Here is a 57,671-nt window from a genome sequence, read left to right on the forward strand (position 1 = left end):
GTAAAAGGGTGGTCATGCTGGTGGCACCATACTTTACGAGCTGGCGCTGAGAAGGCAGCGAACAAACAGCCAATGCCTGATCCCTCATGCAATGCCCCTCTTCCAACAGGAGTAAACGGTCGAGAGCGACGTTGTCCTGTGTAATAGGCGAAGCGAGAACCGTTTGATCATTAGTTGAGGTCGCAATCAGGAAGCGGTCATCGAACAGCTTTCTTTGGGCAAGCCGCTCATCATCAATGGGAAGGGCAGCGACAATTGCATCGATTTCACCCGCGTGCAGTTCATCAAGAAGTTTCGCGGTTACGCTTTCTCGCAATTGGAGGCGGAATGACGGATGCCGTTCGCGCAAAAGAGGGATGAGAACCGGGACCAAATACGGAGCAACAGTCGGAATGATGCCCAGCCGCAGCCGTGTTTGTAACAATCCCCGGCTTTGCGCGGCTATTTCCTCAAGTGTGTGGAGTTCGCGCAAGATGGTCTGGATACCCGGATAAAGCTGCTTGCCGAGCTCCGTCATGATCACCTGTCGCTGCGAGCGCTCGAAAAGGGGCGCGCCTGCAAGAGCTTCCATTTCCGCGATCTGGGCCGAAAGGGCCGGCTGGGACACGTGTGCCAGTTGCGCGGCTTTGCGGAAATGCAGCGTGGCGGCAAGCGCTTCGAAATAGCGCATTTGACGTACTGTAAACATGATAAGAAAAACTTATCGAAAATAATCGGAAAAGCAATTGGAGATTATGATTGGAATAGGTCTAATCTGAGCCAGTTACCTAGCCACGGCGCGACACGGACGAACTGTGTCGTGCTTATAGCAAGGCTAGTTGTATTCCAATATTGGCTTTTCAGGAGGGAATTCCCATGACAGATCGCCCAATTATGACGACGAGTGCAGGCGCTCCGATACCGGACAACCAGAATTCCCTGAGCGCAGGTGAGCGCGGCCCGCTTTTAATGCAGGACTATCAGCTCATTGAAAAACTAAGCCATCAAAACCGCGAACGTATCCCGGAACGTGCCGTTCATGCCAAGGGCTGGGGCGCTTATGGTACGCTGACCATCACCGGCGATATTTCGAAATACACCAAGGCCAAGGCACTGCAGCCGGGTGCCCAGACGCCGATGCTGGCGCGTTTTTCGACCGTTGCCGGCGAGCAGGGTGCTGCTGATGCCGAGCGCGACGTGCGCGGCTTTGCTCTCAAGTTCTATACGGAGGAAGGTAACTGGGATCTGGTCGGCAACAACACCCCTGTGTTCTTTGTACGCGACCCGGTCAAGTTCCCGGATTTCATCCACACCCAGAAGCGTCATCCCAAGACGAACCTGCGTTCGGCGACCGCTATGTGGGACTTCTGGTCGCTTTCGCCCGAAAGCCTGCATCAGGTGACGATCCTAATGTCCGATCGCGGCTTGCCAACCGATGTGCGTCATATCAACGGTTATGGTTCTCACACCTATTCGTTCTGGAACGATGCCGGTGAACGCTATTGGGTCAAGTTCCATTTCAAGACCATGCAGGGCCACAAGCACTGGACCAATGCTGAAGCCGAAGGTGTGATTGGTCGCACGCGAGAATCCACGCAGGAAGACTTGTTCACTTCCATCGATAAGGGCAATTTCCCGAAGTGGAAGGTTCAGGTGCAGATCATGCCGGAACTCGACGCCGACAAGACACCGTACAATCCGTTTGATCTTACCAAAGTCTGGCCGCATGCGGACTATCCGCCGATCGATATCGGTATCATGGAGCTGAACCGTAATCCGGAAAACTACTTCACCGAGATTGAAAATGCGGCTTTCTCACCGTCGAACATCGTGCCGGGTATCAGCTATTCACCCGACAAGATGTTGCAGGCGCGTATTTTCTCCTATGCGGATGCGCATCGTCATCGCCTTGGCACGCATTACGAAAGCATTCCGGTCAATCAGCCGAAGTGCCCGGTTCATCACTATCACCGTGATGGTCAGATGAATGTCTATGGCGGTATCAAGACCGGCAATCCGGACGCCTATTACGAGCCGAATTCGTTTAACGGCCCGGTCGAACAGCCGTCGGCCAAGGAGCCGCCGTTGCGCATTTCCGGCGATGCCGCCCGTTATGACCATCGTGTGGGAAATGACGATTACTCGCAGCCGCGGGCCTTGTTCAATCTGTTCGATGACGGACAGAAACAGCGTCTGTTCTCCAATATTGCGGCGGCAATGGGTGGAGTTCCGGGCTTCATCGTTGAGCGCCAGCTCGGCCACTTCAAGCTGATCCATCCCGACTATGAGGCTGGTGTGCGCAAAGCCTTGAAGGATGCACATGGTTATGAAGCCAACACGATTGCTACAAGTGAAGAGGCAACGGCAGCCGAATAAACCGTGTTTATAAGACAGAAAGAAAGCCGGAGCTCGTTGCTCCGGCTTTTTTGTTTTGATTTGCCGATTGCCTTTTCCCTGCAAGGAAGGCTATGCCCGAGCAGGCATTCGAGAAGGAGACACAATGCGGCTTGGCGGACGCCTGCAGGCGGCTATCGAGGTATTGGATCAGATTGAAGCGGGTACACGCCCGGCTTCTGACGTGCTGAAGGATTGGGGCGCTTCCCATCGTTTCGCAGGTGCGGGTGACCGCGCTGTGATCGGCAACATCGTCTATGATGCGCTGCGCCGCAAGTTGTCCATCGCGTGGCGAATGGATGGCGATGATGCGCGCGCTCTGGCTTTTGGCGCACTATTGGCCGACGGCGGCATGGATATTGCGACCATCGACGCTGCTCTCGATGGAGACAAGTTTGCGCCGAAAGTGCTGGAGCAGCCGCGTCGTATTGCTTGGGAAAGCAGGGATGTCACTGAAGCGCCTGCCCATGTTCAGGCGGATGTGCCCGAATGGTGTGCATCGTCGCTTGAGGAACTTTTCGGCGCGCGCTGGGTGGATGAAGGCAGGGCGCTGGCAACGCGACCGCCAGTCGATCTTCGTGTGAACAGTTTGAAGGCGACGCCGGAAAAAACGCTCACAGCACTTGAAAAGGCTGGTGCTGCACCCGCGCCGTTCCTTGCGCAGGCGCTACGCATCCCGCCGATTGAAGCACTTGGACGCCATCCGAATGTGCAGGGCGAGCAGGCCTTTCTCGACGGCTGGTTCGAGGTCCAGGATTTGGGGTCACAGCTTGCTGCGCTCTTTGCCGGTGCCAAACCCGGCCAGCAGGTACTGGACTATTGCGCTGGAGCTGGTGGAAAGACATTGGCTTTGGCCGCTGCGATGCAGAATAGCGGTCAAATTCATGCCTATGATGCTGAACGTGCGCGGCTTTCGCCCATGCATGAGCGGCTACAGCGTGCTGGGGTGCGTAACACGCAGGTCCATGGAAATCTCGATGCACTGGACCCACTGACAGGGCAGATGGATCTCGTGCTGACCGATGCGCCTTGCACTGGTTCCGGCACATGGCGCCGCCGCCCGGATGCGAAATGGCGGTTGAACGACCAGCAGCTTGAGCGGCGCGTTCAAGACCAGAAGGAAGTGCTGGAATCTGCCAAGCATTATGTGAAGCCGGGCGGACGTCTGGCCTATATTACCTGTTCATTGTTCGCAGAAGAAAACACGAGACAGATTGCACAGTTTCTCACAGGGAATGCTGATTTTACGGAAGTTGCGCCAGAGGCTTTGTGGGATACAATTGTAGCGGACGCTGGTGATGTGAAGCCAGTATTCTCGTCGCACGGCGCGGTATTCTCGCCATTGTCCACTGGCACTGACGGGTTTTATGTGAGCCTTCTGCAGAGATCAAACTAAAGCATTTCCAGCAAAAGTGCGAAGCGGTTTTGCGTTGGATAATGCGTGATAATAGATGGAAAGAACGGGGGGACGATGTCAGCGCATCGTGTAGCAGAACCGGATTTCAAAGAGCGCGTCGAGGAAAGTTTTGGTCGGCAGGCAGCCATGAAACTGATAGGCGCTGAACTGACACGGTGTGAGCCCGGTATCGTTGAAGTTGAGATGCCGTTTCGAGAGGAGCTGACGCAACAGCATGGCATTCTCCATGCGGGCATGATTTCTGCTGCTCTTGATTCTGCTTGCGGCTATGCGGCACTGACGCTGATGCCTTCCGACGCGGCTGTACTGACCATCGAATTCAAAGTGAATCTGCTTGCTCCGGGCAAAGGGGAACGTTTCCTCTTTCGTGGCGAGGTCACCAAACCCGGACGGACGATCATGGTTAGTGATGGACAGGCATTCGCCGTAACCGACACGGAAGTGCGCCTGATCGCAACCATGACCGGAACAATGATGGTCGTGCAGGACAGAAAAGGCCTGCAGGGATGATTAAAACTGTCGCCGGAAAGCGTCTCCTCTACGTCATGGCAGTGGATGCCGAATATGGACGTCATTTGGCGAAACTCTTTACGCCGGTCATGATCGGGGTAGGGCCAGTCGAGGCGGCTGCCAATCTCGCATATGCTCTTGCAGGTCTGGCGCAGGCTGGAGAAAAGCCCGACCTCGTGGTCTCGCTTGGCTCAGCAGGCTCAGCCAGATTACCGCAAGCTGAAGTGTTTCAGGTATCTTCCGTATCCTATCGCGATATGGATGCTTCACCTCTCGGGTTTGAAAAAGGCGCAACGCCTTTTCTCGATCTTCCCAAAGTGATCGAGCTCCCGGTTTCTGTACCAGAAATCCCTGTCGCTTCGCTCTCAACAGGTGCCAATATCGTTTCCGACAAAGCCTATATGACGGTTGATGCGGATATGGTTGATATGGAAACCTATGCCTGTCTGCGCGCATGCCAGCTCGCAGGAATTCCGCTTTTTGGGCTTCGCGGTATTTCCGATGGTGCAAGCGAGTTGCAGCATGTGGGGGACTGGACACAGTATCTGCACATTATCGATGAAAAACTGGCCCATGCGGTCGAGCGATTGGAGGCTGCAATTGCGGATGGTCTCCTGCCGGCTCCTGACAATGGTATGTCAGTATAGGTCGATTTTTGGCAACGCACTTGTTGAGCACGATGCCTATAACCCATATAGGCATTGCATCTCGGTCACTTTTTAAATAGATGCTGCACATGAGCACCACGGCACATCCCGACACAATCCTAATCATCGACTTTGGCAGCCAGGTTACGCAGCTGATTGCGCGTCGCGTGCGCGAAGCCAGTGTCTATTGTGAAATCGTCCCTTTCCAGTCTGCGGAAGAGGCTTTCAAGCGGCTGAAGCCGAAAGGTGTTATCCTTTCAGGCAGCCCCCATTCGACGACTGATATTGGGTCGCCGCGAGCGCCGCAGGCCGTTTTCGAAGAAGGCATTCCGGTCCTCGGCATCTGCTATGGTGAACAGACGATGTGCGCCCAGTTGGGTGGTAAAGTCGAAAGTGGCCATGATCGCGAATTCGGTCGTGCTTTCTTGGATGTGCAGGAAGATAGCCCTCTCTTCGAAGGCATCTGGGCCAAGGGCACCCGTCATCAGGTCTGGATGAGCCATGGTGACCGTGTTACGTCGTTGCCCGATGGTTTTACCATTATAGGCACTTCGCCAAACGCACCTTTTGCGGCTATCGCTGACGAGAAGCGCAAATATTACGGCGTGCAGTTCCACCCGGAAGTCGTGCATACGCCGGACGGTGCAAAACTTCTTCAGAATTTCGTTCATCGTATCGTCGGTGTGAAGCCGGGCTGGACCATGGGCGCCTATCGCGAACAGGCAGTTGAGGCGATCCGCAAGCAGGTTGGTAGCGGCAAGGTTATCTGTGCGCTTTCCGGCGGTGTGGATTCTTCTGTTGCAGCACTCCTGGCGCATGAAGCCATCGGCGATCAGCTGACGTGTATTCTGGTTGATCACGGGCTGATGCGTAAAAACGAAGCTAACCAAGTCGTTGAAATGTTCCGCGAGCATTACAACCTGCCGCTCATTCTCGTTGATGCTGCTGATCGTTTCATCGGCGAGCTGGAAGGCGAAACCGATCCTGAAAAGAAGCGCAAGACGATTGGCCGTCTCTTCATCGAAGTGTTCGAGGAAGAAGCAAAGAAGCTCGGCGGTGCGGATTTCCTCGTGCAGGGCACGCTCTATCCGGACGTTATCGAAAGCGTTTCGTTTACCGGCGGTCCTTCTGTCACGATCAAGTCGCACCACAATGTAGGTGGTCTGCCGGAGCGCATGAAGATGCAGCTCGTCGAACCACTGCGTGAACTGTTCAAGGACGAGGTACGCTTGCTCGGCAAGGAACTCGGCCTGCCGGATAGCTTCATCGGCCGCCATCCGTTCCCGGGACCGGGTCTCGCTATCCGCTGCCCGGGCGGTATTACGCGCGAGAAACTCGAGATTCTGCGCGAAGCCGACGCGATCTATCTGGACGAAATCCGCAAGGCTGGTCTCTATGATGCCATCTGGCAGGCTTTTGCCGTTCTGTTGCCAGTCCAGACCGTCGGTGTGATGGGCGATGGTCGTACCTACGAATTCGTCTGTGCGCTGCGTGCTGTGACATCGGTGGACGGCATGACTGCTGATTTCTATCACTACGATATGAATTTCCTCGGCAATGCGGCAACTCGCATCATCAACGAGGTACGCGGCATCAATCGTGTTGTTTATGACGTGACGTCAAAGCCGCCCGGCACGATCGAGTGGGAATGATTTGGGTTCGCCTATCACACCAAATGTGATTTAAATCGCCGAAAACCCTTTGGATTTATGCCCGTCAGTTCTTGCTGGCGGGCATATCATTTTTATAGCTCAGCGTTGGCCGCTCCTGATCAGAACAACAACGACGCGATTAAAACTATGAGCGTTTCAAGTTCTGGACCGCGTAGGGATCGAGAGCAATCTTGGCGAACTGAGCGATGCTGACAGTCTGAGGCTGTGACGTGATGTTTACCAGCCAGAATTCTTGCTCCGTTGCAAAGGCCAGAACGTGGTCAGGCCGCGACGAAATAAGCTGCCGCCATTTTTTTCCTGCAAGCCGGGACAATATTTTTATCGTGGTGAAGAGTGGACGTTTCCCACCTGTGGGTGTCGGTTCGCCTTCATCTGCAGTAAGTCCGAAAGGTCCGGTGAGGGCTGAAAGCGTCAGGCTGTCAAGGCCAGCATTCAGCACAGATATGGCATATGCCATCGCGAAGCTCGCAGCGAATTTTCCATTGTGGCGAGGATCGCGATTGGCCATAGCAATGCGCTTGCCATTCGGGTTTTCCATCGTTCTGCTGCCATAAGGATTCTGGCGCATGGGGATGGTAGACGGCCCGATGCGATAGGGCTTATCGCCGTAGATCGCCCGCACCGAGCGGGTAATGAAAGGCAGAGCTTCCAGTGTTTGCATAACACTCAGGTCGTCCGCTGCATGGACAATCGGATTCGTGCAATGAGTGACGAAATCAAGATGCTCGCCCGGAACACGCTTGCGATTAAGCTCGGTGAAATAGCTCAGCATTCCGCCGCCAAGCTGCGCATTCAGGAATGCTGCTCTTGCTGCCGCATAAACATCTTCAAGCGGCGGGCAGGGCGGCCATTCGCTGCTGGGCGGTGTCGACTGCCGATCTATAGCCGGTGAAACAATGACCGCATCCGGGGTAAAGCCAGCCGCTTTCATGTCAGAAGCGATTGCTGTCGTCTCTTCGATGAGCGATTTCTCGCAAGGCAATGCAATTTCGAGCGAAACACGGCCTTTATGTCGGGCTGCAAGAGCTGCAAAGTCGGCAAAGGCTGAACCTTTGTGCCCTGCCAGTGGATCGTAATGAAATAACAAATCCTGCGGGCCAACTTCCTGCAACAGATCAATTGCGGCAAGGCTTGCTTTGGCTTCTTCCGGTGTGATGATGATGCCGATATTTGGCAATGTGCCGCTTGTGTCACCAAGCGTGATGCTCACCGGCTCTGCATACCGGGTGTTATTTGGTGTCACTGCGCGCGTGTCGGAAATGTTGAGCACGATGCGCTGATGCTGGGATTTGGTGGCTTCGATCTGGTAAGGCCATGGCAAAGCCAGCGGCCGTACATAGGTCTTGTAAGATGCGTCGGACCAGTTGCGCTGATCCTCCATCTCAAAGGTATCGCCTTCCATGCGGCATTCGACCGTAACGCCGGGCATGGCCTCATGGGTGATCGCACGCATATCCTTGAAAGGCTGCCACGGTTCGATCAGATCGGGCAGGCGGGTCTTGTTGAGTGTGCCGTCTACATGCTCGACCCTCACAGGGGAGCCTGCCACGCCGACGATTGGATGCAGGATGCAAAAGCCGCAACGGTTGGTTTCAAAGCCTGTCGCTGTATTCGCTACGGCTTCGAAAGTGAGCGTACCACCAACACTCTCTGCCTGAATGCGGACATCAATGGTGAGTTTGGTCGCATCCGGGCCTTCGCAACGTGCCTGATAGGTGACGATGAAACCGCTGTCGCTTTGCTCGACGTTCAGATCATGGATTTGCGGATTATAGGTCCCCCAGTCGCGATCCCGCACCAGATAGGAGACGGCACGCAGAACTTCGACACCGTCGTAAGTGATGGTGCGAAGATTGCCGTCGTTCAAATCCAGGCTAAGCAAGCCCGCTTTCAGATGCGTCGGCTTAGCTTCGGTTTCACGCGTTCCATAGAGCAGGAAAAAATCGACGTTGCTCATTTGAGCAACGCCGTAATGTCGACGCGGTTGCCGCTTGCGGCACTGTCATAGGCGGCTTCGACAAGCGCGAAAGTCTTGAGATTATCCGCACCCGATGTCGAGGTTTCTTCGCGAGTTTCCAGCTTGTCCACCCAATGCTGCTGAATGGCAAAAACGCTTCCCTGAATATTGTGCCATGGACGTGAGGCCCATGAGAGCAGTTTTGGCGAAACATCGGAAACCGTCGTGCTGTTCGGCGTAATCACTTCAAGGCGATAACCCTGATAAAGACGAATAGAGCCTTCGGCGCCATCAAGTTCAACGAGTGTTTCCGGGAAAGGATCGGTTGCGAGCTTGGTGGCATAGCTTACGTCGACAATGGAAGTAGCACCATTTTCATGGTCCATGAGAATGGTTGCTACATCTTCACCCTTGATTTTCGGGTTCACACGCTTGGTGCGTGCAACAAGGCTGGTCACATCGCCCAGAATGAAGCGCGCAATATCAAGCGTATGAATGCCTAAATCTTCGATGATGAAGCGTTCGCCTTCCGCAAGATAAGGCTGGCCGGAGAAAACATCAAAGCCCGAGCGGAAGGAAAAGCGTCCCCAGAAAGGCGCGCCTATGACGCCGCTATCGAGCGCTTTACGCACGGCCTGAATAGGTGTCTGCCAGCGGAAGTTTTCATGCACCATGAGCGGAATGCCTGCTTCACCGCAGATCTTCACCATGGCCTTTGCATCATCAAGCGTTTTGGCAAAGGGCTTCTGGCAGATTGCTGGCACCTTGTGGGCGGCGGCAAGCTCCACCAGAGCACGATGGCTTGAAACTGTGGTGGCGATATCGACAAAGTTGATGCCGCCATCTGCAAACAGCGCCTCAGCATCTGTGTAGCGTCGTTCGATGCCGAACTGGTCGCCGACAATCTTCAACCGCTCAGGATCGCGGTCGCAGATCGCCACAATTTTGGCACCCGAAACGTCGTTCCATGCGTGCATCTGATTGATTGCGAAGAAACCACAACCGATGAGAGCGCCATTCAAGTCTGCCATTTTTATCCTGCTTTTGCCATTTGCATGAGTGTAACGCGCTGCTGGAGGCGGCGCTGTGCCTGATCAACTACCACGGCGATGATGATGACAAGGCCCTTGATGACCATCTGCCAGAAGGACGATACGCCCATCATGACCAGACCGTCGGAGAGAATACCGATGACGAATGCACCGATGATTGTGCCGCCAATGGTGCCGCGTCCGCCTGACATTGAAGTGCCACCAAGAACGGCTGCTGCGATGGCGTTTAGCTCGAACGAGTTGCCGGTTGCCGGGTGCGACGACATCAGTTCAGACGAGATGATAAGCCCGGCAATCGCGGCACAGAAGCCCGAAAACATGTAAACGAACATCTTTACGCGGTCGACGCGGATACCCGACATGCGTGCCGCACGTTCATTGCCGCCGACTGCGAAAATCTGGCGACCAAGCGGCGTGTATCGCGCGATATAGGCTGCGGCCAATGCGACGACGATCAGAATCCAGATCGAGACCGGAAGACCGAGAATGCTGCCTGATCCGAGGAAGGCGAAGCCGGTTGTGCCCAGATCTTCGCGGCCTACAAGGTTCGGGAAGGTCTGGCCGTCCGAGGACAGAAGTGCCAGGCCACGCGCTACATAAAGCGTGCCGAGTGTCGCGATGAAGGGCGCGACATTCAGTTTGGTTATCAATAGCCCGTTTATGAAGCCGACTGCGACACCAACGGCCAATGTGATCAGCGAAATTTCGATGATGTTGAAATAGATCGTGTAGCCGATGCCAAGATCAATCCCGTAGATCAGAAGACCGCCGGCAACCATGCCGCAAAGCCCGACAATGGAGCCGACGGAAAGGTCGATGCCGCCTGTGATGATGACGAAGGTCATGCCCATTGCAAGAAATGCATTAAGCGCAACGTGCTTCGACATCAGGATCAGGTTGGCGGCTGAAAGGAAGTTTGGTGCTGCGAACGAGAAGAAGATGAACACCGCGAAAAGCGCGATGAAGGTTCTCAGTTTCATCAGCGTCAGCAGGGCCGAGCCGCTGTTAAAGGTTGAGTCAGTGGCGGCCGTCGTCGTGTTGGCTGTCATGACGCGCGTTCCCTTGTTTGTTTGTTGTGGTCGTTGTCATGTGTATGCCCGTGGCCCTTGGCCGAAGCGGCAACAATGTCGGCTTCCGTCGCTTTATCGCGGTCGAATATGGCAATCAGCTTCCCATTGCTGAGCACCGCGATGCGATCGGAGAGCGCCATGACTTCTTCCAGATCAGAGGTTGAAAAAAGAATGGATAGACCTTCGGCAGCAAGCCTGCGCATGGTGCGGAAGACATCGGCCTTCGCACCCACATCGATGCCGCGCGATGGCTCATCCATCAGAAGAACTTTCGGATTGGTCATCAGCGCCTTGCCGATGACGACCTTTTGCTGATTGCCGCCTGACATCGAAGTGACTTCGAATTCGGGGTTTGGTGCCTTGATCGAAAGGTCTTTGATCGCCTGTTGAATGGCCTGTTTTTCACGCTTTGGCGTGATGTGGAAGACGCGAGCCAGACGGTCGAGACTTGCCAGTGTCAGATTGCTGGCAATCGACAAGATCTGCACCAGACCTTCGCGCTGACGATCTTCCGGTATGAGGGCAAGGCCGCGCCGGATGCGACGGGTCGTATCGCGCTCTTTCACTTCCTCGCCATCGATATAGATATGGCCGGTGGAGTGCCCATGCTGGCCCATCACACACTCGAAAAACTCGGAACGTCCCGCGCCCATAAGGCCGTAAATGCCCAGAACTTCGCCCGCGCGCACGGTCAGGGAGACATCATCAACTGCAAGCCCGCCGGTTGCCCGGGGCAGGGTGATGTTTTCAGCACGAAACCGTTCGGCGCCAATCTTGTGGGTAACAGGCTTGGCAAAATCCTTGGCATCGGAGCCGATCATCGAACGCACGATCCATTGCGTATCGATATTTTTGATCTCTTCCTGGCCGGTGATTTTTCCGTCGCGCAGAACCGTGATGTAATCGCCAATTCGCATCAGTTCTTCGAGACGATGCGAAATATAGACGATTGCCACGCCCTTCTTTTTCAGCTCGGCGATCACCTTGAACAGAATGTCGACTTCGGCGGCAGAAAGGGCCGATGTTGGTTCATCCATGATGACGATGCGTGCATCGAGCGAAATGGCCTTGGCGATTTCGACAAGCTGCTGCTGACCGATCGGCAGATCGGCGACAAGCGTAGTTGCACAGATGCCTGCGTCAAGGCGGTCGAGATATTCATTGGCCTTGACGACCTGCGCCTTGTGATCAATACCACGCAAACCGCGTGTGATCTCGCGTGTGGCAAAGATATTCTCGGCCACCGTCATGTTTGAAAACAGGTTCAGTTCCTGAAAGATCATCGCAATGCCGCGCTTCTGCGCGTCGGCAGGGCTGTCGAATGACACTTCCTCGCCATCGAGAATAATCTTCCCCATGGTCGGACGCTCAACGCCCGCGATGATCTTCATCAGCGTTGACTTGCCAGCACCGTTTTCGCCGACAAGCACATTGACCGAACCACGGCGCAATTCAAGATTGGCGCGCTTGACCGCGACAATGCCTGAATAGACCTTGGAAACATCCTCAAGCTTGAGGACGATATCGTTTTTCTCGTTCAACTCCGTCTCCATGGCTTATTTCCCCAGAGAGATGGAAACAGGCGTCACAAGAGGAAGCTGGCCCTTCGATGGCAACGGGAAAGCACCTTCGGCCTTCACCTTCATGCCAATGAGTTCTTCGCGTGGCAGCTTGGACAATACGTCATCGTTGACGCGGGCGTTGAACGCCTTGCCAAATTGCGCCCAGTCGATCTGATTGCGGAACTCGTTGAAGTTCACAAAGGAGAGGCTGTCGCGGATTGCGCTGCCGCGAACCGTCGGCCCGATCTGCACGCGTGCATCGGCCTTGCCATCGCCATTGTTGTCGACATCGACATAGGCTGCACGCGACTTCGTTTCAGCGGCGACCACTGTACCTTCAAGCCTAGCTGCAAAGGTCCAGGGGGCATTGCCCTGCTTTTCGCGATGACCGTATTTCGCTCCAGCGGCATCCACATCTGTATTTGCAGCCTGCATCACTTCATCGAGCGTTGCAGTTTTCTCGGCAAAAAACGGCTTAACTTTTGAATCCCATATGTCGGCAACCGAACGATCGGGATTGAAATTATCGCCGCGTGCTTCTGCGGCTTCTTCTGCTGTCGGCGTCTTGATGATTTTGCAGCCCGAAAGCGCGACGCCGCAGGCCAGCAGGATAATGGAAGCTGACTTCAGCACTGACATGAATTTATCCTCGGTATTAGGAGCATTTCGGGAGCGCTAACATTTGTCGGCGCTCCCGATGTCGCAAGCCTTGGGAGTTAGTCCTTCAAAGCGAAAGTTTCGAGCTTGTCTGCATTGTCAGGATTGATAAGGACGCAGTCCATCAGCTGCTTTTCTTCAGCAGGGCCCTTACCGGTCTTGATGAATTCGTCAGCCTGAACGACAGCCATCTGTGCCTGAGCATAGGCAGGCTGAAGAACCGTTGCCTTGATGCCACCGGCCTTGATGGAGTCGCGGACATCGTTGGAGCCGTCGAAGCCGACAACGATAACGTCCTTGCGACCTGCGGCTTCAAGCGCTGCCCAAGCGCCCATGGCCATGGTGTCATTGCCGGAAATCACGCCCTTAATGTCGGGATTTGCCTGCAAAATGCTCTGCATCTTGGAGAAGGCTTCAGTCTGGCTCCAGTTGGCCGACTGCTGCGCAACCATTTTCATGTCTGGATATTCATCGATGACGTCGTGATAGCCCTTGGAGCGGGTGCCAGCGTTGAGGTCGGATTCGCGGCCGAGCAGCTCGACATAATTGCCAGCTTCGCCCATTAGCTTCACGAATTCTTCCGCACCGAGCTGTGCGCCCTGATAGTTGTTGGAAACAATCTGCGACACTGCAACGCCTGAGGCATTGATTTCACGGTCGATCAGGAATGAAGGGACTTTGGCATCCTTGGCCTTCTGAACGGCGGCAATCGATGCTTCCGAGCCAGCATTGTCGAGGATGATTGCCTTTGCGCCACGACCGATGGCCGTATCGACAAGCTGCGACTGCTTGGTTGGATCGTCGTCATGCTGAAGGATCAGTGTTTCGTAGCCAAGTTCCTTGGCTTTGGCTTCGGCGCCCACGGCTTCGGCTTTGTAGAATGGATTGTCGTGCGACGGCGTGATGATTGCGATCAGATCAGCGGCCCATGCTGGCATGACAACACCGCCTGCCAATGTTGCCGAGACGGCTGCAATCGCAAAACCGCGCGCAATTGTCCTGCGTGTAAACTTCATTATTTCCTCCCAAATCAAGCCCCGTTTCCCAAGAGGCGGTAAAAAAGGGGAAGGCGCATTACGCCCTCCCGGATAACGTCACGTAATGCGACGGATGCTTTCTGCGATTTCTTCCGGTTCGAAAACGTTTTTCCAGTCGTCGCGCATCAGCGCAGGAATGCCGAATTCGATTGCCTTGTTGCAGGCATCGGAGAATACGCCCTGGACTTCGCCAAAGATGACGGCGCCGAGAACATTCATGTGGCCGAGCAGGAAGTCGCGTGCTGCTTCTTCAGGAACGCCGCGACGAACGGTTTCATCCATGGCCTGCTTCATGACAACGAGAAGCGAAGCTGCAACGGTTTCCGAGAGGCCCGGCTCGAGAATTGCGAGCTGCTCAACGGTTACGCGATGCGAGCGCATCACTGGTGCCCAGATGACCTTGGCGATTTCTTCGCCCAGTGCATAAGCTTCTTCCGGTCCCTGCATCAGAGCCGAAACGATGTGCTGCTTTGCAAACAGACCGCCGAAGTGGTCCTTCTTTGCTTGCATATCCGTTTCGTCGTTGAAGATCGGCGGATGGCAAGGATGGGTCACGAAATAGGTGAGGTCTGCACGTTCTGGCAGATGGCCGGCAAATGGCGCGGCTGCGTCGAGTGCAACAACCATCGTGCCCGGCTTCAGCTTGTCTACGATGCCTGCTGCGACCTTGCCGATGATGGTATCCGGCACAGCCAGAATGACGACTTCCGCGCCTTCAAGACCCGCATCAACATCAATGGTATCGATGCCGAGGTCGTTCTTCAGGCGTGCCTTTCCTGCGTCACTGACTTCGATGTGACGGACTTCAAAGCGCGAACCTTTGAGGTTCTTGGCCAGACGGTAGCCCATCTTGCCGCCCGCTCCGAACAAAGCGATAGCTGTCATGATTGTAGTTCCTTCCCAGACTTTTGGTAGCGTAGCTGGTATAACCAGTCAATGAGTATTCCAGATTCAAGCGGTCAGGCCGTCGCGAATCTGACTGAAATAACCGTCAGAACCGACCTGACCGCCCTTGAGGGCAATCTGGAGGCAGTTGGTGGCGGCGTGAGCGCCGTGTGCCGTGCAAAGCGGCGACCCCGGAGTTTGTGGAAGCGGCAAAAGCGTGGTGAGTGCATCGACATGCAATTCACGCAATGCGTGGCTGGAAGTGTCGCCGCCTGCAATGACTGCGCGGGTAAGACTTTCGCGCTCGACAAGGCTGCGGAGGATGAAGCCGAGGCTGCGGGCCAGCTTGTGGCGGCTGCCTGCAATCTTATCGATTTCTGTACCTCGGTCAGCCGACGGACCAAGGGCGGTGTTGAGGATAACGCTGTTGCCCTGCTGGAGCGCTTTCTGGCCGTCAGCAATGGCAGCTTCGATTGCCTGATTGCCATTCTCACCCAGAAGATCGAGTGGGTTGAGATCAATGCCGGTAAAGCCTGACGCGGTCGCGTGACGAATCTGACGTTCTGTCGTCGGTGAGACGCTTCCTGAAACGACCGCGATGCGGTCAGCCTTGCCGGGAAGCGGAAATTCCTTTTTAGCGCCAATCAGTCCGGCCTTGGCCCAAGCGGCCAGAAGCGCATATTCAACGCCCGACGAACCAGCGACAAACCAGCCGTCGCGGGAACGCAAACGCCAGAGCTGCTCGCCTGCCTGCAACTGGCTTTCATGGCTGTCGACGTCGAACAGCAACATGCCGTCCGCATTTTTGACAATCGCGTTTATGCAGTCATTTGCATCTGCGGCTGAAAGCGCTACGAGATCAGCAAGCACCGTTTTCAGTGCGGTCTGCTTAGCCAGATGCATGCGCAGGTCTGCTTCATGCATGGGCGTGACCGGATGGCGGCTCATGACGGGATGGCGGTCGATACGATAGGTTTCGCCCTGATAGGCGGCGAACAGATTGCCGAAAGATGTGTAACGCTTGAGCTGCGGCGCACCGACAATCAACGGCACATAGGCCTGATTAAAGATCGCTTTGCCGATTTCCACGGCCTTACCGATATTGCCGACATGAGGTGCGGAATCGAATGTTGAGCAGACTTTGTAATGCGCAATCGCAGTATTCAGGCTTTTAAGCCAGTTGAACGCTGGCGTGAGATTTTCCTGCATCCATTCAGGCGTTTCGCTGCGGCTGGTGCCTGCAAGACCGATAGCCTTGCAGTGCGAGAAGCGCGAAAGAAGTTCTTCATCCGGCACATTCATGAACAGTACAGTGTCGACGCCGTTGGAAGCCATGGCTTCCATAACATCGGTCGAGCCGGTCAGATCATCGCCGTAGTAAGACAGCAGTAATTCGTTGGAAGCCTGTGACATTACTCGCCACCTTTCCCGAATTTTGCGAGCGAGGCTGCAAGTTCGGGGTGATCTACTGCGTAAGTTTCAAGCGGGATACCCGCAACTGCTGCTTCCCATGCTTGCTGCACAGCGCGAACACCGGCAGCCGGGCCACCCGGATGGCTGACAATGCCGCCGCCGCACAGATAAAGCAGGTCTGTCGTGCGGCCCGTGCGCTCATAGGTTTCCGGTGCCTGTCCACCCCATTGCCCGGAACCGGCGACAGGAAGCGGGCAATCGGACGGATCAAACAGGGGCGTGCTGACGGCCTTGAACGAATTGACGAAACTTTCGTCTGGCTCCCAATATTTCACGCGGATGCCGTTGATCTGGAACTGATCGACGCCGAGCAGCCGCCAGAACTGCTGATAAACGCGGAAATCCATGCCTGCGCCTGGGTTGCGGGTCAGGATGTCCCAACCGTTGCGATGGGCATGAAGCACGAGGCCCGAGCGCTTGCGCAAGAAGCTCATGCCCCCAAAGCCAACCGAGTTGATGTTGACCACGGCGCAATTGCCGCCAGCTTTCAGCACCATGTCGTGGTTGCGCATCATGACGTCGGGATCAGCATGGGAGATGCCGAAAGCATACATCACCTTTTTGCCGGTCTTCTGTTCGTGATCGAGAATACGCGGCACGATCGCGGCGATGCGCTCTTTAAGCGGCGAGTAGGCCGGACTCATCAGTTTTTCATCGTCCTTGATGAAATCGACGCCAGACTCAATCAGTTCGCCTACGAGTTCTGCTGTCTCATGTGGACGCAGACCGAGTGCTGGCTTGACGATGGTGCCGATGATCGGACGCTTTTCAACGCCTGTCAGACGACGGCTTCCGGCAATGCCGAATTGTGGGCCGGGATGCGCGCCTTTGAAGGCTTCCGGCAGCTTCATGTCGACAACGCGGATGCCTGTCATGCCCTTGATCGAATAGACGCCGCCAACGGCAATTGTCATCAGCGCTGCTAAATCGGTGCCGATAGCATCAAGCGGAAAGGCAATATCGACATCGGCGCGCTTGATCGGCCCGTGACCTGGCTCAAGCTCCGGCCATGCAGGCACCGTTGCGTCTTCAAGCGGGCGAATTTCGAGAACACGTGCTGCAACCCGCGCCTTCAGTTCTTCCGTCTCACCCGGAACGGCGACGAAAGTGCCGGTCGACTGATCGCTCGCGATCTTGGCGGCCATCTGTTCGATGCTGCCGGTTGTCTCAATGCGATAGGTCAAGCAGATGTTCATCGGAATTGTCGTCACTCATGGTTTTCGTTGCGCCTGCAATAAGCGCATGGTGTTTGAGTGCGAACTGGTATAATGAGTATTCCAATATCTGCAAGCGGAAAATTGTTAACCGGTCGCGAGAGTGTGGGTAACGGCTTTCCTCAGAGCATTTGAAGATGCATAAGGGAGAAAAGCTCATGAGCAGTGAGACGCAATGACCCAAGCAATTGAACCCATCATTCGCCGCAAACTATCCGACGAAGTTTTCGACCGGCTCGAAAACATGATTACTTCCGGTGAATTGACGCCGGGCGACGAGATGCCGTCCGAGCGCGTTCTGATGGAGCGTTTTGGCGTTGGACGTCCCGCGATCCGCGAGGCGATGCAGTCACTTGCCAAGATGGGACTGGTCAGCATCTCGCATGGTGAGCGTGCCAAGGTTTTGAAGTTGACGGCAAAGTCGATTTTTCAGCAGGTGGATCCGACTGCGAAGATCATGATTGCGCAATCAATGGACACGCTGGAAGATTTGAAGAGCGCGCGAATTTTCTTCGAGCGCGGTATTGTTCGCGAGATTGCACAGAAGACAACGGAAGATGATATCGCCGAGCTGCGGGAGATCATCGAACGGCAGCGGAAATCGCTCGGTGATGCAGACGCATTCATCGCTGCCGATATGGAGTTTCATGTCCGGATAGCTAGAATTGCTGGCAATCCAATATTGGTCGCAGTAAGCGAAGCTATGCTCGCTTGGCTGAAAGAGTATCACACCCATATGCTTATCTGGACTGGCAAAGAGAAATATACCCTCGTTGAACACGAGGAAATATTGGATTGCTTGTCGGCTAAGGATGCGGACCGCGCCGAGGCTGCCATGCTCCGCCATCTTGAGCGGTCGCGCACGCTATACAAGAAAGAATAGAGCTTCTCGCCTGAAAGCTATTGTCGTTTCATCAGGCAGTAGACCAAAAGCGAGGAGGCGATGGCCACGATTGCAGAAACCAGAATTGCAACCGAGAAGCCGGCAGAATAACCTCGCATGGCAAGTTCGGTTGCGGCAATCCTCGCTGAAGGTGCGACCATACCAAGTGCGTTAGGCAAGTCGCCCGCGACTATCGCGTCAGCAAAATTTCCACTGCATGTCGGATCGTTGCAGCCCGTTTGCATTAAGTGAGTCCGAACAGCACTTGCCAGCACTCCGCTCAGGACTGCGAAGCCCAACAGAATGCCGGTAAATCGGGCGGTTGTGCTGATGCCCGATGCCATCCCGGCACGGTCGCGTGCAACGGTACTCATGATCGCTTTCTGGGTTTCACCATTCAGCAAGCCGCCACCGCTCCCAATCAGAAACATACCGGACATAACGATAGACCAGGTGCCGGAATGTGCGCCGAAGCTTGTCACAAGACTACCGATACCCACGATCATGAGTCCAAAGGACAGAATTTCCCGTGACGACATTCTCTTTCCGAGAAAACGCCCGACATTGGGGAAGATCAGCATCGCGCTTGCAAATGGAAGCATGGCAAAACCAGCTTGCAATGGCGGCTGACCGAAGCCGTTTTGAAGGAATAGCGGCAGCATGGACGCCATCACTTGAGCGCAGGCTGCATAGGCAAACATCGCCCAAACCCCGCCTATAAAGCGAGGATTGCGAAATAGGCTGAGATCGAGCATCGGACGCTGCTGGACAGTCTCCGCAACCAAGAAAATAGCCAGACCGGCCAAGCCGCCGACAAATCCTGCAATCGCGGTTGAAGAGGTCCAGCCATGTGCCTGTCCATTGATAAGTCCCCATGTGAGGCCGAACATTGTACTCGCAAATGCAACGATGCCGATTGGATCAACGCGCCGCGCATTTTCATCTTTTGAATCGGTGATGGAACGCAGCGTAGCCAGTGCCAACACAATGCCGATAGGTATGTTTATGTAGAATGCCCAGCGCCAGCCGAGACTATGGGCGATAAGGCCTCCGATAATCGGTGACAGCACCATGGTCAGGCCCATGATGCCGCCCCAGATTGACCATGCACGGTTACGCTCCTCATCGCGATGGAACGTATGGCCAATGATCGCGAGCGCAGGCGCGAGCTGGAAGGCGGCACTGGCGCCTTGCAACGCGCGAGCAAGGTAAAGTGAAGTGGCTGAATCTGCTACACCACAAAGCCAGGATGAGAATGCGAACGCACCAATTCCAATCAGAAAAACAGTGCGACGCCCGAACCGGTCGGCTAGAGCGCCAGCTGGCAAGAGCAGCGACGCGAAGCAAAGGACATAAGTGCTGATGACCCACTCTACGTCAGCAAAACTTGCCGAAAATTCCCGTGCAATGGTCGGTAGGACCATCGCGACAACATTTGTGTCCAGCACGGTCATTGCGCAACCGGTCGAGGCTGTCAGCAAAATGAAAGTTGAATTGGTAACGCGCGGCGCGGATGCGAGGACGGTTGTCATTTGGTTGTCAATGCTGCCGCACCAGCCTTCGCAATCTGCTGGTCATGATCGGGTGTGTCGGCTGATACGCCAATGGCGCCAACAATCGTACCATTCACCGTGATTGGAACTCCTCCGCGCATGAGCACGAAACCGCGCGCCGTGATAGCGGCAGGGCGTGCCCCGTTGATAGCATCCTCGAGAGCACCGCTTTCCCGACGGAAAAGCGCGGCTGTGCGAGCTTTGCCGGGCGCGAGCTCGACGCCAGCGGGTACTGACGCGTTGTCCATGCGTATCGTGAGGATCGGCAGACCTTCTGCATCGACGACTGAGATCACGCAGGGCCAGCCGTTCGCTGTCGCTTCTTTTTCGGCAGCAGCTACGACGGAGCGGGCAGCTTCGAGGGTAAGATAAGGCTTTGTCGGCAATTCGATTGCCAATGCCGGGAAGGCTGCGGCGAGGGTCATCGTTGCGGTCAACGAGGCGATGATTCTGACAGAATGGGCGGACATTGGACTTCCTTCATTACATTTGAGGTGCCAATAAACAGGATGTTTGAATTTCTTTCATTCGTGGTGTTTTGAGATAATATTAGCTTTTACCTAATTATTGGAGCCACTCATGGACCTCAGGCATCTTCGTTATTTTTTGACACTCGCTGAGGAGCTTCATTTTTCCAGAGCGGCAGAACGGTTGAACATTGCGGCTCCGACGCTCACGGTTCAGATACAGGAAATCGAGCGGCGGCTCGGTACGAAACTTTTCTTCAGAACCAAACGCTCAGTCGCAATCACTCCCGCGGGTGAGGTGTTTCTGAAGGAAGCGAGATTGGTGCTGGATCAATTCAATAAGGCGGAAAGTGTCGGCCGCAGAGCTGGACGAGGGGAGATCGGGCGGATCGAAATTGGCTATGTCGGCTCGGCGGCTTATGCCGGAGCCTTGCAGATGCAAATCAGTCGTTTCTCGCATGATTGGCCCCAAGTGGAGCTTCATTCGCGCGAATTTCCGATGGAGGATCTACCGAAGCTCATTGAAGGCGGGCATCTCGACATTGGCTTCGTCCGTATGCCGATGACGCTCCCACCGTCACTCAGCGTCCATGTTTTGCTACGAGACTATTTTTGTCTGGCGCTGCCCTCTGACCATCGGCTTGCGGTTGCTGAGGTGGAGGACCAGTACGCTTTTCTTGCGGAAAGCCGGTTTATTCTGCCGGAACAGGAGGCGGGCACATATGAAGTCGCGAAACGAGGAGGTTTCACTCCGAGGATTATTGCAAAGCCGGGCAGTCTTCTTGCTGTTCTGACACAGGTGTCGCTGGGTGCCGGTATATCAGTCATACCGGGCGTGGTGAGAAACGTCGTGCACATGCCCAATACGGTTTTCCGTCCAATAATCGGAAAGCCGATCATGTCGGAAGTGGCCGCCATTTTCAGAAGTAAGGAATACGCGGTCAGTGTCAAAAATTTCATCGACCAAATATGCGCTTCGCCACCGATCCAGCTTGACTATAAGCGAAATGAACAAATAGTGTGAAATATATTTCATATACTGAATTATATTGACAGTCGCGTTTCTTTGCGATTAGCTATCAATACCGGTCTTCGAGGAGGAGGGCCGGTCTTCATAAAGATCAACGGCGTTTTTTGGGACGCTTTCCGCGCGTTTGGGAGGGGCTTTGGCCTCGAGGAGGACACTTGCGCAAATTTCTGAGCACGACCGCAATGGCGGTTCTTGCGGCAACGCTTCTGGCCGGTTCCGCAACGGCAGCCGAGACCGAGAATCCGTTCCGCTGTAAACCGGGCGAAAAATATGTGATGAACGTCATGGTTTCTGGCGTTGAATACTGGTTTCCCGTCTATGAAATGTTCAAGCAGGCTGGCCAGCAGTTCGGCTGCGAGACGGAATATACTGGCACACCGGAATATGACGTGAACAAGCAGATCGCCACGTTCGATCAGGCGTTGGCGCAGAATCCAGCTGGTATTCTTGTTCATCCGATGAACTCCGACCCGTTCATCGAGCCCATCAACCGGGCGATCGATCAGGGTACGGCGGTCGTCACATTCGCAGCAGATTCTCCGTTGTCGAAGCGTGTGTCCTTCATCACTTCGGACAACACACGAGAAGGCACCTATGCGGCCGATGCCATCGCCCAGAAAATGGGCGGCAAGGGCGAATATGCTGTTCTTGAAAATCCGGGACAGGATAATCACGACAAGCGCATTGCAGCTTTCATCGCCCGAATGGAGGAGAAGTGGCCGGACATGAAGCTGGTTGGTCGTGCTGCTTCCAATCAGGACCCGACGAAAGCGTATCAGGGGCTGTCGAGCCTCATTCAGGCCAATCCGAACCTAGGCGCGGTTTTCATGCCGGAGGCCAACTCCGCAATTGGAGCTGCTCAGGCGAACAAGGAAGCCGGTGGCAAGGTTCTCGTCATGTGTGCCGACGTCAACGCCAACATCCTCGACATGATCAAGGCTGGTGAAGTCTTCGGTTCGATCAATCCGAACCAGGGCATGCAGGGCTATATGGGCTTCATGCTGCTGTGGCTTGCCAAGCATCCGGAACTGATCGACCCGATGAATGACGCCAAGCGTTCCGGCTTCAACCCGATGAGCATTCCCGTTGTCGATAATGGCCTCTCGATTGTGACCGCAGAAAACGCGGACGACTTCTATTGGGACAAATATCTGAAGCGTCGCGGTACTAAGGGCATTGAGGAATAGGCTCCGTTCAAGAAGCCATCCGCGCCCTGTGGTGCGGATGGTTGGAATGAAGAGGGAGGAAAAAGATGGCTGAACCGGTGCTTACCATTCACGGTGTAACCAAGCATTTCGGAGCGGTGAAGGCGCTGACGCAAGTGGATTTCAGGCTTGAATGTGGGGAGGTCCATGCGCTCTGCGGCGAGAACGGTGCTGGTAAATCGACACTGATGAGCATTATCGCTGGCGTTTTGCAGCCGACTGAAGGTGAGATACGCATTGACGGCAAAATCGTTCACATTGCCTCCCCCGCCGTGGCGCAATCGCTTGGTATCGGTCTGGTGCATCAGGAAATAGCGCTTTGCCCGGACGCGACAGTGGCCGAAAACATGTTTATGGCAACGACCAATCGCCGTCGTTCACCGTTCATGAATTACCGCGTGCTGGAACGTGATGCGCAGATCGTGATGAACCGCCTGGCGGCTATCGATGTTCGGCAGAAGGTCGCCAACTTGCCGATTTCTAGCCAGCAGCTCGTGGAGATCGCCAAAGCGCTGACACTCGACTGCCGTGTGTTGATTCTGGATGAACCGACGGCTGCGCTCACCGAAACCGAGGCACAGCAGCTCTTTTCGATTATCCGTGATCTCAAGGCAAACGGTATTTCCATCATCTATATCAGTCACCGTATGGCCGAGATTTTCAGCCTCTGCGACCGGGTGACGGTTTTCCGCGATGGTCGTTATGTATGCACCGATCGCATTGCAGATGTGAAACCAGACGATGTGGTGCGTCGGATGGTAGGACGAGAGATCACGCAGCTCTACCCGGATAAGCTTGGATCACACGAGGCGGCAGGCGAAATTATTCTCGAAGTCGACGGCATCGGCGATGGCGTGCGCTTTAATGACGTAAGCTTTGCCGTTCGCAAAGGTGAAATTCTTGGTGTCGGTGGCCTTATCGGATCGGGGCGAACGGAGATTGCCGAAGGTATCTGCGGCCTTCGTCCACGCACTGCGGGAACAGTTCGCCTCCATGGCAAGACACAGAAGATCAGTTCATATTCCGACGCAGCCAAGGCCGGCATTGTTTATCTTTCAGAAGACCGCAAAGGTTCTGGCGTATTCCTGGAGATGTCCATCGCGCAGAATATTTCCGTGCTGGACCTGAAATCATTGACCAATGCCGCCGGACTTCTGAACGGTCGAGCCGAGGCTGCACTTGCAGAGGATTTTGCGAAACGGCTTTCCGTGCGCATGGGTGGCATCGAAGCGCCTGTGAAATCACTTTCAGGCGGCAATCAGCAGAAAGTGGCAATCGCCAAGCAACTGGCGGTAAAGCCCAAAGTCATTCTGATGGATGAGCCGACACGGGGCATAGATGTCGGCGCGAAGGCGGAAATTCATCGCCTGTTGCGGGAGCTTGCGCTCTCCGGCATCGGCATCATCGTCATCTCGTCGGAAATGCCGGAACTGCTTGGGCTTGCTGACCGCGTGCTCGTCGTTCGGGAAGGGCACATCGCGGGAGAGCTTTCTGCGGACACCATGTCGGAAGAGGCAGTGATCCTTCTTGCTTCAGGCGTTGGCGCGGAACGGGCATCGCATCATGCCGCATGAAAAGAAAATGGGAGAGGGTGAAATGGCAATCGACACAATGGCAGCGGCTGCGCCAAAAAATTCGTCGATAAGGCGCATAGGAACCATGCGTGAAGCCGGTTTGATTGCGATCATTCTGGCATTGGCCGTGGTGATGAGTTTTGCGTCACCGCATTTTCTGACGCTCGGCAATTTTCGTGCGATGTTGATGAGTTTCTCGGTGGAAGGCATCGTCGTGGTGGGGATGACGATCCTGTTGATTGTCGGGGGCATCGACCTTTCGGTGGGCTCGGTGGTCTGTTTCTCCATGGTCCTTTCCGGTGCACTCTTTCTGGCTGGGCTCGATCCATGGACGGCTTCGCTTGTAGGCATTGCGGCGAGCGCAGCCATCGGCGGCATTATGGGATTCTTCGTAACCGTCGTTGGCCTCAACCATTTCATCACGTCGCTGGCAGCCATGGTAATTGTGCGTGGCCTCTGCCTTATCATCACCCAAGGAACGCCGCTGTCGCTTTTCACGCTGCCGCCAAGCTTCAAAGCGGTGGGGCAGGGCACATTCTATGGCATCCCCTATGTCATTTTGATTTTCGTCGCCGTCGTCATTCTGTTCGACTTCCTGCTCCGTCGCGCCACGGCCTTTCGCAAGGTGTTCTATACCGGCAGCAATGAGAAAGCGGCGCTCTATTCAGGCATAAAGACGAACCAGGTCAAATTCTGGGTTACGGTGTTGTGCTCGACGCTCGCCGGTGTTGCAGGCGTCATTTATATGTCCCGCTTCGGTGCTGCTACGCCTACTTTTGGTGTTGGCATGGAGCTGAATATTATCGCTGCGGCAGTCATCGGCGGTGCATCGCTCAGCGGTGGTTCAGGTACTATCCTTGGCGCTATTCTCGGCATGGCTCTGCTTTCGCTGGTCACATCCTCGCTGATCCTTCTCAATGTTTCGGTGTACTGGCAGGACATGATCAAGGGCTGCATTCTTCTTGCCGCTGTTTCGATCGACCATTTCCTGCACAAGCGGAAGGCGTCCTGATATGCCCATTGCTAAACTGAAACCAAGAACAACAGCGCCACGTGAGGAAATCGTCGTTGCCCGCCAGATGCATCAGGCTCTCGTCCTGCATTTTCTGGAAGGGTTGACGCAGGCGCAGATTGCGGACCAGCTCGGGATTTCTCACGCAACTGTCAATCGGCTCATCAAACGCGGCCGCCAGCTTGGACTTGTAGAAATCAAGATCAAGTCGCCGGTCGAGCCTCTTATCGATCTGGAAGAACGATTGCTGGCGCTTGGTGGCATTAGCCGCGCCATCGTTGTGCCGACCGCATCCGACAACCCGCAAACGGCTTTGCTGGCGGTGGGGGAAGCCGCTGCCCGCCTGCTTCTTGAAGAAATCGCCGATGGTGACACGATCTGCATCACTGGCGGAAAGGGCGTGAGTTCCGTGGTCGCTGGAATTCAGGCCCCACGCCGTTTCGATGTCGAGGTTATTCCAGCAACGGGCTGTGTGCAGGGGAAGCACTATACTGACGTCAATCACGTCTCGACTTTGATGGCCGAAAAGCTCGGAGGGCATTCCTATCAGATACATGCGCCCTTGTTCGCAGATGATGCTGCGCAGCGCGCTATGCTGATGAACATACGCTCTGTCGCTGACGTTTTCCAACGGGCGAGGGAGGCCAAGGTGGCCATCGTCGGTATCGGCTCTATCGTCAGTACGGATTCGACCTATTACGATCTGCACCCGTCGTCGAGTGAAGACCGGACGGCTATCGAGCATTCCGGTGCCAGTGCGGAACTTCTCGCCCATCTGCTCGATGTGGAGGGACGGATTTGCAACTATAGCCTCAACCGTGCGCTGGTCTCGCTTACGCTGAATGAGTTTGCGCACATCCCGACGAAGATCGGTGTCGCCAGCGGATTGAACAAGGCCGAATCTATCCTGAGTGTTCTTCGCGGCAATCATCTCGATACGCTCGTCACCGACGAAGCGACTGGCGCCCGCATTCTCGAACTTGCATCCCAAGAAGGATATTTCGCATGAGCGGCGAACAGTTGATCCGCGAAATCGGGCGCTCCGGCGTCAGGGCGTCCGCAGTCGGTCTCGGTACATGGGCTATAGGCGGCTGGATGTGGGGCGGAACGGATGAAGCCCAATCCATCGCAGCTATCCAGGCATCGCTGGATGCTGGCGTGACGCTGATCGATACGGCGCCGGCCTACGGCCTCGGACGATCTGAGGAAATTGTCGGCAAGGCAATTGCCGGATGCCGCGACAAGGCGGTGATCGCGACCAAATGCGGCCTCGTCTGGCATACCCGGAAAGGTAAGCACTTCTTCGATCAGGATGGAAAGCCAGTCCATCGCTATCTGGGGCGGGATGCGATCATCCACGAGGTGGAAGAAAGTTTGCGCCGCCTTGGTACCGATTATATCGATCTTTACATCACTCATTGGCAGGACCCGACGACACCAATCGAAGAGACCGTCGCGGCGCTTGATGACCTGAAACAGGCAGGCAAAATCCGGGCTGTTGGTGCCAGCAACGTCAATCGGTCGGAACTGGAGCACTATGTCCAGACTGGCGCGCTCGATGCGATCCAGGAGCGGTTCAGCATGATCGATCGGGAGATCGAGCAAGACTTGCTGCCGCTTACCACTGCAAACAATGTATCGACGTTGAGCTATTCCTCACTCGCGCTTGGTCTTCTGTCTGGCATGATCGGACCGGAACGTGTGTTTTCCGGGGACGATCAACGCAAGGACAATCCACGCTTTTCCGTTGCCAACCGGCAGAAGGCAAAGGATTTTGCGACGGCTATAAAGCCGGTCGCCGATCGCCATGGCGCGACGATAGCCCAGATCGTGATTGCTTGGACGCTGGCGCAGCCGGGAGTGACCTTCGCACTTTGCGGGGCGAGAAATCCAGCGCAGGCGCTCGACAATGCGCAGGCAGGAAGGCTCCGGCTTTCGTCCGATGACCTTGCGGCTATCGACACGGCCATTTCGGCACAACTGGTTAACATGGACGGATAACGGACGGCCATCATGAACCGAAAAGAGATATTAGACGGGCTCCGCCAGAGCCCGAAGGTGGACGTTTGTGTCGTCGGCGGTGGCATTAACGGGCTCAGCGTTTTCCGTGAGCTTGCGCTGCAGGGCGTGAACGTGCTGCTGGTTGAGCAGTCCGATTATTGTTCGGGCGCCAGCGCTGCGCTTTCACGTATGGTTCACGGTGGTTTGCGTTATCTGGAGAATGGCGAGTTCAGCCTCGTGAAGGAATCCCTTGTCGAGCGTGACAGATTGCTGCGCAATGCTCCCCACTATGTCGCGCCGCTACCGACAACCGTTCCGATCTTCGACATTTTCTCGGGGTTAGGAAATGGGATTGTACGTTTTCTGGGGCTTACGCGCCGTCCGAGCCGGCGTGGTGCAATCGCCATCAAAGCAGGATTAGGTATCTACGATTTTCTGACGCGCAAACGAGCGCTTATGCCAAAACACCGTTTTCGCAGTCGCAAAACGACACTTGCAAAATGGCCTTCGCTCAATCCCGCGATCCGCAGTTCCGCTACCTACTTCGATGCTTGGGTCAGCCATCCAGAGCGGATTGGGGTCGAGCTTCTGCGCGACGGCCTTTCAGCTGGACCGAATGCCAAGGCGCTGAACTATGCGGCAATTTGTGAAAGTGGCGGTGGTGATTTTCAGTTATTCGACGGTATTTCCAGCGAAACACTCTCTATCCAGCCGCGGCTGGTCATCAACGCGACGGGTGGCTGGATCGATATCGCGAATGGCACACTGTTTCCGAACGAGGCACAACCTGCCCCGCTGATGGGGGTCACCAAAGGCTCGCATCTCATTGTCGATAATCCCGCTCTCAGTGACAGTCTTGATGGGCACATGATCTATTACGAGAACGAGGACGGACGCATCTGCATCCTGTTTCCCTATCTCGGCAAAGTTCTCGTCGGCTCGACGGATATCCGCGTCGACGATCCCGGCACCGTGCGCTGCGAGGCAGACGAACGGGACTACATTTTGCAATCGCTCGCTTTCGTGCTGCCAGAGATCAAAATACGTCCTGAGGAGATTGTCTTCCAGTTCGCAGGCGTGCGCCCGCTGCCAGCCAGCAACGACAGTTTTACGGGCCGTATCCCACGCGACCATTTCTGCACGGTGCTTGAAGGGCAGGATAACCGTCCTCCCGTACTCTGCATGATTGGCGGAAAATGGACAACTTTTCGCTCCTTTGGCGAAATGGCTGCTGACATGGCGTTGAAGCGGCTGGGGTTGTCGCGACGGATCGACACGACGGAACGTGCCATAGGCGGTGGACGCGCATTCCCGAAAGATCGTGCAATCTGGATCGAAAAATTGACTACCGCCACCAGACTTCCCGCAGACCGCGTTGAAATACTTTTCAAGCGCTACGGTACGGATGCCACCGAAATCGCCCACTTTATCGCGGAGGGGGCGGATTATGCCTTGCCCAATGCCGCCTACAGCAGGCGGGAGCTTTCATATCTTATCCGTACCGAAGCGATCGAGCATCTCGATGACTTGCTTTTGCGGCGCACGACATTGGCGATTTCCGGCGAACTGTCTCTCTCCATGACCGAGGCCGTGCTTGATTTGCTGGCGACGGAGAAAAACTGGTCGCCAAAGTACCGCGACGCAGAGTTGATGCGATTTCTAACCCTCATGCGCGAGCGCCACGGCGTCGCCGCAGAAACCCTTTCCGCAAGGAACGAACAAAGGAGTGAATTATGCGAGAAAACCGCAAAGTCCGGATGAACCGGCTGTTCGGCAACGGTCGCTGTCTGGATGTGGCTGTCGACCACGGCGTGTGCAATGAGCCCTCTTTTCTCGACGGCTTGGAGAATATGCCAGCTGTCATCAAGGCATTGATCGACGCAAAGCCTGATGCCATCCAGATGAACTATGGTCAGGCCGATCTGCTGCAGGATGTTCCCGGCAAGGATAAACCGGCTCTGGTTATGCGTCTCGATATGGGCAATCCCTATAACCGCATTCGCCATCGCGACATGTGGGCTGTGCTGCAGAACGAGGCCGATCCGCTGATCGGAGCGTTGCAGATGGATGCGGCCTGCGTGGTGGTGAACCTTTTCATGCTGCCGGACGAGCCAGACCTCTTTCGTCAATGCGTGCAGAACATTTCCCGCGTCCGGGCAGATTGCGAAAAATACGGTATGCCGCTGATGATCGAACCGCTCGTCATGCAGCCAGTCACAGAGCGCGGCGGCTACATGGTCGATGGTGACGCCGACAAGATCGTGACGCTTACGCGGCTTGCCCGCGAAATGGGAGCTGACATCATCAAGGCAGATCCGACAACAAATGCAGAGGATTTCCATCGTGTCGTAGAGACGGCGCGCTGTCCGGTGCTGGTGCGTGGCGGCGGTAAGGAAGATCTCTCCGCAGTGTTTGCAAAATCTGCAGCCTTGATGCAGCAAGGTGCAATGGGCATGGTCTATGGACGCAACATATATCAGCATGCCAATCCAAGCGCCGTGGTGCGTGGGTTGATGGCGATTATTCATAAGAATGCGAGCGGCGAGGAGGCCTACTCGCTTTATCAGCAGGGCTGAGTTACTGGATTAGTTGGACCTTGGGAGGGGTTCTTCATGCAAAAATATCTGTTGGGGCTCGATGCGGGCAACACTGTCATCAAGGCGGTGGTTTTTGATCTTTCGGGACGGGAGCTCGCCCATGCAGGTGAAGAAGGACATAGCCGCATGCCACATCCCGGTCACGTCGAGCGTGACCTTGGCGAGCTCTGGTCCAATGCCAAGCGGGTTATTCGGGCTTGCCTTGATAAGGCGGGGATAACGGCGAGTGATATTGCCGCTATCGGCTGTGCCGGACACGGCAACGGGCTCTACGCGCTCGACCGGGAGGGAGATCCGCTCATAGGTATCCAGTCGCTCGACACCCGCGCGACCGGTCTCGTTGAAGAGTGGACGGCAAAAGGGGTGGGCGCAAGGACCTATCCGATAGCACGCCAGCGTCCATGGCCCTCCCAAACCCCGACGCTGCTTGCCTGGCTGAAGCGCTACCAGCCTGAACTGTTTGACCAGATAGGCACGGTATTTTTCTCCAAGGACTTCGTGGTCAATCGCTTGACGGGCAAACGTTTCAGCGAAGTTTCCGACATGTCGGGGGCGGGCTTGCTCGATCTTGCAACGCGCCGTTACGACAGTGCTTTGATGGAAGCTTACGGTTTGGGCGACTGTATGGATATCCTGCCACCGCTCATCGAAAGCGACAATATTGCAGGCAATGTAACTGAGGCTGTGGCGCGGGAGACCGGGCTTGCGGCGGGTACACCCGTTGTTGGAGGTCTCTTCGATGTCGTAGCTTCGGCGCTAGGTTCTGGTGTCTCACGCACAGGAAGTGCATCGATCATTGCGGGTACGTGGAGCATCAACCAGATTATTGTCGACGGCCCTGATCTCAAGGGGCCGGTCTTCATGACCTCTACTTTTGATCGCAGCCGTTACATGGCGATGGAAAACAGCGCTACGTCTGCGGCGAATCTTGAATGGCTGGTGCGGGAATTCTTTGAAGGAGACCATCATGCCGATGTCTCGCCATTTGATGTTTGTTGCAGTCTCGCCGCAGCCATCGAACCTGCAAGTGATGATCCGCTTTACCACCCTTATCTCTACGGAGCGCAGCAGGACGGCCACGCCCGCGCAGGGTTTTACGGTATTGCGGGCTGGCATACGAAGGGGCATCTGATACGCGCTTTGCTCGAAGGCGTTGCCTTCGGTCATCGCCAGCATGTGGAAACCATCCGAAAAGCAGGCGCGACCTTCGAGGAGGCTGTGCTTTCCGGTGGCGGCTCACGCAGCCGTTTATGGCCCCAGATATTTGCCGATGTACTCGGCGTGCCAGTTTCTGTTGCCGTCTCACGAGAAACAGGCGCACTTGGCGCAGCCATTGCGGCGGGGACCGGTGTTGGGCTGTTCTTCGATTTCATAGAAGGTGCCAATGCCATGGTGCGCACCGATCGGCATTACAAGCCGAACGCCGCGCTGGATGGACACTATAATCGCCGTTACATGCTTTATGGAGACATCACAGCTGCAATGACGCCGCTATGGCGCCAGATACAGGCTAAACCGGTACAAAGCGTCCAGTTAGCGGAGACTGTTTAGTCAATCGTGAGTCAGGTGGGAATTGCCCAAGCTGCTTTACCCACCTCTTGGCTCGCCGAAACTGGTATAAATATCCGCTCTCGTCTGCGGCACAGCGGAAATGCCGCGTTTGCGTTTTGAAGCCACGGTCTGGTTAATCTGGACGGTGCCTCTCTCAAATGCCAGTGAACATCCCGCAAGATAGAGCAACCAGAGACGCGCTTTTGGATAACCGATTTCGGCAACGGCCTTGTCGAAATTGGAATAAAGTCGTTCGCACCATAACCGGCAGGTGCGGCCATAATGTTCGCGCAGATTTTCGACGTCGTGGACTTCGAACCCGTGCCCTTCGAGGTTTTCTACCGTCATCCCAAGATGATCGAGTTCCCCACCGGGGAAAATATACTTCACAAGCGCCTTATGCTCTGCACTTTTGCGTTTGAAGGATTTCTTGTCCTTCTTCATACGCCGTGTGATTGCGTGGTGCATGTAAAGCCCACCGGGGCGCAGAAGCCGGTTCACGGCACTGAAATAGCTGTCGTAATTGGCGATACCAACATGCTCGAACATTCCAACAGACGAAATTTTGTCGAACTGCCCGTCAAGCTCTGCATAGGATTTGACGTGGATGGTGATCCTGTCTTCAAGTCCAGCCTGCTTGATCCTCTCTCGGGCAAGTGCCGTTTGTGCCTCCGACAATGAAACGCCGGTTCCGATAACGCCAAAGTTCTGTACTGCATAGATCAGGAGGGCACCCCAACCGCAACCGATATCCAGAAGCCGGTCACCTGGTTTCAATCGTAGTTTTCGGCAGATGAGTTCCAGCTTGTCCTTCTGGGCCTGATCGATATCATTGGCCCAGTCCGTGAAGTAGCCGCATGTGTAAACCATTCGCTCATCGAGGAATAAGCGATAAAACTCGTTGGACACATCGTAATGATGGGTAATCGCCTCCTTGCTCGATCCACTGACGAAAGGCTCCTTGCCGTCAAGAACCTCGCGCGCATCGGTTTTGCCAGCGAGCAGAAGAGCCGGAAGATCCTTGAGTAGTTGCCATTTTGGCAGCTCTTTCAGCCTGTTCTTCACACTTCCATCGGTTTTGGCATTTGCGAGGTCGAAGATCGTACCATTGCTGATATCCACACGACCCGATGTCCAGATATCGATCAGAGAATCATAGTTGGGCTTGAGGAGAAGCTGTCGAACGATTGTCGGATCGTTGATTACCAATGATGGGCCATCGAATGCACCAATGCGCGTGCCGTCCCATAACTCCACGTTGAACTGTGGGCGCAGTGTTTCAACAACTGTCCGAATAATGCGAACGGACTTGGTTTCAACCGTCATGCCATGCCTCTCTATTGAGGTTTCAGAAGATAATCTTCCCGCGCTGACCCTAACCGAAGGCATCTGCGATTGCAGTCATAAAATCGTGACAGTTACTGCTATGCCTTCAACAGGAACAGCACCTGATATGCAGGATTGCTTGCGCGTCGCGTTTCGGTCAAAACAACGCCGTTGATTTACGATTCAGGAAAAGGAGCCGCCGATGGGTAAACGTTCGAATACAATTCGATGGCTTGTAATATTCTCGGCCATTTCTTGTATTCTGAGTTTTCCAGCGGACTTGCACGCGCAACAGGCAGCAGGTGCTGAGGTGTCGGCAGGGACTGAAGAGACATCGCATCATTCTGCACCGGCAACCGACACCTTTGGTCAGACCCAGTTCGTTCTGAGTGGCGATCCCGTTGTCCCCCCGCGCGATTATGCCAAAGGGTTGGAGATACCAAATCCTGATGAGTATGATCCTATCGAGTCCGGCACGATTTTTGACATCGTTTATTTGGGCGTCGCCGATGGCAGAATGCGTTTCGAGATTCGCGGTTATACCGCGACTGATCTGCAAAACCCGGATACGGGGCAAACAGTCGATTTTCCGGTCGAGCAACAATCTATCGAAATCAGGAATATCCGGATTGACGTGGAGGCTGCCGAGTCGGGAAGCCTGACTTACAAGGCAAACAGGTTTTCTGAAACTTCAGGAAATTAGTTCTCTGATGTATCCCAACCCGGGTAGACGCCCGAACGTATGTTGCCCCAGGTCGGATCAATGTCGTGGTACTCGTGATAAAGTCTGATAATGATGGCAGTCACAAGGAAAACTGCGCATAAAGCCAGTATGATTTTAAAGAATAAGTCCGGCTTCAAGCTCTGCCTCGCCCATTGCTAAATGTAGCCCTCAGCGTTTTATATCCGTGCAGATCAATGTTTTCCGTTAACGGGTGCTGTCGAACGAAAGTTTCGTTCAATGCGGCATTGTTGAGAAGTGCCTGCTATATTGAATTGTGAAACGATAGAAACAGCGGGTAACAGCTTGCGATTCGACGAGCCGAAATTTTTGCGCATTGAACCACGTGAAGAGGCAAACGGCATGGAATTTCCCCGTGATATTGAAGATGCGGCCAGAAATTTGTGGCTCGAAGTCTCAGAAACGAACGAAAAAGTTGCACCCGTCGATATGATCGCACTTGCTATCCTGAGGGAGAGGCAGCGATGTGCGACAATTGCGCTTTGCGTATTTGATGATGAAGAATGGTCGGATGAATACCGCATGGCAGGTGGATTGGCTGCGGATGCAATACTTGCAGGCAATAGCAATATTTCAGATTAAGCGGTGGCATCGCACGTGAAGCCTGTCGCATAAAGAAACGGAATGAAATGGTATTCGAACGTTTAGGGGCAGGGATTGCTGGCCTGCTGTCAATGACTTTGGTTGGATGCACGACATCGCCGCAGAATTATGCGTCTTCGCTTTCAATTCAGGATCCCAAATGGCAGTCGCCACAGTGCGAAGAAATTCGTGCGGAGGCCGCGAATTATGAGGCGAGAGAAAAGAAGGTTTCCGACCTGGCTCCCGGACTTCTCATCGGCCCGTATGGGCTGGGTATAGCGGCGGCAATAAAGGAGAATGACGAGAAGCGGCGAAAAGTGTTCGTTCGCGAGATGCACCTGCGCTGCTCAAGTTTGCCTCTTCCGAGAGAGCTCGAAAATACACAAAACGAAACGAACCAATCAAAACCAGCTGATACATTTCGATAGTTTGCGTACTTCTTCACATAATTCCGATCCGCAATAGCGACGTCAACAGCGAGTTAATGAAGATGCCCGAATTTGTACCTGTCATCGCGTTGCATGGCGGCGCTGGAACCATTCTTAAAGCCAATATGACGCCAGAGAAGGAAGCAGCCTATCATGCCGGCCTGCGGGAATGCCTGCAGGCTGGACTGGATGTTCTGCGTAAAGGTGGCAAAGCACTCGATGCCGTGACGGCATCTGTGATTGCCCTGGAAGAAAATCCGCTTTTCAACGCCGGGCGCGGAGCCGTTTTCACGACGGATGAAACGCATGAGATGGATGCGGCCATCATGGATGGTGCAACGCGGGCATGCGGTGCCATCTCCGGAATTTGCGGGCCACGCAATCCTGTTCTGGCGGCACGTGCAGTCATGGAGCAGACCGAACACGTATTTTTCGCAGGCGAGGGGGCAAAGCGATTTTGCGAAGCTGCCGGTCTGGAAATGATGGCGCCGGAATGGTTCTCGACGGAACAGCGTCGCAAGGCCTTGCACGACGAAATGGCACGTCGTCGCAGTGGTGCCGCCGACGATGGCGATCCTGCCCGCAAACATGGCACTGTCGGAGCAGTTGCACTGGATCGTTTCGGTCATCTGGCGGCAGCCACATCCACGGGCGGCATGACCGCCAAGACACCGGGACGCGTTGGCGACAGCCCGGTCATCGGTGCTGGAACCTGGGCGGATGACGAGACGGTAGCGCTTTCCGCCACAGGTCACGGAGAATATTTCATTCGCTGGGCGGTGGGTCACGAAGTGGATGCACGGATGCGCTGGGCAGGGCAATCGCTCAATGAGGCGGCTGGCGCGGTTGTCCGCGAGCTGGGTGAAATCGGTGGCTCTGGCGGTCTTGTTGCGGTGGATCGCAAAGGCAATGTCAGCCTGCCGTTCAACAGCCCAGGCATGTATCGTGCATGTTGCGGTTTGGACGGGGAGATAAATACGGGTATATATAGATAGGGTCGAAGCGCTCGCCTGTTTTTAACAGGGCTTGTTGAACAAGCGTCAGCTTTTCTATTCCAGATTGGAATGGCAAGTCTAAAATTGCATTGGCCAAAGCCTAAATTTGCTGCCTATAAATTTCAAATAACAAAATTGACGGTCAAGGGAGATTACTCCTCGGCTTTTCTTCAAGCTCTTGAAAAAGCAAGAAGATTGGCTTCGGGTAACGATGACTTGTGCGCCTTTCAAACGAGCGCGAAAATGGGGAAATGAATGACGGAAGCCAAGCGCGTTCTGGAGGGGAAGATTTACCCTTCTGACGAAAAGGCGCAGCTATTCAACAATATGGAGCCGCAAAGCGGTGCCAGTGGAGCGGCAAGTCTTGCGCAACCAGTGCAGGAGTTTCGCTTGCCGGTCAGCGACCTCCATGAACTTTCCGTTTTGGAATATGGCAATCCAAAAGGGATCCCAGCTGTCTTTCTACATGGTGGTCCCGGTGCGGGTGTCTCGGCCAAGCAGATTGCCAGTTTCGATCTCAACACTTATCGTGTCATTACCTTCGATCAGCGCGGTGCGGGCCGTTCCACCCCTATCGCGGAAATTGCTGAAAACACCACACAGCATCTGATCGCGGACATGGAGACCCTGCGCAAAAAACTGGGTATCAAGCGCTGGCTTGTGGCCGGAGGCTCTTGGGGATCATGTCTTTCGCTTGCCTATGGAATAGCGCATCCGCAGCACTGTCTCGGGTTTCGGCTGCACGGAATATTTCTGGGCGGGCAGGAGGATGTTGACTGGTGGTTCCATGGCTGCCGTGCCATTTTCCCGGATCACTGGCAGGAATTCGCCGAATTCGTACAGGAAAGTGAGCGCGCCGACCTGCTCGCCGCCTACTATACGCGGCTAACGTCTGGTGATCCGGTACAAGAACAGGCGGCGGCCCAGAGCCTGCGCGGATTTTCGGCGCGTACGCAGACCTTCGAACCGGACACGAACCACGTCTCCGAACTTCTGAAGCCGGAAGCGGCCTTGGCCGTATCACGCATTTTTACCCACTATTGCATCAACCGCGCTTTCTTGCCGGAGAATTATCTCATCGGGAGTATTGATCGTATTCGTCACCTGCCGGCCGAAATCGTGCAGGCGCGATACGATACGGTAACGCCGATGATGACGGCTTGGAAACTCAAGGAACTCTGGCCGGAGGCCGGATTCACCATCGTCACACTTGCCAATCACCAGTCGACAATCGGCCCGATGGCCGATGCGCTAGCAGCTGCATCTGCCCGGCTGGCGCGGCAGTTGGTGTAATCCAATTCATCAATGCTTGGAATTGAGGACAATTCGATGTTCGATACAAGGACCGCCGATACATCGCTTTCGATGACGCACTACGTCGATATCTGCAAGGCGGTGAAGCCCGCCGTGTCGCCGGACGGTGAACTTCTGGTCTATCTCAGCGATGAAAGCGGTACGGCACAGGTTTGGGCGCGCTCGCTTGCAGGAGGCAAGCCACGCCAGATCACCAATCTGCCGGAACCGGTCGGCAATCTTGCCTTCAATCCCACGAACCGTGATCTGCTGATCACCACAGACTGGGGTGGCGACGAACGTCACCAGCTGTGGCTGATCGAAGACGCCGAAGGTGAGCCGCGCCTCCTCACCACCGATACTACGGTGGTGCACGCCTGGGGCTGCTGGTCGCCGGATGGCACCCAGATCGCCTATAGCGCTAATTATCGCGACCGTTCGCACATGGATATTCATGTTATGACCGTTGCAACGGGCGAAACGAAATGCGTCTACGAGGGTATCGGCTGGCGCAGCCCTGCAGCTTTTGCGCCCGATGGCAAGTCGCTTCTGGTCAATGATTGCCAGCGTGCCATGACGGATCAGGACTTCTGCCGCCTCGATCTCGAAACAGGCGCCTATGAAAATATTCTGCCGCATGAAGGCCGGGCGCACTATCAGGCGCCGAAATTCTTCAAGGATGGCGCCGGTATTCTGTTGATTGCCGATCAGGAACGCGAATATCTCTCAGTCATGGTCAAACCGCATAACGCGGCATCGCTGACCGAACTCGCCGCTTTTGAAGGGCAGGATGTTGAAGCGCTCGCAATCTCACCTGATCAAAACAGGATAGCACTCGTCCTGAACCGTCAGGGCTGGAATGATCTGGTTCTGATCGGTCGCGACGGAGCGGTGCTGAAACAGCTAGAGATGCCGGTTGTTGGGGTCGTTGCTTCGATTGCATGGACGCCCGATGGCATGTCGTTGATCATGCCTGTGGAAGGTGCTGCGACGTCGGGCGATATCTGGCGCTGCGATGTTGAAAGCGGTGTTTTTACACGCCTGACAGATGCGCCGAAAGCCAAGGTGAAATTGCCGGCCTTTCTGGAACCAACGGTAACGAGCGTTGCAAGTTTCGACGGTCTGGACGTTCCGTATTTCGTCTACAATCCGGAGCGTGCACCGGGTCGTGATGGTTATCCAGTTATGATCATTGTGCATGGCGGTCCTGAAGCCCAGTGGAAGCCGGATTTCCGGGCGGACATCCAGTACATGCTGGCACGGGGCATCATGGTCATCGCGCCGAATATTCGCGGCAGCACCGGTTATGGCCGCGACTACCAGCATCTCGACGACCGTGAACTGCGCATGGACAGCGTCGCCGATCTCAAAGCGGTGCGCATGGCGGTCGCAGCACGTAGTGACGTAGATGAAAGTCGTATTGGCGTGTTTGGCCGGTCTTATGGTGGATTCATGGTCCTCTCGGCCATGACGGAGTATCCCGACCTGTGGAAGCTTGGTGTCGAGTATTACGGGATCGCCAATTTTCTCACTCTGCTGCAGACAACGGGACCGTGGCGCAAGGAACTGCGCGCCATCGAATATGGTGATGCCGAAACCATGCGGGATGAGCTGGAGCGGTTCTCGCCCATCAATCGCATAGGCAATATCGCCGCGCCATTGATGATCGCGCATGGTCTGGAAGACCCGCGTGTCACGCCGTGCGAAAGCGAGATGGTTTATTCGTGCCTGCGCGGCCTCGGCAAACCGATCGAATATCTGCGTGTACCGCATGAGGGCCATGGCTTCGCGCGTATCGAAAATCGGCGCCGCGTGTTTGGCGCGCTGGCCCGTTTCATTGACGAGAATCTTTAAGAGCATTGTTGGGAGAGAACACCGTGAAGAATGGTGAAGATATCTGGGATCTGGTGGACGCGAAGAAGGCTGATTTTGAAGCCTTGAGTGACCGCGTCTGGGGCATGCCGGAGATCGCTTATACCGAATATAAGTCCTGTGCCGAGCATACTGCAATGTTGAAGGAACAGGGGTTCCGTATTGCCGAGAACGTAGCGGGCATTCCCACCGCCGTGATGGGTGAAGCCGGAGATGGTGGACCGGTCGTCGCAATCTTGGGTGAATACGATGCCCTTCCGGGCCTCAGCCAGGAAGCGGGTATTGCGGAACCCCGTCCGATCCCTGGCACGGGACATGGCCATGGTTGCGGCCACAATCTTCTGGGTTCCGCCGCCATTTTGGCTGCGACGGCGGTTAAGGACTGGCTGGAACAGACCGGCAAGAAGGGACGTGTACGCTATTACGGTTGCCCGGCGGAAGAAGGTGGGGCGGCGAAGTCGTTCATGGCGCGTGCTGGCGCTTTCGATGATGTCGACATTGCCATCTGCTGGCATCCGGCTTCGTTCACCCAGGTAGATGACGCGCAGTCGCTCGCCAATACGCGCATGGATTTCGAGTTTACCGGACGGGCCTCCCACGCCGCCGCGGCACCGCATCTGGGGCGCTCGGCTCTGGATGCGGTGGAGCTGATGAGCGTCGGTTGCAATTATTTACGTGAACACATCCCTTCTGATTGCCGTCTTCACTATGCCTATCTCAATGCGGGCGGTATCGCGCCGAATGTCGTTCAAGCCAAAGCCAAGGTGCGCTACGCCATCCGGGCAACCGATCTTCCGGGTATGTTCGCTCTCAACGACCGGGTGAAGAAGGTTGCAGAAGGCGCTGCGATGATGACGGAAACGACCGTCAACATCTCCATTATGAGCGCGGTGTCGAACTTGCTCGGTAATACGCCGCTGGAAATCGCGATGCATTCGAACATGGAACGTCTGGGCGGTGTGCCGTTTGACGATGTGGACCGTGCCTTCGCAGCCGAGATTCAGGCAACGCTTTCGAAGGAAGACATTGAAACCGATTACTTGCGCGTCGGCCAGCCGCTGGCAGCAAATGAACCTCTTTGCGACTACGTCTTGCCACGTGAACAGAAGGGCGTGCCGATGATCGGCTCCACCGATCTGGGCGATGTAAGCTGGGTCGTCCCTACCGTTCAGGCGCGCGTGGCAACACATGCGATCGGCTCGCCCGGTCATTCGTGGCAGATCACGGCACAAGGCAAGATGCCAGCCGCGCATAAGGGCATGGTCTACGCCGCCAAGGTGATGGCGGGCACTGCGCTTGATGTTCTTCAGAACGAGAAAACCCTGAACGACGCCAAGGCTGATCACAAGGCTCGTACGGCAACGACGCCCTATACCTGCCCGATCCCGTCAGACGTCAATCCGCCGCTCCAACCGCGTCCAGCAGACTGACTGGCTGAATAATTGCATTTCGTGCCGCGCGGACTCGCGCGGCACCTTTCGAAAATGCTCAACCATAAAAGGGGATAATAATGCAAAAACAAAAGACAACCATCTTGCGCCGTACCACAGCACTCGCACTTGTCGCCGGTATGAGTGCTGCGACGTTCCCTGCTGAGGCCGCGTCGCCACCGAACGTGCTTGTCATGGCGTGGAACATCGACGCTATCAGCACTTTTGACCCAGCACAGATCGGTGAGGCGGCTACCAACGAGATCATCCAGAATATCTGCGACCCCATGGTTGATTTCGATCCGGCTGACGAGACCAAGATCGTGCCGCAACTCGCCAAAAGCTGGGAACTCTCGCAGGACGGTCTGCAGATCACGTTCCACATGCGCGATGACCTGAAGTTTGACAATGGCGACAAGGCGACGGCGGGCGATATGGCATGGTCGCTCCAGCGCGCAGTCAAGCTCGGTTTCGGCAATGCTGCGACACTGACGGAGTACGGTTTCACCAAGGAGAATGTGGATCAGACCATCTCGGCGCCAGATGACAATACGGTCGTTTTCAAGCTGGACAAGCCTTATCCGGTCAATCTCATTCTGGCGGCGATCGCCGCCAACCGGGTTGCCAGCCTTCTTAATCAGAAGGTGTTGATGGAGAATCAGGTCGATAATGACATGGGCAACAAATATCTGGCCACTCGGTCGGAATGCGTCGGCCCCTACAAGCTGGTGCGGTGGAACCCCGCCGAAGTGGTTATCCTTCAGGCGACCGACAATTACTGGGGAGAAGCACCGAAGCTCAAACAGGTACTGATCCGCCATGTTTCAGAAGCGGGAACTCAACGGCTTCTGCTTGAAAAAGGTGACATAGACATTGCTCGCGATCTGACGCCGGAGGACCTGCGCGATCTCGAATCCCAGGACAAGGTGACCGCTTCACGCTCGCTAAAGCCTTCGCTGTTCTATTGGAATTTCAACAATGCCGATCCGATCTTCGCCAATGAAAAGGTGCGCCTCGCGATGCGCTATCTCATTGATTACGAGGGCCTCGGCAAGACGGTCATCAACAATGTCGGCGTGCCGCGTGCGAGCTTCGTGCAGTTAGGTGCTTTCGGTGCACTTGATGAGAAGGAAGGGCAGCCCTTCAAACTCGATGTGGAAAAGGCTCGTGAACTACTGAAGGAAGCCGGTTACGAGAAGGGCTTCGAGACGACGATGTTTATCAGTACCGCGCCTTATGCGGCTCCGATTGCCCAGAGCATTCAGGATGCCGCCGCCAAGGTCGGCGTGAAGATCAAGATCGAACGCATGGCCAACGCGCAATTGTTCAGCCGCATTCGCGGTCGTGAGTTCCAGACGTCGCTGATGGGCTGGCAGACCACCGTTCCGGACGCGCATGGCAATGCTTCGCGTCAGATTTTCAATCCTGATAACCGGGCTGAGGCCAAGCAGACCATGTATCCGAGCTGGCGCGCGAGCTACTTCAACGAAGCCGTAAACAAGGAAGTCGACACGGCTTTGTTCGAGAAGGACGAGGCCAAACGCAAACAGATGTATATCGATCTGCAGAAGGAGATGATGGAGAAGGGGCCGCACGCCTTCATTTTCCAGATCTATAATGTCGCTGGCGTTAACAAGGCTATGAAGAACTGGAGCTGGAACGGCTTCCGCGTCTACTACGATCTGGCCGCGAAATAGCGAGAATAGCGTTCCCGGTGGCTTCCTCACAGTCGCCGGGCGTTCTTCGCTTCGATGGATGACCGTGTGACCGCTTGTGGCTCGCAGTGCGATCCTGGCCCGGCATCCCGTTTTTCTCTTTCGGGAATTTGCAGATGACGACGCACGAAATCATGGAAGACGTGGAGGAGGCGGGCCGCGACAGGGAAGCCGGTCCGGTACTTCAGTTCCTCGCCGCCACAGTGCGCCTGATCATTTCAGTGGCGATTACGCTTCTGGGACTGGTCACACTGACCTTTTTCATCAGCCGCCTTTTGCCGCTCGATCCGGTTATTGCCATGCTGGGGGACAATGTTTCCCAAGAAGCCTATGACACGATGTATCGTAAGTTGGGTCTCGACCAGCCGTTGATCGTGCAATACGGCCTATACCTCAAGAATGCGCTTATGTTTGATTTTGGCAACGCGCTGACTTCCGGTCGTCCGGTACTGGAAGATATTGCACGCGTCTTCCCCGCCACCATCGAACTGGCGACCGTGGCCATCGTCATCGGTACCACGCTTGGTATTCCGCTTGGTGTTTTCTCGGCCATGTATCGCAATTCGCCGCTGGACCATGCTGTGCGTATGGTCAGTTTGCTTGGTTATTCTACGCCGAACTTCTGGCTCGGTTTGATGGCGCTGCTGATCTTCTACGCCACGTTGGGTTGGATCGGTGGGCCGGGGCGGATCGACTTCATCTACGAATATTCCGTCGAACCGACGACCGGATTCTTGCTTCTCGACAGCGCAATGCAGGGGCAGTGGGATGCTTTTTGGAACGCTGTAAGCCATATCATCATGCCGGCCCTGATCCTCGCTTTTGGTTCTATGGCTTATATCAGCCGCATGACGCGTGGCTTCATGATCGAGCAGCTCAATCAGGAATATATTATCACTGCGCGCGTCAAGGGGCTGTCCTGGGCGCGCACCGTTTGGGGGCATGCATTCCGCAATGTTGCGGTTCAGGTCGTGACGGTCGTGGCGCTATCCTATGCCTTTCTGCTGGAAGGCGCTGTGCTGACTGAAACGGTGTTCGCATGGCCGGGTTTTGGGCGCTACCTCACCAATGCGCTTCTGGCTGGTGACATGAACGCGGTGGTCGGCTGCACGCTGATCGTCGGCATCCTGTTTGTTGGTATCAACCTGATCAGCGATCTTCTGTATCGCGTTTTTGATCCTCGCACACGATAGGACACTGCCGATGAACACCCACACCAGCACATCGTCGGCCCAAACTTCCAATTCTCTGCGGGGTTGGCTGACTGCCCCCGTGCCTACATCTGCCTTTCAGGCCAATATCCAGCAGTTACGCCGTTCCTGGTTCAAGTTGATGGCCAATACGTCTGCCGTATTCGGTCTGGCCGTAATCGTGCTTTTGGTACTGGTAGCCATTCTTGCGCCTCTAATCGCGACGCACGACATTGGTACCAACAATCTCGCGAACCGGCTTCAACCCCCGTCATGGGGACACTTCTTTGGCACAGACGAACTGGGGCGTGATATTTTCAGCCGCCTTGTCTATGGCTCGCGCATCACGCTTTACATCGTGACGCTGACTGCTGTCATCGCTGCGCCTATTGGTCTCGTCGTTGGCACCACCGCAGGCTATATGGGCGGCTGGGTTGATATGGCACTGATGCGTATTGTCGATATCTTCCTTGCTTTTCCTAGTCTCGTGCTCGCGCTGTCCTTTGCTGCAGCGCTTGGGCCAGGCATCGAAAATGCCGTCATCGCCATTTCGCTCGCCGCATGGCCACCGATAGCCCGTCTTGCTCGCGCCGAAACACTGACCATCCGCTCGTCTGACTATGTGGCCGCCATTCGTCTGCAGGGGGCTTCCACGATGCGGGTGATTACGAAACATGTCGTGCCGATGTGCATTCCGTCGGTGGTGATCCGCATTACGCTCAACATGTCTTCGATCATTCTGACGGCCGCCGGCCTTGGCTTTCTCGGTCTTGGCGCACAGCCGCCAAGTCCGGAATGGGGCGCGATGCTTTCCAGTGGTCGCGAATTCATGATGACTTCGTGGTGGCTTGCCGCTGTACCCGGCACTGCAATCTTGATCGCGAGCCTCGCCTTCAACCTGTTCGGCGACGGTTTGCGCGACGTTCTCGACCCCAGAAACGGATAAGATCGATGACAAAACCATTGCTTGAAGTTGATGATCTGTGGGTGTCGTTTCCCGGCGCTGACCGCAACATCGATGTTGTTCGCGGCATCAGCTTTTCCATAGGGCGTGAAAAAGTCGGTATTGTAGGCGAATCCGGTTCCGGTAAGTCGATGACTGGGCGCTCGATCCTCAAGCTGACACCAAAGGCGGCACAAATCCGCGCCAAGAGCCTGCGTTTCGGTGAGATCGACCTGCTGTCGGCCAGCGAACGTCAGATGCGCGGTGTACGTGGCAACCGCATTTCGATGATCCTTCAGGACCCGAAATATTCACTCAACCCGCTGATCCGTATCGGTGATCAGATCATGGAAGCCTATCGGCTACACCATCGGGTAAAATCGGCGGCGGCACGACAGAAGACAATTGCCATGCTGGAGGCCGTGCATATACGCGATCCCGAGCGTGTCATGCGTCTGTTCCCGCATGAGATTTCCGGTGGCATGGGCCAGCGTGTGATGATCGCCATGATGCTGATCCCTGAACCGGACATGATTATTGCTGACGAACCGACCTCCGCGCTCGACGTGACTGTGCGGCGTCAGGTTTTGACTGTACTCGATGAATTGGTCAGCCGTTCAGGTACTGGGTTGATGTTCATCAGCCATGACCTCAACCTGGTGGCGGACTTTTGTGACCGGGTACTGGTTATGTATGCGGGGCGCATCATGGAAGATCTGCCGGCCAAGGACCTACACAAGGCCCGTCATCCCTACACGCAGGCGCTTCTGGCAAGTCTTCCTCGGCTGGATCAGCCGGTCGATATGCTGAAGGTGCCCGAACGCGACAATAGCTGGCTCACCGAGCCGACGCTGGTGGGAGAAAACTCATGACACATGCCGCCAACTCTCCATTTGTGGATGTTTCGGACCTTTCCATCAGCTTCGGCAAAGGGCGCAAGCGCGCTACTGTCGTCAGGAAGGTAAAGTTTCATATCGAGCGCGGCGCGGCCTATGGCCTGATCGGTGAATCCGGTTGTGGCAAATCCACGATCCTGCGCGCTCTCGCAGGCCTCATCCCGCACCATCAAGGCAACTTCGTTTTTGATGAACTGAAGATGGGCGGGGAACGCGACAAAGCGTTTTTCCGTCGTGTGCAGATGGTGTTTCAGGACCCCTATGCTTCGCTGCACCCGCGCAAGCAGGTGCACAAGGTGTTGGCGGAATCGCTTGCCATTCACGACATGGATCGCAAAGACGAGCGTATTCGTGACGTATTGCAGGCGGTCGGTCTCGGCCCAAGTTTCCTTTATCGCTATCCTCATGAATTGTCCGGTGGTCAGCGTCAGCGCGTCGCAATAGCGCGTGCGCTTATCATCGAGCCGGATGTGCTTCTTCTGGATGAACCGACATCTGCGCTCGATGTTTCCGTGCAGGCGGAAATTCTCAATCTGCTCAAGGTCCTGCGCCGCGAGCGCAATCTCACCTATCTCATGGTTTCGCACGACCTCGCCGTAGTGGCGCATATCTGCGAGCGTGTCGGGGTCATGCACAAGGGCATCATTCTGGAAGAACTGACGGCGGACGATCTTCGTCATTTGCGCGCCAAGGCTGAATATACGCAGGAATTCCTGCAGGCCAGCGTGGAAGCCGTCGCACATAATCAGGCTAGGGAAATACGGGTATGAACTATCATTCGGCGGCTAATCCGGGACAGAAATGGGAACGTTTGAAGAGTCCTGCCGCGGCGGGTTGGTCGGAAGCTGGACTTCGTGCTGTTGATACTTGCGCGGACCAACAGGAAACCGATGCGTTGATGATCGTCCAAGGTAATAAGATCGTCCACACATATGGTGACATCACACACAAATATCTCTGCCATTCCATTCGCAAGAGTATCCTTGCCGCACTGATGGGGCAGGATGTCGCCGATGGCACCATTGATCTCAGCCTGACGCTGGAACAGCTAGGTATTGATGACAATGAAGGCTTGAGCGAAGTCGAGAAGCAGGCGACGGTTTATGATCTCCTGACTGCGCGTTCCGGCGTCTATCATCCCGCGGGCTACGAGACGCCATGGATGCGGATGATCAAGGAAAAGCGCCATTCCCATGCGCCGGGCACCTTCTGGTGTTACAACAACTGGGATTTCAATGCGCTCGGCACTATTTTCGAGCAGTTGACCGGCAAGACCGTACACCAGGCTTTCGATGAGCGTATCGCAAAGCCGCTCGGGCTTGAGGATTTCAGACTGGATGGTGGCAAGCCGGATGGCTGGCATGATCACTTTACGGAAAGCCGGCACGCCGCCTACCCGTTCCGTCTGTCGACACGTGATCTGGCCCGCTTCGGCCAGCTTTATCTGCGCAATGGCCGATGGAATGGTGCATCCGTTCTACCTGATGGGTGGGGGCAGGAATGTGTGATGCCTTACTCTCATGCTGGTGCACGTGGCGCTTATGGCTATATGTGGTGGCTGGAGCGTGATGGCGTGTTTTTCCCCGGTGTGGTGACGCCGAAAGGCAGTTATGCAGGCTTCGGTGCAGGTGGCCATTTCTGCGTTGTCTTGCCTGCCCTTGACATGGTGATCGTGCATCGCGTGGATACTGACATTGCTGGGCGCCAGCTCAATCGACACAAGTTCGGGCGTCTTTTGAAGCTCATTCTTGACGCATTTCAGGGGTGAAATCATGCCGCGGGAGGAAATGACGGTCGCACTCGCGATAGCTTCGGCATGCGCAAAACCAGTGTTGAGCACCAATGCGCGGAAACTGGCGCGTGACGCCATTTTAGATACCTTGGCCTGTATGGTGGCAGGCCGCGACGACGTCAGCACGCAAAGCGTTGTGAAAGCCTTTGCAGAATTCAGCGCTGGTGGAACTGCTTTGTTGGTTGCGGGAGGAACAGGCAGCCCGATGTTCGCTGCGCTGGTCAATGGTACAGCAGCACATGCGCTCGATTTCGACGATAATTTTCTGCCCGGCATGAGCCATGCTTCGGCGGTGATCGTGCCCGCTATCCTGGCGTTGGCCGATCTAGATGAAACCGCAGGGGGGCGTCTGATCGACGCCTATCTGGCAGGACTGCAGGCGCAGGCGCTGGTAGGCAACGGCCTGGGACAGGCACATTACACAGCTGGCTGGCATGGCACCTCAACGGTGGGGAGTATTGGCACTGCTGTCGCCACGGCTCAAATGCTCGGTCTCGACATCCAGGCGACCGCACAGGCGATTACTATCGCTGCCAGTTTCGCATCCGGCACGAAAGGTCAGTTCGGTACGCTGATCAAGCCGTTTCATGCGGGCATGGCCGCGCGCAATGCCGTTGAGGCTGCATTGCTCGCAAAAGCTGGAATGGAGGCACGGCCCGATATTCTGGAAGGGGAGCAAGGTATTCGTGAGCTATTCGCTGGTGACCCACGTCTCAGCTGGAATATCGAAGATATCCTCATCGACAAGACGCATGTGATTGAAACGGCCGGTGTCATGCCGAAACGGCACCCTTGCTGTGGGTCCACCCATATGATCGTCGACTCATTGCTTGATCTTAAGGAAGAGCACGGGTTTGATGCCGAGGATGTTGTGGCTGTAGATACGTTGGTTGGGATCGCGAACTATCGCAATCTTACCTATAGGCAGCCGGCCGACCAGATGCAGGCACGCTTCTCCATGCAATATTGCGTCGCGCGCGCCCTGCGGCAGGGACATCTAGCACTTGCGGATTTCACCCCAGAGGCTGTGGTTGCTTTCCGGGACGATCCACTGCTCGATGTTATCGCCATGCGAAGTTATTCGATGGAGGAAGAACGGGTATCAGCGGAAAAGCTGCCGCATGTCGCAACCGTTACACTGAAAAACGGACGTGTTTTGCAGGCGTCGCGCAGCTTCGCTGTTGGTACCCTGCAGCAACCTTTCAATGCCGATGATCGGACGCGGAAATTTCTAGATTGTTGTGCGGCGATTCCGGCGGCGGATCAAATCTATTTGGATTTACGCGATCTTGACGATGCAGAGAACCTGAAAGCTGTTGCGGCACTTTTCACGCGGCCTTGATGTTTTAACTCGGCGCAAGACTTCCGGCGTTGTGGCCACTTTTCTGGGAAACCAGTTGTGAGGCGCGGCGCCAGAAGAGTTCCGCCTGCTTGTTCCTGAATTGGGGTGTTCGGTACACGCGGATTTCAATCAACAGATCGGTGTTTGTTTCACCGGCGCGGACCAGCACGCCACGCTTGAGTTCATCATCGACAAGGCTTTCCGGTATCCATGCAACACCATGTCCGGAGACCGCCATTGCCTTGAGCGCAACAGACATTCCGTTTTCGTAAACCGTGTTCAATTCGAAACCATGTTTCTCAAACAACCAGGGTAGTGCGAGGGAAAAGAACGAGTTGCCACGATAGCTGAGGAAGTCGATCGGTAGCGCCTTTTCCTTCAGGCTATGCAAGGCCTGTCCATTCGGCGCAGGAGCGGATACAGGGATGACCCTCTCGGTGCCCAGTGCCAAAAACGGATAACCGCCAAGATCGTCCATCTGCGGAACAGCCGGATGCGCATAAGTCAGGAAGAAGTCGCAATGCCCGCTGACGAGTGTGGAGATATTACCGACGAACGATGAATGCGGATCGGCAAAACGGGCGCGGAATGAAGCCCCAGAAGCTTCAATCTGTGCCATCCAATGCGGGAAGAATGTGAGCGACAGCGTGTTGAGTGTTGCGAAGGAAATGATTTCCCACGTTGCGCTGTAGCCGTCGCTGACACTCTTGCGAGCACTGAGCAGCATTTCGAGAGCATCTTGTGCCCGCGGAAGAAAGCATTCTCCTGCCTTTGTCAGGCATATCGGGTTGGATGAGCGATCGATTAGTGGCAGACCAACCCAGTCTTCCAGTTGCTTGATGCGCTTGCTGAGAGCGGACTGCGTGATATTGCGGTCACCTGCAGCACGGGAGTAGCTCCTGTGTTCCGCGAGGCTGACGAAATCTTCCAGCCATTTTAGTTCCATAGTCTGTACCAATGCATCGGATAAGCGAAAATGATCCCGCCCTGATTTATAACGCGATCCGGCTCCATTGAGTTAGAACCCATCCGATGTTTTCGATCAAACGATAATCTGACTGATAGTGATAAACAGATAGAACTACCCACCTGATTGCCTTTACATCGAGTCGCGTACGCGCTCCCATGCCTTGGTCAAATGGTGTCCCAATACTTCTGACAGTCGGGTTGCGTCGCGGGCTTCCAGCGCCTCGATCATTTCTTGGTGCTCAGATACAGCCGCTGCCCATTTTTCGACCCCTTCGTGGCCGACGAAACGAATCCGTTTCAATCTCGTCTGCAGCATCTGGTGAATGTCAGCCAGCGTGGGGTTCTGGGCAAGGCGAACGATGGCGAGATGAATCTGCTGGTTCAGTTTGTAATATTGCAGTCGGTCAGCATGCTTGTAGCGTTCGATCATTTCATCGTGCAGCGAACGAACCTCGGCGATTTCCTTGTCGGTCGCAAGCTCGCAGGCGAGTTTCCCAGCAAGTTCTTCCAGAGTACGCAGGACGGTGAGCATGTCCCTGACATCAGCTGCACTGAACCGTTTCACAACAGCACCGCGGCTTGGAACAAGCTCGACGAGTCCCTCGCTGGCCAGATACTTGATCGCCTCACGCAGCGGTGTCCGGGACACGCCGAGTTGTTCTCCGAGCTGGCCTTCATGCAGGCGCGTGCCTGGCTCCAGCTGCCCTTCGATAATCATGTCGCGCAGATGGTTGACGAGCATATCGTGCAAGGCAGTGCGGCGGAACGCTTGTGAGCCGTTGTCGGCTTGCCCGGTTTTCTGAATTTCGTCCATCGGCCTTTTTCTCAAAGAGTGGTTTCGAATCCTCATCGCACCAACTGAGGCGAAGATGGCTGGCCAGCTTTCAACCGTCAACATAAAATGCTGCATACAGAATACAAAATGCTTGCGCCGTACGGAGAGCTGTCCTATGAATGCTGTATACAGAATGCAGACGAGGAGGATGCTAATGACCGTTACTGGCGCTGAACCGAGCGTGATCGCGCTTGCAATGGGGGATCCAGCTGGTGTCAGTCCAGAGCTGACAGCCCGTCTGCTCGCTTTGCCAGATGTCAGAAAAGAAGCGCATATCATCGTCTTCGGTGATCGCCGCATTCTGGACGAAGGTGCGTATATCGCAGGTGTTAAACTTGATCTGCAGGATGCCAACCTCGAAAATGCGCCTAACATGCCGGTCGGCAAACACGTCTTCGTTGACTTGAAGAATCTCGATCCGAAGGATGTTGTGCGTAGCGAAGCCACGCTGGTTGGCGGAACTTTCGCAACCCAGAACTTTCGTACCGCACTGAAATTTGCCGATGCTGGACATGCGCAGGCTGTTTGTTTTACGCCGTTCAACAAGCAGGCGATGCGGTTCGCTTATCCGGGTTACGACGACGAAATCCGCTTTGTTGCCGATGTGCTGAGCTTCACAGGCAAGGTGCGTGAGTTCAACGTTCTGGAGAAAGTCTGGAACGCGCGCGTGACTTCGCATATTCCGCTCAAGGATGTAGCCTCGACCCTGACTGTTGAAGGAATTCTCGCCGAGCTGGAACTGGCTTGGGTGTGCCTGAAGAAAGCGGGATACGACAATCCGAAGATTGCAGTGGCCGGGCTCAACCCACATGCCGGTGATGGCGGCAGCTTTGGCATGGAAGAAATCGACATTATTGAGCCTGCTGTAAGGGCAGCGAAGGCCAAGGGTTTCGACGTCGATGGTCCGTTCCCGGCTGACACAGTGTTCCTGCGTGCGCTGAAAGATGATTTTCAGGCGGTGCTGACCATGTATCACGATCAGGGTCAGATCGCGATGAAGCTGATGGGCTTCGACAAAGGTGTGACAATGATGGGCGGATTGCCATTCCCGCTTTGCACGCCGGCCCATGGAACAGCCTACGATATTGCTGGAAAGGGCATCGCCGACGTGGGAGCCACGCGCGAAGCGATCCTGCTCGCGGCACGAATGGCGAAAAGAGCAGCAGCACTTTCAGACGCTGCCTGATTTTCGTCATTTTGACACTATCGGCATGGGGGGAGGCCCATGCCGCTTAACTGGGAGGATAGACCATGAAGAAGTCTTTGCACATTGCCTGCCTGGCAGCAGGAGTGGCAATAATCGCATCATCCGCTCTGGCATTCGAGCCGACACGGCCGGTGGAGTTTGTCGTGACTGCAGGACCGGGCGGCGGCACAGATATTTTCGCGCGTACGATCCAGTCGATCATCGGCAAGTATGACCTGATGAGTGCGCCAATCGTCGTCACAAACAAGGGCAGCGCGGGCGGAGCAGAAGGTTTTGTCTACACTGCCGGCTATAAGGGCGATCCATACAAGCTCGCTTTCGGCACGAACAACGCCTATCTTTTGCCGGTGCGCGCAAAGGTTCCTTATAAATCGGCAGATCTGGTCCCAGTTTCGGCACTGGCTTCGGATGAATTCATTCTTTGGGTCAACGGAAAGTCTGAATTCAAGACAGCCGCAGAGTTCATCGCCAAGGCGAAAGATGATGCGGGCCTGAAGGTTGGCGGCAGCCAGTCCAAGGACGTTGACCAGATTTTGACATCCATGATCAACGATGCCACGGGCTCGAAACTCGGCTACATCCCGTTCAAAAGCGGTGGCGAAGCTGCCGTCCAGCTCGCGGGGGAGCACATTGCTGCCAACGTCAACAATCCCAGCGAGAATCTTGGCCAATGGCAGGCAGGCATGGTGAAGCCGCTTTGCGTTTTCAAGGGCGAAAAGCTCAAAGGTGACGGCAAGATTGCTGGCGATATGGGGTGGAGCGATATCCCAACCTGCAAGGAAGCGGGGATTACAATCGAAAATTACGCCATGCCGCGTACTGTATGGCTTCCTGCGGGCGTTGATCAGGACGTCGTTGATTACTATGCAGGCGTACTCAAGAAGGTTGCCGAAACACCTGAATGGGCGAAGTATCTTGCCGATAGTTCGCAATCTGCCGCCTATATGAGCGGTAATGAACTCTCATCCTTTATCAAGAACGATGAAACAGCGGTAACGGCCGTGCTGAAGCGTGAAGGCTGGCTTGCCAACTGACGTTTCGTGTATTTGTGCAGACGCCGCCGGCGTCTGCACAATTCATTGAAGGAGCTTATCCAATGAGTGACAAAGGCGAGGCCGGAATTTCCCGCTTCATCGTCGAGGGGAGCGTAGCTCTTTTGACGGGTGGGTTGGGAGCGGTGGTCTGTTATGGCTCACTACAGGCTGGTACAGGCTGGACCGAAATGGGGCCGGATGCAGGTTACTTTCCGTTCTACATCGGGCTACTGATCATGTTCGGAAGCGCGGTCAATGTCGTTCTGGCATTTGTAAAACATCGTGGTAGTGGAGAAGTATTCGTTGAACTCTCTCGGTTGAAACCTGTTCTCGGTTTCGCCTTGCCGCTGGTTGCCTTCGCTGCCATATCGACGGTTCTCGGACTATATGTCGGTACCGCGCTCTATATCGCTGCAGCGATGATGTTTCAGGGGCGCTACAAATGGTGGGCTTCATTGCCAGCCGGTATTGCCGTTTCTCTCTTCTTTTTCGTCATTTTTGAAATCGGCTTCAAGGTTCCGCTCCTTAAAGGTCCGGTGGAGGCTTTCTTCGGCATTTATTGATACCGGAAAGTCCGATGTCTTGGGAGGAAAGACATGGAAAACTTCAGTCTCCTGATGGATGGCTTCGCCCACATACTCAGTTTCAATCATGTTTTGCTGATGATGCTGGGTGTAACGCTTGGAATTTTGGTTGGTGTCCTGCCGGGATTGGGTGCGCCCAATGGTGTTTCCCTGCTTTTGCCACTGACTTTTACAATGGACCCCATCTCCGCGATCATTCTGTTGTCCTGTATGTATTGGGGGGCATTGTTCGGTGGATCAACCACGTCCATTCTTTTCAATATTCCGGGCGAGCCTTCGTCCGTTGCCACCACTTTTGATGGATATCCGATGGCGAAGGCCGGACATGCGAGCCGCGCCCTGACGCTGGCATTCGTTTCGGCGGGCATCGGCGCGCTGGCTGGTGTGATGATGATTACACTGCTCTCTAGTTGGGTTGCCAATTTCGCCCTGCGATTTTCATCGCCAGAGTATTTCGCTGTTTATTTTCTGGCTTTCGCCAGCTTTATATCCATGGGTGCTCAATCGCCCTTCAAGACGCTCGTTTCCATGATGATCGGTTTTGCCTTTGCCTCGGTGGGCATGGACACTATCTCCGGCAATTTGCGCCTGACATTTGAAATACCGGAACTTATCAAGGGTATCTCCTTTCTGATTGCAGTGATGGGCCTGTTCGGGATCGGCGAACTGCTGCTGACGACGGAGGAGGGGCTGCGTTTTGATGGAATCAAGGCACGGGTGCGCCTCGGTGAGATCGGGCGTACGCTACTGGAGATACCGCGTTACTGGTTCACGCTTGCACGCTCAACGCTGATCGGTATCTGGATGGGCATAACGCCCGCCGGACCAACGGCTGCATCCTTTATGAGCTATGGCGTGGCTCGTCGTTCTGCCCGCGATAAATCGAAGTTCGGCAAGGGGGACCCGCGCGGTATCGTGGCTCCGGAAACCGCTGACCATTCTGCCGGTACATCTGCGCTTCTCCCCATGCTGGCACTTGGTGTTCCGGGTTCGGCTACCGCTGCTGTGATGATGGGCGGCCTAATGATCTGGGGCCTCACTCCCGGCCCGACATTGTTCACGGATCGCCCGGATTTCGTCTGGGGTCTGATTGCATCCATGTATCTCGGCAATATTGTCGCCGTTATTCTGGTCATTGCGACCGTGCCGCTCTACGCATCTATTCTGCGCGTGCCGTTCTCGATCATCGGGCCGATCATTGTCGCGGTCATTTTCTCCGGCGCTTATCAGGTCGCCAACTCGATAACCGACGTCTGGCTGGTGATCGCATTTGGCGTGCTGGGCTATATCTTCAAGAAACTCGACTATCCGCTGGCACCGTTGGTTCTAGCCATGGTTCTCGGAGACAAGGCAGAAGATGCATTCCGTCAGTCGATGATGATGTCCAGCGGTCAGCTTTCGATATTCTGGTCGAATGGCCTGGTTGCATCGCTGATGACGCTCGGCGTCTTCCTGCTTGTTTCACCCGCCATCTTCTGGGGCATTGGCAAACTGCGTAGCCGGAAACCCGAAATTCCCTCCGGTAACGGCAACGTGGCCTGATGTCGATGGATCACGCAAAAGAACAGGAATGTAAGTTGCAACAGACGATTTCCAAATGGACACGCGAAACCTGGCCAATTGCAGCAGCGATGATCCAGTATCCCAATATGCTGCCGGACGGCAGTTCGGTGCAGGATCAGTCGGTGGAAGATTGGGCCCGCACTTTGTCCGATGTTGCGGATGCAGGGTTTACCGAACTTGATCCGACCGACAGCTGGCTGCGACTGGCTGACTTGTCATCGATTCGTCTCAGTGAATTTATGGCGGTCGTCAAATCGCTCGGCTTTACTATTCCTGCAATTTCGACGTCGCGACGCAGCGTGATCGACGCACAACACGGCGACGAATATCTGGCTTATGGTCACAGGGTCATCGACACCGCTAAGGAAATTGGCGCGAGCTGCGTTTCCTTCGGGCTTTTTGAACCGCTGACGGACGCTCAAAAACAGGCATTGTGGTTCTGGACGGTCGATGGTGCTAAGAACCCGGACGATCCGGCTGTGTGGAACAAGGCTGTTGAGCGAATTCGTGAACTCGGTCGCCATGCGGATGAGCTTGGTATAGAGCTGTCGCTTGAAATGTACGAAGATACCTATCTTGGCACTGCGGACAGTTCAGTCCGTTTCGTTGAGGAAGTTGGCCTCGACAATGTCGGGATCAATGCCGATCTTGGCAATCTCATCCGTCTGCACCGTCCGGTCGAACATTGGCAGAAGATGATGGAGAAGGTGGCGCCTTACGCAAAGTTCTGGCACGTCAAGAATTACACCCGTACGGAAGACCCAGCATCCGGTGTGACCGTCACGCATCCAGCTCCCCTTGAAAGCGGGATCATCAATTATCGCACAGCTATCAGGATGGCGCTGGATCACGGTTTTGCCAGCCCCTTCTTATGCGAACATTATGGTGGCGACGGGCTCTCCGTTTCGGCTACAAATCGTGACTACCTGCGCCGCATCCTGCCACGCGGCTAATTACCCAGACCAAGGACTGTTTCAATGACGACGATTTTCGACGCGCCGGAGGAGTTTGCCTCGACCGCTCTTGCCGGGTTTGCCAGTATCTATAACCGCTATGTTCGCCACGTGCGTGGCGGCGTTGTTCGTTCCACAAAGGTGCCTCAAGGTAAAGTTGCTGTGGTTGTCGGAGGTGGCTCGGGTCATTACCCGGCATTTGCTGGTTACGTCGGGCCGGGCTTGGCGGATGCAGCAGTTGCTGGTGACGTATTTGCTTCGCCTTCCACTGCGGCAGTGGCGCGCGTCTGCCGACAGGCGCACAAGGGCGGCGGTATTCTGCTGGGATTCGGCAATTACGCCGGAGACGTTCTTAATTTCGGCGTTGCTGCCGAACGCTTGCGTGCCGAAGGTATTGATGTCCGCATCGTACCCGTAACCGACGATGTGGCTAGCGCTCCGGCTGATATGCATGAGAAGCGGCGCGGCATTGCTGGAGATCTGGTTGTGTTCAAAATCGCGGGTGCCGCTGCCGAAGCCGGTCTGTCACTGGACGAAGTCGAACGGCTGTCACGCCACGCGAACGCGAACACTGTCTCCTTTGGCGTTGCCTTCAAAGGCTGCACCTTGCCGGGCGCACCGCACCCGCTCTTTACGGTACCGGAAGGCCAGATGGCGCTTGGTCTCGGCATTCACGGCGAACCGGGGATCAAGGAGGAGGCGATCCTGCCTGCCTCCGGTCTGGCAAGCCTGCTGGTGGAAAAACTTCTGGCGGAATGTCCAAAAGGAACGCAAAAAGTTGGCGTTATCCTGAATGGCCTCGGTGCGACCAAATACGAAGAACTGTTTGTCCTGTGGACGGCGATTGCATCGCTGCTGGAAAAAGCCGGTCTCGATACTGTAGCACCGGAAGCGGGTGAATTTGTCACCAGCCTTGATATGCAGGGCTGTTCACTGACCCTTCTTTGGCTCGATGACGAACTCGAGCGCTACTGGACCGCAGCTTGCGATACTCCGGTTCTACGTCGCGGCGAAGCGATCGCAGTCGAGCCTGCGAACAATGTCATTGCCAACGAGGATGCAGCCCCCGATTTTGCTAAGGCGGATGAAGCCGGGCGTGCCGGTGGCGTTTGCATTCAGGGAATTTTGCACGCCGTCGCAGACGTGTTGGTCGAGGCTGAAGAAGAACTGGGCCGCATCGATGCCTTCGCCGGCGACGGTGATCACGGTCAGGGCATGCGACGTGGCTCTGCAGCTGCAAAAGATGCAGCTGATCAGGCCGTCAAGGCTGGGGCCGGGACCGCAAGCGTATTGGCTGTTGCAGGCGATGCCTGGGCAGATCGGGCCGGAGGGACCTCCGGAGCTCTGTGGGGGCTTCTGTTGCGCTCGTGGAGTGCGGAGCTCTCCGATAATGGCAACATTGATGATGGTGCAGTCGTTCGCGGTGGCAGGCGCGCGCTTGATGCCGTAACAACCCTCGGCCGCGCGAAACCCGGCGACAAGACATTGGTGGATGCATTTGTGCCTTTCATGGAAACGCTCGAAAACGCATTTGCATCGGGGAAACCACTTGCTGATGCATGGAAACAAGCCGCTGAAGTCGCCAAGGTGGCTGCGGAAGCGACAGCTCCGCTTACTCCGAAACTCGGTCGGGCAAGACCGTTGGCAGAAAAGAGCATTGGCCATCCCGACGCAGGCGCCATTTCACTGGCTCTGGTCGCAGAAATCGTCGGCAAGAAACTGAAAAGCTGAATTGTCAATCAGGCGGGCTGGTTCGAAGCCGGCCCACCTGACAGGCATTAAATGATTGTCTAAATAGCAATCAGGACGGGAGGATCTGGTAGAAATTATCAAGTTTTCCCGGCTTTGAGTGGGCTACCAGCATGACCAGTTTTTCCTGATCGAACACGCGAAACCAATCTTCCCATTCCACGACTTCAAGACCGCCAGCATCCAAGGGTCGTTCGACATCGGCGACGAATTCCGGTTCGAAAACAATTCGCAAAACGGGCACTGCATCGGGGTCTATGGAAGTGCTGACAAAAGCCGGGTTTCCATTGCGAGCGGCCACCCAGTCCCGAATGGCTTCATGCGTATCTAGGGTGATCGTTTCACTCATCGGGAGCATTCCTCTGGTTGCTATCATTAAGGGCATCTTTGGCTCGGCTGGCGGACGAGTCAAATGCAAGCTTTCGTAATGTGCCATGATATTCAGATAGGTCCGCCCAGGTTTCTGAAAAGACACTGCTCCGTTCACTTTCTTCATGAATCTGCAATAGGGGTGAAATCTTTCAGTCCATCCTGTTGACGACGGCTGTGCGTTCATTCATGTCGTAAACCGACTATCTGCTGTTACAGCTTGGAAATCCCCAAAATGACTGAACGTCTCTCTCTCGCACGCGACCGCATCAATGTTCTTCTACTGGAGGGCATCAATCAAACGGCCGTCGATTACTTCAAAGCTTCCGGTTACACCAATGTCACGCATCTGCCGAAGGCGCTGGATAAAGTCGATCTGATTGAAGCGATTTCGTCTGCGCATATCGTCGGAATTCGTTCGCGGACGCAGCTGACTGAAGAGATTTTTGCCGCGGCTAACCG

52 protein-coding genes (2 of these 52 only partly in view) are annotated in these 57,671 nt (G+C 55.3%); 36 read left to right on the top strand and 16 right to left on the bottom strand.

What is annotated here, in order from left to right; genetic code table 11:
* Positions 1-688: the 5' portion of a hydrogen peroxide-inducible genes activator gene (locus CES86_RS18480; RefSeq protein WP_094515058.1), read on the bottom strand. The gene continues 242 nt to the left of window position 1, outside the view; 688 of the gene's 930 nt are visible here — the first part of the coding sequence; its start codon is at positions 686-688; its stop codon lies beyond the left edge, outside the window.
* A 167-nt stretch (positions 689-855) separates the two neighbouring features.
* Between CES86_RS18480 and katA the strand changes: the two genes are divergently transcribed.
* From katA to guaA, 5 genes are all read left to right on the top strand, one after another.
* Positions 856-2,355, top strand: a complete 1,500-nt coding sequence (gene katA / locus CES86_RS18485) for a catalase KatA (protein ID WP_029927960.1) — start codon at positions 856-858, stop codon at positions 2,353-2,355.
* Positions 2,356-2,479: 124 nt separating this feature from the next.
* Positions 2,480-3,769, top strand: a complete 1,290-nt coding sequence (locus CES86_RS18490; RefSeq protein ID WP_029927958.1) for an RsmB/NOP family class I SAM-dependent RNA methyltransferase — start codon at positions 2,480-2,482, stop codon at positions 3,767-3,769.
* 75 nt (positions 3,770-3,844) lie between these two features.
* Positions 3,845-4,300: a PaaI family thioesterase gene (locus CES86_RS18495; RefSeq protein ID WP_010661020.1), complete on the top strand. Its 456-nt coding sequence runs from the start codon at positions 3,845-3,847 to the stop codon at positions 4,298-4,300.
* Positions 4,297-4,947: a 5'-methylthioadenosine/S-adenosylhomocysteine nucleosidase gene (locus tag CES86_RS18500; protein ID WP_029927956.1), complete on the top strand. Its 651-nt coding sequence runs from the start codon at positions 4,297-4,299 to the stop codon at positions 4,945-4,947. Before CES86_RS18495 ends, CES86_RS18500 begins: the two co-directional genes overlap by 4 nt.
* Before the next feature lie 89 nt (positions 4,948-5,036).
* On the top strand, positions 5,037-6,599 hold the full coding sequence (gene guaA, locus CES86_RS18505; RefSeq protein WP_029927954.1) for a glutamine-hydrolyzing GMP synthase: 1,563 nt from the start codon (positions 5,037-5,039) through the stop codon (positions 6,597-6,599).
* A gap of 145 nt (positions 6,600-6,744) precedes the next feature.
* On the opposite strand, the gene apnL is transcribed toward guaA, so the two are convergent.
* The 9 genes from apnL to oiaX form a co-directional block, all read right to left on the bottom strand.
* A complete protein-coding gene (gene apnL, locus CES86_RS18510; protein WP_094515059.1) occupies positions 6,745-8,577 on the bottom strand; it encodes a D-apionate lactonase in 1,833 nt (610 codons plus the stop codon).
* The gene (locus tag CES86_RS18515) at positions 8,574-9,608 is read right to left on the bottom strand and encodes a Gfo/Idh/MocA family protein (protein WP_029927949.1); all 1,035 of its coding nucleotides are present in this window, start codon (positions 9,606-9,608) and stop codon (positions 8,574-8,576) included. The genes apnL and CES86_RS18515 overlap by 4 nt, the downstream gene beginning before the upstream one ends.
* A gap of 2 nt (positions 9,609-9,610) precedes the next feature.
* On the bottom strand, positions 9,611-10,678 hold the full coding sequence (locus CES86_RS18520; protein WP_010661025.1) for an ABC transporter permease: 1,068 nt from the start codon (positions 10,676-10,678) through the stop codon (positions 9,611-9,613).
* A complete protein-coding gene (locus tag CES86_RS18525; protein WP_029927947.1) occupies positions 10,675-12,252 on the bottom strand; it encodes a sugar ABC transporter ATP-binding protein in 1,578 nt (525 codons plus the stop codon). The genes CES86_RS18520 and CES86_RS18525 overlap by 4 nt, the downstream gene beginning before the upstream one ends.
* A 3-nt stretch (positions 12,253-12,255) precedes the next feature.
* Entirely contained in the window at positions 12,256-12,900 is a 645-nt protein-coding gene (locus CES86_RS18530; protein ID WP_029927946.1) for a DUF2291 family protein, read from the bottom strand.
* A gap of 77 nt (positions 12,901-12,977) precedes the next feature.
* Complete coding sequence (locus tag CES86_RS18535) at positions 12,978-13,934, bottom strand: D-ribose ABC transporter substrate-binding protein (RefSeq protein ID WP_029927944.1); 957 nt, start codon at positions 13,932-13,934, stop codon at positions 12,978-12,980.
* 78 nt (positions 13,935-14,012) lie between these two features.
* Positions 14,013-14,840, bottom strand: coding sequence for a phosphogluconate dehydrogenase C-terminal domain-containing protein (locus CES86_RS18540; protein WP_029927942.1), 828 nt, complete (start codon positions 14,838-14,840; stop codon positions 14,013-14,015).
* A gap of 66 nt (positions 14,841-14,906) precedes the next feature.
* Positions 14,907-16,253 carry a four-carbon acid sugar kinase family protein gene (locus CES86_RS18545; RefSeq protein WP_029927940.1) on the bottom strand — a complete coding sequence of 449 codons (1,347 nt, stop codon included), beginning with the start codon at positions 16,251-16,253 and terminating at the stop codon, positions 14,907-14,909.
* On the bottom strand, positions 16,253-17,509 hold the full coding sequence (gene oiaX / locus CES86_RS18550; protein ID WP_029927938.1) for a 3-oxo-isoapionate-4-phosphate decarboxylase OiaX: 1,257 nt from the start codon (positions 17,507-17,509) through the stop codon (positions 16,253-16,255). Before oiaX ends, CES86_RS18545 begins: the two co-directional genes overlap by 1 nt.
* Before the next feature lie 193 nt (positions 17,510-17,702).
* Here oiaX and CES86_RS18555 point away from each other — a divergent pair, with 193 nt between their 5' ends.
* Positions 17,703-18,410 (top strand): transcriptional regulator NanR, encoded by a 708-nt coding sequence (locus CES86_RS18555; RefSeq protein WP_010661032.1) that lies wholly within the window; start codon positions 17,703-17,705, stop codon positions 18,408-18,410.
* 17 nt (positions 18,411-18,427) lie between these two features.
* Here the strand turns inward: CES86_RS18555 and CES86_RS18560 are convergent, their stop codons facing one another.
* Together CES86_RS18560 and CES86_RS18565 are read right to left on the bottom strand one after the other, a co-directional pair.
* Positions 18,428-19,942: an MFS transporter gene (locus tag CES86_RS18560; protein ID WP_029927936.1), complete on the bottom strand. Its 1,515-nt coding sequence runs from the start codon at positions 19,940-19,942 to the stop codon at positions 18,428-18,430.
* Positions 19,939-20,433 carry a GlcG/HbpS family heme-binding protein gene (locus tag CES86_RS18565; RefSeq protein ID WP_029927934.1) on the bottom strand — a complete coding sequence of 165 codons (495 nt, stop codon included), beginning with the start codon at positions 20,431-20,433 and terminating at the stop codon, positions 19,939-19,941. The genes CES86_RS18560 and CES86_RS18565 overlap by 4 nt, the downstream gene beginning before the upstream one ends.
* A 109-nt stretch (positions 20,434-20,542) precedes the next feature.
* On the opposite strand from CES86_RS18565, the gene CES86_RS18570 reads away from it, so the two are divergent.
* The 9 genes from CES86_RS18570 to CES86_RS18610 all read left to right on the top strand — a co-directional run bounded on the left by CES86_RS18570 (position 20,543) and on the right by CES86_RS18610 (position 31,400).
* On the top strand, positions 20,543-21,454 hold the full coding sequence (locus tag CES86_RS18570; RefSeq protein ID WP_029927931.1) for a LysR substrate-binding domain-containing protein: 912 nt from the start codon (positions 20,543-20,545) through the stop codon (positions 21,452-21,454).
* Positions 21,455-21,615: 161 nt separating this feature from the next.
* Positions 21,616-22,647, top strand: a complete 1,032-nt coding sequence (locus CES86_RS18575; protein WP_010661036.1) for a substrate-binding domain-containing protein — start codon at positions 21,616-21,618, stop codon at positions 22,645-22,647.
* A gap of 65 nt (positions 22,648-22,712) precedes the next feature.
* The gene (locus CES86_RS18580) at positions 22,713-24,239 is read left to right on the top strand and encodes a sugar ABC transporter ATP-binding protein (protein ID WP_029927928.1); all 1,527 of its coding nucleotides are present in this window, start codon (positions 22,713-22,715) and stop codon (positions 24,237-24,239) included.
* Positions 24,240-24,261: 22 nt separating this feature from the next.
* Positions 24,262-25,251: an ABC transporter permease gene (locus tag CES86_RS18585; RefSeq protein ID WP_167387129.1), complete on the top strand. Its 990-nt coding sequence runs from the start codon at positions 24,262-24,264 to the stop codon at positions 25,249-25,251.
* 1 nt (position 25,252) lies between these two features.
* Positions 25,253-26,260, top strand: a complete 1,008-nt coding sequence (locus CES86_RS18590; RefSeq protein WP_029927924.1) for a sugar-binding transcriptional regulator — start codon at positions 25,253-25,255, stop codon at positions 26,258-26,260.
* A complete protein-coding gene (locus tag CES86_RS18595; protein WP_029927922.1) occupies positions 26,257-27,252 on the top strand; it encodes an aldo/keto reductase in 996 nt (331 codons plus the stop codon). The genes CES86_RS18590 and CES86_RS18595 overlap by 4 nt, the downstream gene beginning before the upstream one ends.
* Positions 27,253-27,264: 12 nt before the next feature.
* Entirely contained in the window at positions 27,265-29,013 is a 1,749-nt protein-coding gene (locus CES86_RS18600) for a glycerol-3-phosphate dehydrogenase/oxidase (protein ID WP_029927920.1), read from the top strand.
* Complete coding sequence (locus CES86_RS18605; protein ID WP_010661042.1) at positions 28,986-29,828, top strand: class I fructose-bisphosphate aldolase; 843 nt, start codon at positions 28,986-28,988, stop codon at positions 29,826-29,828. The genes CES86_RS18600 and CES86_RS18605 overlap by 28 nt, the downstream gene beginning before the upstream one ends.
* Positions 29,829-29,864: 36 nt before the next feature.
* The gene (locus tag CES86_RS18610; protein WP_029927918.1) at positions 29,865-31,400 is read left to right on the top strand and encodes an FGGY-family carbohydrate kinase; all 1,536 of its coding nucleotides are present in this window, start codon (positions 29,865-29,867) and stop codon (positions 31,398-31,400) included.
* 36 nt (positions 31,401-31,436) lie between these two features.
* Here the strand turns inward: CES86_RS18610 and CES86_RS18615 are convergent, their stop codons facing one another.
* Positions 31,437-32,726, bottom strand: coding sequence for an SAM-dependent methyltransferase (locus CES86_RS18615; protein ID WP_029927916.1), 1,290 nt, complete (start codon positions 32,724-32,726; stop codon positions 31,437-31,439).
* 202 nt (positions 32,727-32,928) lie between these two features.
* On the opposite strand from CES86_RS18615, the gene CES86_RS18620 reads away from it, so the two are divergent.
* From CES86_RS18620 to CES86_RS18690, 14 genes are all read left to right on the top strand, one after another.
* Positions 32,929-33,429: a hypothetical protein gene (locus CES86_RS18620; protein WP_029927914.1), complete on the top strand. Its 501-nt coding sequence runs from the start codon at positions 32,929-32,931 to the stop codon at positions 33,427-33,429.
* Positions 33,430-33,753: 324 nt separating this feature from the next.
* A complete protein-coding gene (locus tag CES86_RS18625; RefSeq protein WP_235819938.1) occupies positions 33,754-34,050 on the top strand; it encodes a hypothetical protein in 297 nt (98 codons plus the stop codon).
* Between the two features lie 47 nt (positions 34,051-34,097).
* Positions 34,098-34,478 (top strand): hypothetical protein, encoded by a 381-nt coding sequence (locus CES86_RS18630; RefSeq protein ID WP_010661047.1) that lies wholly within the window; start codon positions 34,098-34,100, stop codon positions 34,476-34,478.
* 62 nt (positions 34,479-34,540) lie between these two features.
* Positions 34,541-35,473 carry an isoaspartyl peptidase/L-asparaginase family protein gene (locus CES86_RS18635; RefSeq protein ID WP_094515074.1) on the top strand — a complete coding sequence of 311 codons (933 nt, stop codon included), beginning with the start codon at positions 34,541-34,543 and terminating at the stop codon, positions 35,471-35,473.
* A gap of 255 nt (positions 35,474-35,728) precedes the next feature.
* Positions 35,729-36,766, top strand: coding sequence for a prolyl aminopeptidase (pip, locus tag CES86_RS18645; RefSeq protein ID WP_029929875.1), 1,038 nt, complete (start codon positions 35,729-35,731; stop codon positions 36,764-36,766).
* A 36-nt stretch (positions 36,767-36,802) separates the two neighbouring features.
* Positions 36,803-38,620, top strand: a complete 1,818-nt coding sequence (locus CES86_RS18650; protein ID WP_029929877.1) for a S9 family peptidase — start codon at positions 36,803-36,805, stop codon at positions 38,618-38,620.
* Between the two features lie 23 nt (positions 38,621-38,643).
* On the top strand, positions 38,644-40,068 hold the full coding sequence (locus CES86_RS18655; RefSeq protein WP_029929879.1) for a M20 family metallopeptidase: 1,425 nt from the start codon (positions 38,644-38,646) through the stop codon (positions 40,066-40,068).
* Positions 40,069-40,148: 80 nt separating this feature from the next.
* On the top strand, positions 40,149-41,765 hold the full coding sequence (locus CES86_RS18660; RefSeq protein WP_029929881.1) for an ABC transporter substrate-binding protein: 1,617 nt from the start codon (positions 40,149-40,151) through the stop codon (positions 41,763-41,765).
* Between the two features lie 134 nt (positions 41,766-41,899).
* A complete protein-coding gene (locus CES86_RS18665) occupies positions 41,900-42,976 on the top strand; it encodes an ABC transporter permease (RefSeq protein WP_029929883.1) in 1,077 nt (358 codons plus the stop codon).
* Positions 42,977-42,986: 10 nt separating this feature from the next.
* Complete coding sequence (gene nikC, locus CES86_RS18670) at positions 42,987-43,919, top strand: nickel transporter permease (protein ID WP_029929885.1); 933 nt, start codon at positions 42,987-42,989, stop codon at positions 43,917-43,919.
* A gap of 5 nt (positions 43,920-43,924) precedes the next feature.
* Positions 43,925-44,788, top strand: coding sequence for an ABC transporter ATP-binding protein (locus tag CES86_RS18675; RefSeq protein ID WP_029929888.1), 864 nt, complete (start codon positions 43,925-43,927; stop codon positions 44,786-44,788).
* On the top strand, positions 44,785-45,582 hold the full coding sequence (locus tag CES86_RS18680) for an ABC transporter ATP-binding protein (RefSeq protein ID WP_029929890.1): 798 nt from the start codon (positions 44,785-44,787) through the stop codon (positions 45,580-45,582). The genes CES86_RS18675 and CES86_RS18680 overlap by 4 nt, the downstream gene beginning before the upstream one ends.
* Positions 45,579-46,580 carry a serine hydrolase domain-containing protein gene (locus CES86_RS18685; protein WP_029929892.1) on the top strand — a complete coding sequence of 334 codons (1,002 nt, stop codon included), beginning with the start codon at positions 45,579-45,581 and terminating at the stop codon, positions 46,578-46,580. Before CES86_RS18680 ends, CES86_RS18685 begins: the two co-directional genes overlap by 4 nt.
* A 19-nt stretch (positions 46,581-46,599) precedes the next feature.
* Positions 46,600-47,946, top strand: a complete 1,347-nt coding sequence (locus CES86_RS18690) for an MmgE/PrpD family protein (protein ID WP_029929894.1) — start codon at positions 46,600-46,602, stop codon at positions 47,944-47,946.
* A gap of 4 nt (positions 47,947-47,950) precedes the next feature.
* Here the strand turns inward: CES86_RS18690 and CES86_RS18695 are convergent, their stop codons facing one another.
* Together CES86_RS18695 and CES86_RS18700 are read right to left on the bottom strand one after the other, a co-directional pair.
* Positions 47,951-48,892, bottom strand: coding sequence for a LysR family transcriptional regulator (locus CES86_RS18695; protein ID WP_029929896.1), 942 nt, complete (start codon positions 48,890-48,892; stop codon positions 47,951-47,953).
* Between the two features lie 153 nt (positions 48,893-49,045).
* A complete protein-coding gene (locus tag CES86_RS18700) occupies positions 49,046-49,729 on the bottom strand; it encodes a GntR family transcriptional regulator (RefSeq protein ID WP_029929899.1) in 684 nt (227 codons plus the stop codon).
* A 175-nt stretch (positions 49,730-49,904) separates the two neighbouring features.
* Between CES86_RS18700 and CES86_RS18705 the strand changes: the two genes are divergently transcribed.
* The 6 genes from CES86_RS18705 to CES86_RS18730 all read left to right on the top strand — a co-directional run bounded on the left by CES86_RS18705 (position 49,905) and on the right by CES86_RS18730 (position 56,822).
* The gene (locus CES86_RS18705; RefSeq protein ID WP_036589210.1) at positions 49,905-50,936 is read left to right on the top strand and encodes a 4-hydroxythreonine-4-phosphate dehydrogenase PdxA; all 1,032 of its coding nucleotides are present in this window, start codon (positions 49,905-49,907) and stop codon (positions 50,934-50,936) included.
* Positions 50,937-51,001: 65 nt separating this feature from the next.
* Positions 51,002-51,991, top strand: coding sequence for a Bug family tripartite tricarboxylate transporter substrate binding protein (locus tag CES86_RS18710; protein ID WP_010661730.1), 990 nt, complete (start codon positions 51,002-51,004; stop codon positions 51,989-51,991).
* Between the two features lie 62 nt (positions 51,992-52,053).
* Positions 52,054-52,554 (top strand): tripartite tricarboxylate transporter TctB family protein, encoded by a 501-nt coding sequence (locus CES86_RS18715; RefSeq protein WP_029929903.1) that lies wholly within the window; start codon positions 52,054-52,056, stop codon positions 52,552-52,554.
* A gap of 33 nt (positions 52,555-52,587) precedes the next feature.
* On the top strand, positions 52,588-54,117 hold the full coding sequence (locus tag CES86_RS18720; protein WP_029929905.1) for a tripartite tricarboxylate transporter permease: 1,530 nt from the start codon (positions 52,588-52,590) through the stop codon (positions 54,115-54,117).
* Complete coding sequence (locus CES86_RS18725; protein WP_010661733.1) at positions 54,117-55,091, top strand: sugar phosphate isomerase/epimerase family protein; 975 nt, start codon at positions 54,117-54,119, stop codon at positions 55,089-55,091. The genes CES86_RS18720 and CES86_RS18725 overlap by 1 nt, the downstream gene beginning before the upstream one ends.
* A 24-nt stretch (positions 55,092-55,115) precedes the next feature.
* On the top strand, positions 55,116-56,822 hold the full coding sequence (locus CES86_RS18730; RefSeq protein WP_029929909.1) for a dihydroxyacetone kinase family protein: 1,707 nt from the start codon (positions 55,116-55,118) through the stop codon (positions 56,820-56,822).
* A gap of 70 nt (positions 56,823-56,892) precedes the next feature.
* On the opposite strand, the gene CES86_RS18735 is transcribed toward CES86_RS18730, so the two are convergent.
* Positions 56,893-57,189 carry a hypothetical protein gene (locus CES86_RS18735; RefSeq protein WP_010661735.1) on the bottom strand — a complete coding sequence of 99 codons (297 nt, stop codon included), beginning with the start codon at positions 57,187-57,189 and terminating at the stop codon, positions 56,893-56,895.
* A gap of 255 nt (positions 57,190-57,444) precedes the next feature.
* Here CES86_RS18735 and serA point away from each other — a divergent pair, with 255 nt between their 5' ends.
* A protein-coding gene (serA, locus tag CES86_RS18740; RefSeq protein ID WP_029929911.1) for a phosphoglycerate dehydrogenase crosses the window boundary here: on the top strand, positions 57,445-57,671 show its beginning. The gene runs 1,012 nt beyond the window's last position; 227 of the gene's 1,239 nt are visible here — the first part of the coding sequence; its start codon is at positions 57,445-57,447; its stop codon lies off the right edge, out of view.

It is taken from the genome of Brucella lupini, assembly GCF_002252535.1.
Classification (GTDB): domain Bacteria; phylum Pseudomonadota; class Alphaproteobacteria; order Rhizobiales; family Rhizobiaceae; genus Brucella; species Brucella anthropi.

Bases quoted from the DNA above. Each gene is read 5' to 3' on its own strand.
- katA (WP_029927960.1), top strand. From the start codon at position 856: ATGACAGATCGCCCAATTATGACGACGAGTGCAGGCGCTCCGATACCG.
- CES86_RS18490 (WP_029927958.1), top strand. From the start codon at position 2,480: ATGCGGCTTGGCGGACGCCTGCAGGCGGCTATCGAGGTATTGGATCAG.
- CES86_RS18495 (WP_010661020.1), top strand. From the start codon at position 3,845: ATGTCAGCGCATCGTGTAGCAGAACCGGATTTCAAAGAGCGCGTCGAG.
- CES86_RS18500 (WP_029927956.1), top strand. From the start codon at position 4,297: ATGATTAAAACTGTCGCCGGAAAGCGTCTCCTCTACGTCATGGCAGTG.
- guaA (WP_029927954.1), top strand. From the start codon at position 5,037: ATGAGCACCACGGCACATCCCGACACAATCCTAATCATCGACTTTGGC.
- apnL (WP_094515059.1), bottom strand. From the start codon at position 8,577: ATGAGCAACGTCGATTTTTTCCTGCTCTATGGAACGCGTGAAACCGAA.
- CES86_RS18515 (WP_029927949.1), bottom strand. From the start codon at position 9,608: ATGGCAGACTTGAATGGCGCTCTCATCGGTTGTGGTTTCTTCGCAATC.
- CES86_RS18520 (WP_010661025.1), bottom strand. From the start codon at position 10,678: ATGACAGCCAACACGACGACGGCCGCCACTGACTCAACCTTTAACAGC.
- CES86_RS18525 (WP_029927947.1), bottom strand. From the start codon at position 12,252: ATGGAGACGGAGTTGAACGAGAAAAACGATATCGTCCTCAAGCTTGAG.
- CES86_RS18530 (WP_029927946.1), bottom strand. From the start codon at position 12,900: ATGTCAGTGCTGAAGTCAGCTTCCATTATCCTGCTGGCCTGCGGCGTC.
- CES86_RS18535 (WP_029927944.1), bottom strand. From the start codon at position 13,934: ATGAAGTTTACACGCAGGACAATTGCGCGCGGTTTTGCGATTGCAGCC.
- CES86_RS18540 (WP_029927942.1), bottom strand. From the start codon at position 14,840: ATGACAGCTATCGCTTTGTTCGGAGCGGGCGGCAAGATGGGCTACCGT.
- CES86_RS18545 (WP_029927940.1), bottom strand. From the start codon at position 16,253: ATGTCACAGGCTTCCAACGAATTACTGCTGTCTTACTACGGCGATGAT.
- oiaX (WP_029927938.1), bottom strand. From the start codon at position 17,509: ATGAACATCTGCTTGACCTATCGCATTGAGACAACCGGCAGCATCGAA.
- CES86_RS18555 (WP_010661032.1), top strand. From the start codon at position 17,703: ATGACCCAAGCAATTGAACCCATCATTCGCCGCAAACTATCCGACGAA.
- CES86_RS18560 (WP_029927936.1), bottom strand. From the start codon at position 19,942: ATGACAACCGTCCTCGCATCCGCGCCGCGCGTTACCAATTCAACTTTC.
- CES86_RS18565 (WP_029927934.1), bottom strand. From the start codon at position 20,433: ATGTCCGCCCATTCTGTCAGAATCATCGCCTCGTTGACCGCAACGATG.
- CES86_RS18570 (WP_029927931.1), top strand. From the start codon at position 20,543: ATGGACCTCAGGCATCTTCGTTATTTTTTGACACTCGCTGAGGAGCTT.
- CES86_RS18580 (WP_029927928.1), top strand. From the start codon at position 22,713: ATGGCTGAACCGGTGCTTACCATTCACGGTGTAACCAAGCATTTCGGA.
- CES86_RS18585 (WP_167387129.1), top strand. From the start codon at position 24,262: ATGGCAATCGACACAATGGCAGCGGCTGCGCCAAAAAATTCGTCGATA.
- CES86_RS18590 (WP_029927924.1), top strand. From the start codon at position 25,253: ATGCCCATTGCTAAACTGAAACCAAGAACAACAGCGCCACGTGAGGAA.
- CES86_RS18595 (WP_029927922.1), top strand. From the start codon at position 26,257: ATGAGCGGCGAACAGTTGATCCGCGAAATCGGGCGCTCCGGCGTCAGG.
- CES86_RS18600 (WP_029927920.1), top strand. From the start codon at position 27,265: ATGAACCGAAAAGAGATATTAGACGGGCTCCGCCAGAGCCCGAAGGTG.
- CES86_RS18605 (WP_010661042.1), top strand. From the start codon at position 28,986: ATGCGAGAAAACCGCAAAGTCCGGATGAACCGGCTGTTCGGCAACGGT.
- CES86_RS18610 (WP_029927918.1), top strand. From the start codon at position 29,865: ATGCAAAAATATCTGTTGGGGCTCGATGCGGGCAACACTGTCATCAAG.
- CES86_RS18615 (WP_029927916.1), bottom strand. From the start codon at position 32,726: ATGACGGTTGAAACCAAGTCCGTTCGCATTATTCGGACAGTTGTTGAA.
- CES86_RS18620 (WP_029927914.1), top strand. From the start codon at position 32,929: ATGGGTAAACGTTCGAATACAATTCGATGGCTTGTAATATTCTCGGCC.
- CES86_RS18630 (WP_010661047.1), top strand. From the start codon at position 34,098: ATGGTATTCGAACGTTTAGGGGCAGGGATTGCTGGCCTGCTGTCAATG.
- CES86_RS18635 (WP_094515074.1), top strand. From the start codon at position 34,541: ATGCCCGAATTTGTACCTGTCATCGCGTTGCATGGCGGCGCTGGAACC.
- pip (WP_029929875.1), top strand. From the start codon at position 35,729: ATGACGGAAGCCAAGCGCGTTCTGGAGGGGAAGATTTACCCTTCTGAC.
- CES86_RS18650 (WP_029929877.1), top strand. From the start codon at position 36,803: ATGTTCGATACAAGGACCGCCGATACATCGCTTTCGATGACGCACTAC.
- CES86_RS18660 (WP_029929881.1), top strand. From the start codon at position 40,149: ATGCAAAAACAAAAGACAACCATCTTGCGCCGTACCACAGCACTCGCA.
- CES86_RS18665 (WP_029929883.1), top strand. From the start codon at position 41,900: ATGACGACGCACGAAATCATGGAAGACGTGGAGGAGGCGGGCCGCGAC.
- nikC (WP_029929885.1), top strand. From the start codon at position 42,987: ATGAACACCCACACCAGCACATCGTCGGCCCAAACTTCCAATTCTCTG.
- CES86_RS18675 (WP_029929888.1), top strand. From the start codon at position 43,925: ATGACAAAACCATTGCTTGAAGTTGATGATCTGTGGGTGTCGTTTCCC.
- CES86_RS18680 (WP_029929890.1), top strand. From the start codon at position 44,785: ATGACACATGCCGCCAACTCTCCATTTGTGGATGTTTCGGACCTTTCC.
- CES86_RS18685 (WP_029929892.1), top strand. From the start codon at position 45,579: ATGAACTATCATTCGGCGGCTAATCCGGGACAGAAATGGGAACGTTTG.
- CES86_RS18690 (WP_029929894.1), top strand. From the start codon at position 46,600: ATGACGGTCGCACTCGCGATAGCTTCGGCATGCGCAAAACCAGTGTTG.
- CES86_RS18695 (WP_029929896.1), bottom strand. From the start codon at position 48,892: ATGGAACTAAAATGGCTGGAAGATTTCGTCAGCCTCGCGGAACACAGG.
- CES86_RS18700 (WP_029929899.1), bottom strand. From the start codon at position 49,729: ATGGACGAAATTCAGAAAACCGGGCAAGCCGACAACGGCTCACAAGCG.
- CES86_RS18705 (WP_036589210.1), top strand. From the start codon at position 49,905: ATGACCGTTACTGGCGCTGAACCGAGCGTGATCGCGCTTGCAATGGGG.
- CES86_RS18710 (WP_010661730.1), top strand. From the start codon at position 51,002: ATGAAGAAGTCTTTGCACATTGCCTGCCTGGCAGCAGGAGTGGCAATA.
- CES86_RS18715 (WP_029929903.1), top strand. From the start codon at position 52,054: ATGAGTGACAAAGGCGAGGCCGGAATTTCCCGCTTCATCGTCGAGGGG.
- CES86_RS18720 (WP_029929905.1), top strand. From the start codon at position 52,588: ATGGAAAACTTCAGTCTCCTGATGGATGGCTTCGCCCACATACTCAGT.
- CES86_RS18725 (WP_010661733.1), top strand. From the start codon at position 54,117: ATGTCGATGGATCACGCAAAAGAACAGGAATGTAAGTTGCAACAGACG.
- CES86_RS18730 (WP_029929909.1), top strand. From the start codon at position 55,116: ATGACGACGATTTTCGACGCGCCGGAGGAGTTTGCCTCGACCGCTCTT.
- CES86_RS18735 (WP_010661735.1), bottom strand. From the start codon at position 57,189: ATGAGTGAAACGATCACCCTAGATACGCATGAAGCCATTCGGGACTGG.